We start from the raw sequence: 57,671 nt of genomic DNA on the forward strand, positions 1-57,671 counted from the left end.
TGAGATCTTCTTGGACTTCCTTTTTTAGCTTTGTAGGACGGCCTGTCGACTTGCGTCCTCGGCGCTCAACATAAAAACCTTCTTTGCCTTCTTCAAGATAGATGCGCTCCCAGTCTGAGACTCTATTATGATTACTCACATCGAATTCCCGTGCTGCTTCCCTGTGGCTCAACTTTTCTTTGTGCATCGTTTCAACAACCTTGATTTTGAATTCCGGTGTGTATCGCTTATTTGGTTTTCCTTTAGGCATAAAAATGCCCCCTTTCGTTAGATTTCTAATTGGTATATTTTTATTATACCACATTGTCTAACAAAAGGGGAGCATTTCAATCTGAGTGGTCTTTATTATTTTGGTTAAGCAGCCTTTGTGGTTGTTGTTTCCGCAGGCTTCTTTTCCTCTGCCTTGGTCTCAGCAGGCTTTGCAGTTGTTGCAGCTGCTGCGCCCATTACCTCAATCAGAGAGTAGTTCCTGTTAAGGCTCTCAAGGCGGGACTTGATATCATCCTGCTTCTCATACATATAAGCAGTGTAGTAAGGGATCTCGTCGTTCATGTCAACGGAAGCCTCGTTGCCGGAAATAACAGGGTTTCTCATAAGTACCAGAGCATAAGCTGTCTTTGCGCCCTTGTCGGTGGTTACCGATACGGTGTATTCCTTGGCAACATAAGCCTTGGTGCTGGAAGTAGAAGCCTCGTTGTTCTCCATGAGATAAGTCTTGCTGTCGGAGAATGCCATAGCGGTGATCTTTCCGCCTGCGCTGAAGCCGCTGATATAAGTTCTGTCAACGCCCTTCTTGGTAAGGTCAGCCTTTACCTTGTCAAATACGCCGTTGAACTTCTCAACGTTTGCAGGAGCATTTTCCTTTGTCAGGTATGTAGGAGCGTCATCGCCTACTGTATACTCCTTCTCGTAGTAGCCGTCTTCGTTAGGTGTGCCCTCGATAGCATATCCGGACTCTGTGAAGCTGCTTCTTGCATAAGCAAGTACAACGAACTTATCGCCCTGCTTGAGGACCTTGGATGAATCCTTGATATAGAATCTTACGCCGTTCTTGATCTCCTCGGAGCAGCCGTCTGTGTTAACGCCTGTAACTCTCAGATAAGGGATCGCATATCTGTATGTAGGCTTGATGCCCTCAAATACGTTGATCTTCTTCATTTCTTTAAGACCTTCAACAGTAAATTCCTTTTCCTGTGTAGCGGTCTCGCTTACATAGAAGTTTCCGTCGTATTCAAGTGTAACTGTGCCGTTCGGATCGCTTGAATCAACAAGCTTAGCGTTTCTCATTCTTGCGGTAAGAACTACCTTGTCGCCGTTTGAGAGCTTGCCGTTCTTGCTGGTGTCCTTCATAGAGATCCTTACAAACGGATAAGCCTCATCTGTGTTCATAGTTACACGGCCTGCACCATCATTACCTGTAAAGTTAAGAACTACGTCCTTGAACATATCTACCTTTGTGCCGTTTGTAAGACCGGTTACCTCAACCTCAAATTCCTTCTCCTGGATCTTGATGTTGTTTTCCTTGAGGTAATCGTCGTTGCACTCAACAACGCACTTTACCTTGTCGCCGTTGCTCAGACCTGTTGCCTTCTCGCCGTCGTTGATGGTGATCTTAAGACCTGCTTTTTCGTTGAGCAGAGCGTCACGCATCTTTCTTGCTTCCTTAGCATCGCCGGCCTTTGACCATGCGCTGAGGAGCTTGGACTCGGTGATCTCAAAGTAAGGTGAAACAGCCTTGTCGTCAGAAGAATCTTCGTCATCGTCACCGGTGATACCCAGATTGCTCATAGTATCTGATGCTGTATATGTAAGATCAGAATACTTGTTCAGCTTTGCTGTTGCAACGCCGGAGCTTTCAATGCCCTTGAACTCAATCTTATAAAGATCCTTGGCATCGATCTTCTGGAATCTGAAGAATACGTGCTTGATGATAAAGAATGCTGCGATACCGACTACCAGCACACAGGCAATAATGATTATCATTGCAAGGTGTTTTTTGAACCAGTTGTCGCCTGCCGGCTTAACTGCTGCACCCGGTGTGCCGAAGCCCGGCTGAGCTGCAAACTGCGGCTGCTGGAAATTGGGCTGCTGTGGAGCTGCGCCCGGCTGCTGGAATCCGCTGTTAGGCTGCTGGAAAGTGCCGCCCTGTGGCTGCTGAGGAGCTGCCTGCTGAGGAGCCTGTGTAGGCTGATCTGCACCAACGTTGCCTGCGCCCTGCTGAGCCTGCATCTCTGCGATGTTAGCTCCGCATCCCATGCAGAACTTTTCTTCCGGTCCTACCGGATGTCCGCATTTGAGACAAAACTTGATAGTGTTCATTGCTATTTCCTCCCAAAAAATGATCTGTAATAATCATACGATCCTACGTAAACAATTATATATTATTATTAAAAGTTTGTCAATAAAAATATTCTTTTTTCCACCAATCTTTCATATTCTACGCCCTTATCAGCACGCTTTTTGTATCATTTGTCACAGTGCAAAGGAATAATCTCCCCCGAGGTTGTCAAAGCTTTTATAAGACAGCAAAAAAGGAGGTGCAGTGCAGTTTGTTCATAGTCTTTTTCCGTGCGGTGATATTATATGTTGTTATCGTGGCATCAATGCGTCTTATGGGAAAGCGGCAGCTGGGTGAGCTGCAGCCCTCGGAGCTGGTGATAACCCTGCTGCTTTCAAACATTGCCACGCTGCCTGTGGAAAACACGGAGATACCCATGATAATGGGCGTAATACCTATTTTCACTCTTGTGAGCCTGGACGTTGTGCTGTCCCACCTGTCTTTGAAGTTCCGCCCGCTGCGGCGAGCCATGTGCGGAAGCGCAAAGATAGTTATTTCCAACGGACAGATAGACCAGAAAATGATAAAGGATCTGCGTTTCTCGGTGGATGACCTTATGCAGAGCCTGCGCAGCCAGCAGATATTTGACGTTTCCCAGGTGCAGCTTGCGGTGGTGGAGACCACGGGAAAAATATCCGTGTATCAGAAAAAGGCAAACCAGAACGTCACCTGTGAAGACCTGGACATCAAGGGGGAAGACGTTGACCCGCCCCAGCTGGTCATTGACAGCGGGAAACTGGTTGAGGGCGCACCGGAGTCCATTGGCTTTGACAGGGCTTGGGTGGACAAAAAGCTGAAACAGCAGCATCTGAGAGTCAGGGATGTATTTCTTATGACAGGAGAAAGTGACGGCAAAACGGTGATAATACCTTTTGACAAGGGGGGAGCAAAATGAAAAGACTGTGTATAAGCATAGCCATAATGCTTTGCGTGGTGTTTATCTGTGTTTTCTCCGTGAGCAGGCTGAAAACCGGCAACCAAAAGCTGTTTGAGTACATCTCCCTCACCCGTCAGACGTACCTTGAAAACAGGGACGCTGCCCCTGCTCTGGAGCAGCTAACCGACTACTGGAAGGAGCATTATCTTCTTCTGAGCTACACCACCGCAGGCAGCGAGCTGGAGCAGATGTCCCTTACCGTGGCAAAGCTGCCCCGTCTTATGCAAAGCCGAGGCAGCGAGTTTCTTGCGGAGCTTGATGCCCTTGAGCACTGGGCACAGCTGGTCTACGACAGCAATTTCCCATGTTTTTCCGCCATATTTTGAAAAAGGCGCAAAAAAACCGCCCTGTGGCACAACAGGGCGGGAGATCTGCCGGGCAGCTGCCTCAAACACTCAGTCCTTTTTTTCAAGGACAAAATAGGTGTCGGTGTTTTCCGTGCACAGCTCTTTTATTTTCCAGCCAAGACCCAGAAGCTCGTTAAGGTGCTCCACACGCTTGAACCTGTCCATTTCGGGAGCAGAGCCTTCGGTGTTGCCGCTGGACTTTGTGATATAAAACTTTTTTTCCATGAACAGATCCTCCTTTCAAATCCCATGCTGTTATTATAACATAGATTTTTATTTTTTTCAACGGGTCTGAGGATTTTCTTCCGGGATTATTTAAGATAAAAATGCAGTGTTTTGTCGCCTCTTGCAATTATATGATAAAAGTGTTATAATACCAATAACATACTGTATACATAACTCAGAGAAAGGGGAGCAGGCTGTGCATACCATACACAATGCGGTAAGAACGGAACAGCGTCCGAAAAAGAAACCTAAAAAGCTTATAAAAATAGCCTTTTCCAAGCGCACCACCATTATTATACTGCTGGTGCTGCAATTTGCTTTCATACTGCTCACCTTTACCACCCTCAGCTCGGTATCGGCATATGTGCGGATAATCTTTTCCTGGATGGCTATCTTTCTCGCATTTGTTATAATCAACACCAACGAGAACCCTGCATACAAGCTTGCGTGGATAGTCCCGCTTATAGCCATGCCGGTATTTGCGTCGGTGCTTTATCTTATGCTCAACAATCAGTATTCTTCCCGGAGGCTGAAAGCAAAATACGCCAAAAAGCTCAAGGAAACAAAAAAATATCTCAGGACAGACCATGTCCTTATGCACTCCATACGCCGTGAGAACAGGGATTTTGAAAAGCTGGTGCGGTATATCCAGATGTCAGGGGGCTACCCTGCGTACACAAACTCCTCAGCCACATATCTGCCCTTTGGCGAGACAAAATTTGCCGTTATGATGCAGGAGCTTAAAAAGGCGAAGAAGTTTATCTTCATGGAGTATTTCATCATCGACGACGGAAAGATGTGGCAGGCTATCGTTGATATACTGCTTGAAAAGGTGGAGCAGGGGGTTGAGGTAAGGCTCATATACGACGGCATGGGCTCACAGTTCACACTGCCCTTCAGATACAAGGAAAAGATGAAGGAAAAGGGCATAAAGACCCTGGTTTTCAACCCGTTCCGTCCTTTGATATCCTCGGTGCAGAACAACCGTGACCACCGAAAGATACTGGTTATCGACGGCAACGTAGGCATAACCGGCGGAGTTAATATTGCCGACGAGTACATCAACCAGAAAAACCGTTTCGGTCACTGGAAAGACAACGCAATAATGATAAAGGGCGAAGCGGTGTGGAACTTCACCATGATGTTCATACAGATGTGGGACGTTATATCCGGCGAGCGCACAAGGGTAGATATCTACCGCCCGGACGAAGCCTGCTACCCCCCTACCGACGGGATCATCATTCCCTATGCCGACTCACCTCTTGATGAGGAAAACGTGGGCGAGCTGGTGTATATGGATATTATCAACAATGCAAACGATTATATCTACATCACCACCCCTTATCTTATCCCCGACAATGAGATGGTGACGGCGCTGGGCTATGCGGCAAAATCGGGAGTTGACGTAAGGATAATAACCCCCCATATCCCGGACAAATGGTATGTCCATGCGATCACAAGATCGTTTTACAAGGACCTTATGGATCTGGGCGTGCGGATCTATGAGTATGAGCCGGGCTTTATCCATGCAAAGACCTTTGTTTCCGACGACGACACCGCAGTGGTGGGCACAATAAATCTTGACTACCGAAGCCTGTATCTGCATTTTGAGTGTGCCACATATGTGCGCAACTCCTCCTGCATACCTTATATAAAAGAAGATATGCTGGATATGTTTGAAAACAGCTGTACGGAGATAACCGCCGAGGACCTTGAAGCAAGGTCAATATTTGACCGCCTCACGTCGGCTGTCCTAAAGCCTTTCGCACCTTTGCTGTAATATATCGCTTATTTTTATAACAAACATCAAAAAAGACCCGCAAAAACGGGTCTTTTTATTATTTTCAGAATTTTCAGAATCTGCTGCTTCTGATAGCTCTCTGAGAACGTATCTGTGCCAGAGGATCTCCGAACTTTTCCTTCTGCTTTTTGAAGTCCATATCAAGAGGCTTTCTGTTGCTCTTTGACATAACGTCGGTCATCTTTTGCATAAGCAGTCCCTGCTCGTAAAGTGCAACCGCATCTTCACAGGTCTCAGCCTCTCCCGAAACAAGAAATCCCTTTATGGTGCTGATACTGCTGATATAATCCGGTGTGATAAAGTCCAGACGCTTTTCAAGTCCCTTGCGGTAATCCTCACACTGACGCTCGGTCTGCTTTATCCTGCCGTCCAGTATCTCTATCTGCTCCTGGATACCTCTGTTTATCTCGTGCTGCTCTTCCTTTTCCTTGTTGAGCTTCATGTTCTGCATAACATAAACTACCACTATGCCCAGGACAAAGGAGATCACCGCTACGATTATTGCCAGCAGCCATGCACTCATACCGAAAATGAACAGCATAGTTATACCCAGCACCGCTGCACCTGCTCCGATCTTGCCAAGCTCCTTAAAGATCTTATCCTTCAAGCCGAACTCTTTGGCTACTGCTGCATCATCTTTGATGTAGGTTTTCAGATATTCCTTATTCTGTTTGCTGATATCCACCGCTTCTTCAAATTCATAGTATCTGTTGATATACTCAGCGACACGATTCATGCGGTCAAGCTCTTGTTTATCAGCCATCGATCATCTGCTCCTTATCGTTAAAAAGAACGGCAAAAATCCGTCACAATTTATATACATAAGATAGTATAACACAGTAAAAAAGTTTTGTCAACGTAATTTTAACTAAAAAAAGGAATAAAGAGTAATGCAGTTTGATATACCGCCGTCAGCTCTGGCTGGTGGACATGGTGATGTCGGGCTTGTCCTGCCCGTTTTCCTCTGCCTCAAGCTTGTCCATCTGCTCAATAAGCGTCTTTTTTATACCCTGGACAAACTCTGTGGGGAAGGGAAGGTTGAACCCATGGGGATCCACAACAAAGCCCTTGAGTACGCTTTGCTGCTCAACGATCTCCGCAAGATCCGCAAAGGTCATCAGGAATGCCTCGCAGGGCATTTTCTGCTCCTCTCTGAAGGCGATAACATCGTCGTGTGTGAGAAAAGCGGGGAAATACTTTTCGCCCTCGGGATTTTCGATAAGCACGAACTGAGCCTTGGGACGCTCGCTGAAACGAAGTCTGTCGTTTTCGTTTTTAAGCTCGGTAGAGCTGTCAAAGATCGCCGGAACGAAAAATGTGGTGTCAAATATCACCTTGTTGAGCACATCGTCCCTTGCTTCGTCGGTGTAATTCTCACGCATCTTTTCGATAGCCTCCACAAGGGGAGAGTTATCGATGTCGTTAAGGTCTGCGCCGGGGTTGTTTACATTGAATTGTTCTGCCATTTTTATTCTCCTTCCTCTTCCAGGTTGGTCTCGATTATATATTTTGGTCTTGCCTTTGCTTCAAGATAGATCTTGCCGATATACTCACCTATAACGCCTATTGAAAGCAGCTGGAGCCCGCCGATCGCCCATATTGAAATAACGATAGTTGACCAGCCGGGGACAGCGTTGCCTATTGCCCAGGTTATAAGGAATCTTATGAGCATGATTATTGAAACAAAGAAGATGAAAAATCCCAGGAAAGTTATAAATCTTATGGGCTTGATAGAAAGGGAGGTTATTCCCTCGATGGCAAAGGATATCATTTTTTTCAAAGGGTATTTGGACTCCCCTGCCTGACGCTCGTTGCGGACATATTTCACCGTATCCGACTTAAAGCCCACCATTGGCACAAGACCCCGCAGGAACAGGTTTACCTCCTTGAACTCTGCCAGGGCAAGCACAGCCTTTTTGCTCATAAGTCTGTAATCCGCATGGTCGTAGGTTATCTCAACGCCCATTTTTGACAGCAGCTTGTAATAGCCTCTTGCGGTGCCTCTTTTGAACTGGGTGTCCTTGTCACGGGAGCTTCTTACTCCATAAACTATCTCGCACCCCTGGGCACGCTTTTCCAGAAAGCCGTCAATGGCATTTATATCGTCCTGAAGATCGGCGTCCATGGAGATGATGATGTCGGCGTAGTTTACCGCTGTGTTCATGCCTGCAAGCAGGGCGTTCTGGTGACCCTTGTTTCGGGAGAGCTTCACCCCTGTGAAATAGGGGATCGCACCGTAAAGCTTGGTGATTATCTCCCAGGTCTTATCCTTTGAGCCGTCGTCAACAAACATTACCTTGCTGTCGGGGTGTATCTTTTCCTCGCTTACCAGCTCCTGCATTTTTTCAAGCAGAGCCTTTGCGGTGATAGGCAGCATCTCCTCCTCGTTGTAGCATGGAATTACGATGTAAAGTTTTTCAAGCATTCTGATCTTTCCTTATACTTTTTTATTTTTATTTTCCCCGAGCCGCTTTTTGGGGGATATTATCCGTCCCGTCTTTTTTCCGGCGCTATTCCGGGGTATGTATGCCGTACAGCCTTTTTGCGTTATCGCAGGTCATATCGCACACCTGCTGGGTGGTGAGTCCTTTTTGCTGCGCAACCACCTTGACCACCTCTGCTATCATGGGGCTTTCGCACCGCTGCCCTCTGTACGGGGGCGGAGCCATATACGGACAGTCGGTCTCCAGCAGCAGTCTGTCCATTGGCACCTGCTCCAGAGCCTTCAGGGCTTTTTTTGCGTTTTTAAAAGCCAGCACACCTGTAAAGCCGATATAAAAGCCCATGTCCACAGCTTCTTTAGCAGTTTCCCCGGAGCCGGAAAAGCAGTGTATAACTCCCCTTGAGCCATGCTTTTTCAAAAGCTCCATGGTGTCCGCAGTGGCATCTCTGCAATGGACTATAACAGGCAGGTCTTTGCACTTTGCAAAGACAAGCTGTTTTTCAAAAACCTCTATCTCTTTTTCCCTGTCATACCCTTCGTAGTGATAGTCAAGACCTATCTCGCCTATCGCCGTAAGCTTGCCTGTGGCTTTTGCCGCAAGATACAGCTCCTCCAGCTTCTGCTCCCAGTCCGGGGGCAGAACGTTTGCAAACTCCGGGTGAAAGCCCACCGAGGTATAAAAGTTTTTGTATTTTTTTGCACATTCTATCCCGAACAATGCCGAAGCAGTGTCGGTTGCGGCATGGTTGACATAGCTGACGCACGAGCCTTCGCCCAGCACCCTGTCAAGCACCGCCTGCCTGTCATGGTCAAACCAGTGGTCATCGTAATGACAGTGGGAATCAAATATATTGTTCATTTGTACATTCCTTTCAACATAGTTGAGGGGGAAACCTTTTTGAAACAAGGTCAAAAGCGGCTTTGCCGTTTTGTCCCCCTTGCGGGAATATCCTTAATTGCGCTGATAGGATATAAATGAAAAATAAACACAGTTAGTATACCACATATACCGGCGTTTGTCAAAGCCGTTTCTTTTTCATCTGTGCACCGGTGCGGGGATATTTTTCATCGGTGGCTTTTACCTTGTCGATGACCACAAGCGTCCTGCCGTCGCCGTTTGGCAGGGTGTATTCCTTGACCAGGGAGAGCTTGCCTCCCAGCAGTTCTATTGCTCCTGCGGCAGAATCTATCTCCTGCTTGGCGTCCGAGCCTTTGAGGGCGATAAAGCTGCCCCCTTGTTTTACAAAAGGCAGACAGTATTCGCACAGGTCGCTCAGGTTCGCCACCGCCCTTGCCGTGGCAAAGTCAAAACGCTCACGGAATTCTCCGTTTCGTCCCAGCTCCTCTGCCCTTGCGTGCAGACAGGTCGCCCCCAGTCCCAGTGAGTCGGAAAGCTGTGCCAGGAAGGTTATCCGCTTCTGAAGGCTGTCCAGCAGCGTAAGTTTAATATCGTCACGCCATATCTTTACTGCGCAGCCGGGGAAGCCTGCCCCTGTGCCTATATCTATAAGCGTGCTGTCACGGGGTATGCCCACCGTGAAAAAGGGGAAAACGCTGTCAAAAAAGTGTTTTATCGCTATCCCCTCAGGGTCGGTTATAGCTGTGAGGTTTATGTTTTCGTTCCATGCGCAAAGCATCTGTGCATATCTGTCGTACTTTTCAAATTGCTCGTCGGTCACAGCAATACCTGCGCCGGTAAAAATCTGCATAAATCTTTCTTTGTCAAGCACCGTAAGCACCTTCCTTCTTAGTGTTTATCCGCATACTGCGGTGTGTGTTGAGTGTTATCTTATGAAGTGACCGTGGGGTTTCCCGGCTGCTTCCCAAGGTCACTTTCTGCTGTTTTGCTCCAGCCATACCAGCAGCACCCCTACGTCTGCCGGATTCACGCCGCTTATGCGGCTTGCCTGCCCTACCGACAGCGGCTTTATCTTGTTGAGCTTTTCGATGGCTTCAAGCCGCAGGCTGGGCACGGTACTGTAATCAAGCTCCGGGGGCAGAGCCCTGCTCTCCAGCTTGCGCATTGCCTCCACCTGTTCCAGCTGTATCTTTATATATCCCTCGTACTTTATCTGCAATTCCACCTGCTCGGTGACTTCTTTGTCCAGCGGCGGTCTTTGCTTGTCAAACTCCCCCAGAGCCTCATAGCTCACTCCCGGGCGTTTTATCAGCTGTGAAAGCTTTATCCCGTTGGTGAGGGGGTCTGTGCCCACGCTCTCCAGCAGCTTGTTGAGCTTCTCCGAGGGGGCAAGGTTCACATGACTCACCCTTTCTATTTCCTTTGCTATTAGTTCATTCTTTCTGAGAAGATGCTCATACGCTTCGTCGCTCACCAGCCCTACTCTGTGTCCCACAGGCAGCAGCCTTATGTCTGCGTTGTCCTGGCGCAGCAGCAGTCTGTATTCGCTGCGTGAGGTGAGCATTCTGTAAGGGTCGGAACAGCCCTTTGTCACCAGGTCGTCAATAAGTGTGCCGATGTAAGAGCTTGCCCTGTCAAGAACAAGGGGCGGCTCGCCTTTTATCTTCAAAGCGGCGTTCACACCTGCCACCAGTCCCTGTGCGGCAGCTTCCTCATAGCCCGATGTGCCGTTGAACTGACCTGCGCCGTAAAGTCCGCTTATCTTTTTGAACTCCAGCGTTGCAAGCAGCTGTGTGGGGTCGCAGCAGTCGTACTCGATGGCGTAGGCGTTGCGCATTATCTCCACTCGCTCCAGCCCCTCTATGGAGTGCAGAAACTCCAGCTGGACAAATTCGGGCAGAGAGGAGCTCATTCCCTGAAGATAGTATTCCTCCGTGCCCAGCCCCATGGGTTCAATAAAAAGCTGGTGCCTCGGCTTGTCGGAAAAGCGCATGATCTTGTCCTCTATGGAGGGACAGTAGCGTGGTCCGATGGCATTTATCCGCCCTGAATATATGGGGGAAAGATGTATGTTGTCCTTTATTATTTTGTGCGTTTTTTCGTTTGTGTATGCAACGTAGCACTCCACTTTGTTGCTCAGACCGCCCTTTGTGGAAAAGGAAAACGGAACAATGTCCTCGTCGCCGCATTGCCTTTCAAGCTTGTCAAAGTCTATTGAGCGTTTGTGGACCCTGGCAGGGGTGCCCGTCTTGAAACGGCGTATCTCCACACCTGCGTCAACAAGGCTCTGTGTAAGCTTTTGGGCAGGCTTCACCGAATCCGGACCGCTGGGGTAAGACACCGCACCAACGTGTATCACTCCCCCGAGGTACGTTCCGCTGGCGATTATCGCCGCCTTGCAGCGGTATATTGTCCCCAGCATTGTCTTAACACCTGAAACTGCGCCGTTTTCAAACATTATGTCGGTTATCTCCGCCTGCTTCAGAAACAGGTTTTCCTGCTTTTCCACAGTGTTTTTCATAAGGTCGTGGTAAGCCGTGCGGTCTATCTGCGCCCGAAGGGAGTGTACCGCAGGACCTTTGCCTTTGTTGAGCATCCTGCTTTGTATAAGAGTCCTGTCCGCAGCCTTGCCCATTTCCCCTCCCAGGGCATCTATCTCACGCACAAGGTGTCCCTTTGCTGTGCCGCCGATAGAGGGGTTGCAGGGCATATTTGCCACGCAGTCAAGGGTTATGGTGAAAAGAGCGGTCCTCATGCCAAGGCGAGCCGCAGCCAGAGCAGCTTCGCACCCTGCGTGCCCTGCTCCTATAACAGCAATGTCGAAATATTCTCTTGTTTCAGCCGTTGCCATGGTGACATTATCTCCTTTGTGTGATGTGTCTATGCGCTGTTTTAAAAATGTATCCCTACGATAAATCAGAATTTGCATTATCATAACTTATTTTGTTACTTGTCCTTTTCGGTATCTGCCAAAAAGAATCCCGTCATCAACATATTTGTCAGCCTGAGATACCCACATTGGAAATTTTCCTGTTGCTACGGCAGTCTGTCCGTTAAGCATTCCTGTATGGAATGAAATATGACGGAATTGTCTCAATACCAATTCCATTCTTGTATGCTCACAGTTTTCAGGACATTCATACAGCATTTCATCTGTAAGAGAATCAAGATATGCATATGTTTTTTTCTCTACACTGTCAAGGTAATCAAGAAGCTGCTCATCAGACAAGGTAACTGAGGCAGGCTTGTCAGGATTGTCAAGCCCCTCTTCATGAAAAGGCGGTTCATCATATAAACAAGGATTTATAAACCATTTATCAGCTGAATGAAGTGCATGATACGCCCATCTCCAACACGGAGCGCCGCAGCATATTGCATCTCTGTCATAAGTCTGAATAGATGTTCTGATATTCAGAAAATTCGGTTTCGCCATTTCTTTTATTATCATACATAATTCATTCATTATAAAATCCTCCTGTTCTAAATTCCGATTTATCGGATTATTTTCCAACACAGAACTTGCTGAATACGTTATTGACCACCGCTTCGGTGGCTTTTTCCCCTGTGAGCTCCAGCAGGGCGTTTGCGGCGAAGTCTATCATCACCGTAACAGCGTCAAGAGTCTGTCCCGAGCGCAGGCTTTCCAGTGCGCCGCTGAGATATCTGTGTGCGGTCCTGACGCAGTACATCTGCCGCTCGTTTGCGAAAATATCGCTGTCGGGATCGTGATCTCCCACGCCGAAAAGCTCCTCCACCGCACTTTGCAGGCGGTCAAGCCCCTCGCCGTTCTTGGCGGAGATCTCTATGACCTTGCCGTATTTCTCCAGCTTTGTCCTGTCCGCAGCCGATTCAAGGTCGGTCTTGTTGAAAATTATAAGCCGCTTTTTGTCAAGCCCCGAAATGTACTCCAGCAGCTGCCTGTCCTGCGCATCAAGTTCACGAGAGGAGTCAAACACCGCCAGTATCAGCATTGCGCTGTCAAGCTGCTTTCTGGCAAGCTCCACACCCAGCTGTTCCACCCTGTCCCCGGTGTCGTGTATCCCTGCGGTGTCGGAAAGCTTCAGAGTCACGCTTCCCAGCTGTACGCTTTCCTGTATAACATCTCTTGTGGTGCCTGCAACATCGGTGACTATGGACCTTTCAAAGCCCAGCAGCATATTCATCAGAGCCGATTTGCCCACGTTGGGCTTGCCTGCGATACAGGTGTCGATGCCGCTTTTGAATATAAGCCCCCGGTCGTAGTTTTCAAGTATCCTGTCAAGGGACTTTATCCCGCCGTCCAGACTGCTTTCCAGGGCAGACTGCTCCACTGCCGGAAGGTCCTCCTCCGGGTAGTCCACCCATGCCGCCAGCTCTCCCAGAATGTCCACAAGCTTGTCCGTAAGAGCCTTTATCTGCTCAAAAAGTTTTCCGCTGCGTACAAGGTTTGCCGAGTTGAGAGCGTATTCGCCCTGTGCGGAAATGGTGTCCATTACCGCCTCCGCCTGGGTCAGCGACAGCTTGCCGTTTAAAAAAGCACGCTTTGTAAACTCTCCCCTGTCCGCAGGCTCCGCCCCGTTTTCAAGGCAAAGCCGCAGCACCTTTTTGGTAACATATATTCCGCCGTGGCAGGATATCTCGCAAACGTCCTCCCCGGTGTATGACCTTGGGGCACGGAATACGGTGAGCACACCGTCGTCCACAGCCTTGTGCCCGTCAACTATCTGTCCGTAGGCGCAGCTGTACCCTGCCATTGAGGGGACATCGCTGCAGCTCAGAGGCTTGAAAACAGCCTGTGCCACCTTTAAAGCGTCCTTTCCGCTTATGCGTATTACAGAGATACCCCCCTGTGCAAGAGGCGTTGAGATTGCACATATAGTGGACACGCAAGTTCCCCCCATTCGTTTTATTGTAATTTATTGACCAATGTATTATACCATAATAAATATCTTTTGTAAAGCGCACCCCCTTTTTGTTCGGCAAAAATTCAAATACTGTTGAAAAATCCCTGCGGGTGTGTTATAATATATTGTGATTTTGCAATAGCTGTTTTACAAAGCTGCCTTTGGACTGACTTTTGTATGGCTGTCGGGGTGTGCGGTGTAAAAATTTCAAAAAGAGGGAAATAAAAATGGAAGCTGTTATGGACAGACCGGGATTCCTTAAAAGCCCGGCGAAAAAACAAAAGGAAAAATATCTGCTGCTGTTTATCGTGTCCTTCGGGATAATGATGCTGTCGTTCCTGCCAAGAATGATACTAAACGGCGGTATCTTCACCTATTACGGTGACTTCAACTCCCAGCAGATAATGTTTTATCAGCACGCCCACGATTCCGTTCAGGCAGGCAGCCTGGGCTGGGACTGGGGCACCGACCTGGGCTCCAGCTTTATCGGGTCATACTCATTCTACCTGCTGGGTTCGCCCTTTTTCTGGCTGACTACCCTTTTCCCGTCCTCCTTCGTACCGTATATGATACCATGGCTTCTTGCCCTGAAAACCGCCGTAGCTTCGGTATTTGCCTATGCCTATATAAGACGCTTTGTCAAGGACCCGTCGGCTTGCTTTATCGGCGGACTGCTCTACGGTTGCTCCGGCTTTCAGATATACAACGTTTTCTTTAACCACTTCCACGATGCCACTGCCCTTTTCCCTCTTATTCTCATAGGCTTTGAGCGGTTGGTGGTGGACAACAAAAAAGGCGGATTTGCCCTTGCAATGGCGATCAACGCCATAAACAGCTACTTTTTCTTTATCGGTGAATGTGTGTTCCTTGTTGTGTATTTCTTTTTGCGCTGCACCGATAAGGATTTTCGCATCACCTTCAAAAAGTTCTTCTGGCTTATCTTTGAAGCCGTTATCGGTATAGCCATTGCCGCCTTTATGTTCCTGCCGGCGTGCATGGACATAGTGGAAAACCCAAGGCTTACCGAAAGGCTCTGGGGGCTGGACATGGTTGTGTACAACGAGTCCACCCGTATCCCACGTATCTTCCAGGCGTTCTTTATGCTCAACGATATGCCTGCAAGGATAAATATATTTGCCTCCGACCGTGCAAGGTGGGCATCTCTGGCAGGCTATCTTCCCCTGTTCTCCATGGCGGGAGTTATCGGCTTTATGCGCACAAGGAAAAAGCATTGGCTCACACGCTCGGTGTATGTATTCATGATAATGGCGTGCGTGCCTATACTTAACAGTTCCTTCGTAATGTTCAATGCCTCCTACTACGCAAGGTGGTATTATATGCCTATCCTGCTTATGTGCCTTATTACCGCAAAGGTCATCGCAGAGAACAAGGACGATCTGAAAAAAGGCTTTATACCTGTGCTTGCGGTGGACGTTGTGATCCTGGGCATCGGACTTCTGCCCAAGGACGAAAACGGCAAGCTGGTATTTGCCAGACTGCCCAAATATCCCGAGTTTTACTATATCCAGGCGGCTGTCACCATAATTATGCTGATCCTGCTTGCGGTGCTTATCTACCTTATGGGAAGCTCCACAGGCGAGGAGCTGCTGGCAAGGATACGCCTCAACTTCAAGCGTGCCGCCTGCATACTTACCGCCGTTGCCGCAGGAGTGTGTATGTTTACCTGTGTGACCTACGGTTCTATGCAGACCGAGTCCCCGAAGGACTATATCGCCCGTGGTATCAACGGCTCGGAAAAAATAGATATGGACCTTTTTGAGCAGCAAAGCTCATATACCAACCCCACCAACAGCTTTTACAGGATAGATACCTCCCCTGACGTGGATAACTGGTGTATGTTCTGGGGACTTTCCTCTATGCGCTGCTTCCACAGCGTGGTCAATACCTCTATCATGGAGTTTTACACCGAACTGGGACAGACCCGTGACGTTGCGTCCCGTATCGATACACAGCTCTACGGACTGCGCAGCCTTTTGTCGGTAAAATATTACTTTGACCAGTCCCAGCTTCCAAAGGGTGCCACACAGGAATATACCGGCAACCTTATCGGTTTCAGCTTTGCAGGCAGACAAAACGGATTCAGGATATATGAGAACAAAAACTATATCCCCATGGGATTTGCCTTTGATTATTATTGCAGCAAGGAAGACATAAAGGGCATGACCGATGCCAACAAATCGGTGGCGCTCACAAAGGCGTTGGTGCTTGACGCAGATACGGTAATGAGGTATGCCGACTATGTAAAATACACCGTGTTCAAGCCGTCGGATTATACCGTTGCGGCGTACAACGAGAACTGTGCACAAAGACGTGCCCAGAGCTGCTCTTATTTCAAGGAGTCCACAAACGGCTTTGACGCAAAGATAACTCTTGGGGACAAAAAGCTGGTGTTCTTCTCGGTGCCTTACGACAAGGGCTGGAAAGCCACCGTCAACGGCAAGGATGCCGAGGTAATAAAGGTGGACTTCGGACTTTGCGCAGTTGCCTGCGATAAGGGCGAAAACGACATAAAATTCACCTACCGCATGAGATTCTTTACCGAAGGACTGATGATCACAGGTACAGGCGCAGTTATCTGGCTTGGCTATGTGGTGTTCTTCAGACGTGAGGACATAGCAGGCTTTGTGGCAAGAAGGAAAAAGAAGCCCGCTGACGGCAAGGACAGCGAAGACGAAAACGATAAGACCGACAAGACTGACGATGTGCTTGAGCAGGAAGACGGTGAAGACTCTGACGATTTTGACGACCCCGAGCTTCTTGAGGATGTTCCCGACAGCGAATACGAGACTCAGATGAGCGAGCTTGACAGTCTTGACAAAACGGAGGAAGAATAGATGTACTCGATAGAAAAAACGGTAAACTCCAAAAAAGTATATGACGGCAAAGTTGTCCAGCTCTACTGCGACGATGTGGAGCTTGACAACGGGTACAAGACCTTCCGTGAGGTGGTGCGCCACCCGGGCGGCGTGTGCGTTGTGGCTCTGGACGAACAGGAGAACATTTACCTTGTCCAGCAGTTCCGCTATCCCTACAAAGAGGTCCTTACCGAGCTGCCCGCAGGTAAGCTTGAATACGGCGAGGACCCGGAGACCTGCGGACGGCGTGAGCTTAAAGAAGAGGCAGGGGCAGAGGCAGAGAGCTTTGAATATCTGGGAGTGCTCTACCCCACCGTTGCGTACAACACGGAAAAGATACATATGTATCTTGCAAGGGGCTTGAGCTTTTCACAGCAGCACCTTGACGACGGAGAGTTCCTTGACGTTAAAAAAATGCCCCTTAAAGAGGCATTTGAAATGGCAATGGACAATAAGCTTCCCGACTCAAAGACCCAGCTTGCAATTATAAAAGCTTATCTGAAGCTCCACGGAATTTAATATGCAAGGCAAAGAAAAAGACCCGAAAGATCGGGTCTTTTTTGTTATGCGATATCGTTTGAAAATCCAAGCATTACCCAGTAATGTCCGGTCACTGTGTAGCCGCTTCGTGTCTCCTCGGTGGTAACGCAGACAACCGACAGCTTTTTGATGTTGGTGTTAAGGATATTGTCCTTGTGGTTGGGGTAGGGGTCTTTTGATGCAAGCCACTTTTCAAGTGCCCACGCCGGCTTTCCGTGAACCGTCTCGTCGTCGCCGCCCCAGCCGTTGCACAGGTTTTCAACGCTTGCGTAGTCACGCTTGAGAAGATATGCCTTTATGCCAACGTTGGTGAATACGGTGTAGTAGTGTCTGTCTCCGCCAACAGCCCTTGCGGCAGGTCTGGTGTGTGCGTCCTTTGGATAGTAGGTATACTCCTCCGCCCTCATCTTTGCCGCATCAAGCAGCTTGCCACTGGTATCGGCGGTAAGGTCGCTTCTGAGCCCTCTTTGTTTCAAAAGGGCAACGAACTGTGCGGAATAGTCCTGAATACTCTTTATCTTGACGTTTCTTCCGTCGTTTTGCGGATAGATTGGGTTTGCAATTATAACGTTGCCGCCGGAAGAACTGCTTGCGGCTGTTTTCTTTGTAGTCGCCTTAGTCGTCGCCTTTGTAGTGGCTTTTTGGGTGTTCCATGTTTCAAGAGTCAACGCCGTTGTGTCTGTGCCGTCCCAGTTTGCTATGGTCTGGCGTGGGGTGGTAGTGGTGGTGGAAGCTGCGGTGGATACGTCCGATGAATTTGCCGGCATCAGCTTCTTGCCGCCGATGGTAACGCTGTCCTCGGATACGTTCACCACCTGTCCCCCGTGCTGGAAATAGGTAAGAGTCTTGCCCGATGGGTCTGTCACGGTAACTCCCTGACCGTTCCTTGCCGCCTTAATGGTAAGCTCTGTTCCGTCGTCTGCTTTGAAGGTGCTCTGAACCACCTCTTTGCCGTCCTTATAAAGCTTGAACTTGCCCGAGCTTTCGTGCTTGAGCACAAGTCCGCCGCCGAGATCATAGCTGGAATAGGACTTGTCGGTGTAAGCCATCCTCTTTCCGCCGTAATAGATCTGATCGCCCTTTTTCTCAACTTTCTGTTTGTTGAAAACGAACTCGGTTATTTCGGTGTCCCCTTTTTTGAAGGTGACCTTGTTATCCTTGCAGGTGATCTTGATTATGTCTTTGTTATCCGCCTCGACCTCTCCGTTTTCCACAACAACGCTGTCCTTGTTCTTCAGCCGGAAGATGTTGTCCTTGTCCTTAAAAAGGGTGTAGTCATACATATGTATGTACAATACGGTCTCCTCCCCTGCGCTGGCAGAGGTGGTGACTGCCGCAGAGGCAGCTGTGGCAGTGGTGGTGGTAGACTCGGCTTCCCTGCTGCTGTCGCTGTCTGTGGAGGAGCTGTCTGTGTAAGACTTGTCCTGCTCGGCGATAGATAAAGTTGTGTCGTCGGATGCCATATCCGTCCCGTTGTCTGATTGCCATGCGAAAAGCGCAAGGCACGAAGTCAGAACTGCCAGACACAGAAAGGTCCTTTTAAGCTTTCCTGCTCCGCTCACTTTACCCACCTCCTTGAAAATGCGTACAATACCTTAGCCTAAGTATAGCACATATGAAGTTTAATTTTAATGCACAAAAGCAGTACCTCTTTCTTAAATTTTTTTATCTGTTTTGCATATCTGTTCTATGTTTTTACTAAACATTTCCCGAATCGGGGATTTGCGGTATTAAATTCCCAGAATATAGCAATTTTGCCGGGCTTCGGGACAAAAACCCCGGGGAAAGGACCTGTGTCCCCATTGTTCCACGTGGAACATTCTACATCTGTACAATTTGTGAATGCTCCTGCTCCTGCTGCTCCCCTGCGGGAATGGTGATAATGTATTCGATATACCCCTGGTGCTCCACCTTCCGGGTGTCCGCTTTTACCCCTGCAAGCCGCATGACCTCCACTGCCTTGTCCACGGTGTTGAAAAACATCTTCACGTCCTTGAGCAGCCCTGCACTCTTTCTTATGGACATCTCCCGCAGGGCTTTCTCCTCCCTTGTCTTGATGTAGCTTTCCAGCTGGGTCACCGTCCACTTCCCTTTTACCGCCTTGAGAAGTATCTCCTTGCGTTCGTCCGGCTGGTCGATGCGCAAAAGTGCACGGGCGTGGCGCTCGGAAAGTCCTGTGTCGGTGATAATGTCCTGCTCTTCCTTGGTGAGCCTTAAAAGTCTGAGCTTGTTTGCCACCGTGGACTGTGCCAGACCCAGCCGCACAGCCAGCTCCTCCTGGGTCAGCCCGTAAAGCCGTATGAGCCGCTCCATCGCCTGTGCTTCTTCAAAAAATCCCAGCTGACACCGCTGTATATTCTCAATAAGGGACATAACTGCACTGCGTCCTCTGTCGGCGTTTATAAGAATGCACGGAACGGTGTTCATCCCTGCCATTTTTGCCGCACGGAGCCTGCGCTCCCCGGAGATAAGCTCAAAGCTCCCTTCTGTCCTGCGGACGGTCAGAGGCTGGATTATACCGTCCTGGGAGATGCTTTTTGCAAGTCCCGTCAGCTCCCCCGGAGAAAAATATTTTCTGGGCTGATTGGGATTTGTTCGGATATCCCCCACCGAGATGTCAAATATCTTCCCCACCTCTTTAACGTGACGAAGCTCCCTTTTCTGTCCGTGGTAAATATCCTCACCCAAGCCCATGCGTTCCTCGTCCCCCACAAGTACCCTGTCCAATGCTTTTTGTAAAATGCTCATGTTTTCGACCTCCTTTTTGCCTCTATTTTACCATAGCCCCTGCCCGGGCTCTATACCCTTATCACAGGAAAATAAACAAAAATTACAGCAAAAATCCGTTCCGTCCGCTCAAAAGCCTCCCCTTTTTACAGTATCTCACAAGCCTTTTACCGAATCTTGCCGAAAATTGTTCCACGTGGAACAGTTAAATACAAGGCAAAAAAATTTAAAAAAGGACTATGCAAAAAGAAAAATATGTTGTATAATAAAAAGCGGAATGCGGCGACAGGCAGAGGTTGAGCTGCCGCCGGCATGGCGAAAGGAGGACGCAGGATTTGCGTGCAGACAGAATGGGAAAGATAATTGCAGTTTCAAACCAGAAAGGCGGCGTGGGAAAATCCACCACCGTAGTAAACCTGGCGGCGGTTTTCGGCGCAAGGGGCGAAAAGGTGCTCATCATAGATTTTGACCCCCAGGGCAACACCACCACCAGCCTTGGAATATCTAAAAAGAGTATCCGCAACACAATATATGATGTGCTTTTAGGGGACTGTGAGCTCCAGGAGGCAGTGGCAGCCTCGGCTTTCAGGGGAGTGTCGGTGGTGCCTACCACACAGGACCTTGCCAGTGCATCTGTGCAGCTTCTGACCATGGAAAACAGGGCGATGCGGCTGCGGGAATGTATCAAGGATGCGGCGGATTTTTACGACCACATCTTTATAGATTGCCCGCCTACGCTGGATATGCTCACCATAAACGCCCTTGTTGCGGCGGATTCGGTGATTATACCCATACAGTGCGAGTTCCTCTCCCTGGAGGGACTGGTGGAGCTTCACCAGACTGTGAGCAGAGTCCGTGAGACCTGGAACAGCAAGCTTGAGGTGGAGGGCATACTTTTTACAATGTGCGTTGCCCGCTACAAGCTCACGGAGCAGATAATCAAAGAGGTGAAAAAGCATTTCCCCAAGGAGACTTTTAACACGGTGATACCAAGAAACGTTGCCATCTCGGAAGCACCCAGCTTCGGAGAGCCTGTGATATACTACGAGAAGAAATCAAAGGGCGCAAAGGCTTACGAGGACCTTGCCAGGGAAATGATAAAGCGTGAGAAAAAGAAAGCCAGGGAAGCGGCTGCAAAGCAGGGAGAATAAATTGTTCCACGTGGAACATTTTGCAAAAGGAGAGTTAAAATGAGCAAAAAAGCACGAATGAACAGAGGACTTGACGCACTTTTCAGCGATAATTTTGCCCCGTCGGCTGCGCAGCAGGAGCAGGATACAAAGCAGCAGACGCAGGAGGATAAAAACGGCATCACCATCGTGAGCATCTCGCTGGTGGAGCCTAACAAAGGACAGCCCAGAAAAGATTTTGACGATGAAAAAATACAGGAGCTGGCGGAAAGCATAAAGGAAAACGGTCTGCTCCAGCCCATACTGGTAACACCCCTTGACAACGGAGGATACCGCATTGTGGCAGGGGAGAGACGCTGGCGGGCGGCACGCAGCGCAGGGCTTAAAGAGGTGCCCGTTTATGTCAGGGAGCTGAGCGAAAAACAGGTGATGCAGCTTGCGCTTATCGAGAATATCCAGAGGCAGGATCTGACCCCCATTGAGGAGGCAATGGCTTATAAGCAGCTTATGGACAAGTATTTCATGACCCAGCAGGAGCTGGCAAAGGCGGTGGGGAAGTCCCGCTCGGCTATTGCCAATGCGGTAAGGCTGCTGGAGCTGGCAGAGCCGGTGCAGAAGTACCTTGACCGTGGGAAGCTGTCGGTGGGTCACGCAAAGGTGCTTGCAGGGCTGAGCGATGAGCAGATCCAGGTGCAGGCGGCAGACCTTGCGGTGAACGGCGGGCTTTCGGTGAGAGAGCTGGAGAACGAGGTGAAGAACCTTGTCCGGACAGGGGACAAGGGCGCAGAGGCAAGGAAAAAGAGGGCGTCGCTGAAGCACGAGGACCCGTTTTTGAAAGAGTTTGAGATAACCGTCAACGACAATTCCAGCATTAAGACCAAAGCAAAAATCACAGGCAAAGGGGACAAGATGGTAAACATTACCATTCCCAAGTCGGTGGAGGCAGCCGAGGTTTTGTCAGCTCTGGCGGAGATACTGGTGAAGTATTGACACAGACCGGGGATACCGTACATAACAAAGAAAAAGACCGGTGCTTGCTTTTTAAGGCAGGCACCGGTTTTTAATGCCCGGATTTTTTCCGGGCTCTGTGCAGCAGGGACGCTTTTTTCATGCAGATGGCTTTGAAAAGCTGTTTTTGAAAGACGGGCAGGCAAGTGCTTGATTTTTTGGAATATATATGATATAATATCGTTTTGTTAGCAGATGCTAACAGTTGAATGAGGTGTGAGATCATGTGGATAAAAGTTTTGTACGGTATTATAATACCCCTTGTGGGTACAAGCCTGGGTTCGGCTTGCGTATTTTTCCTCAAAGGGGAGATAAACGACAAGCTGCGCAGGAGCCTATCGGGAATGGCGTCGGGTATCATGGCGTCGGCATCCTTTTTCAGTCTGCTGCTGCCGTCCCTTGAAATGGCAAGGACAAACGGCATGGGCAAGCTTTCGTTTATCCCTGCGGTGCTGGGATTTATTGTGGGGATGCTGTTTCTGCTGGTGCTTGACCTGCTTATCCCTCATATGCATATTGACAGCAGCGAGGAGGGTCCAAAGAGCGGACTTGACAGCAGCACAAAGCTGGTGCTGGCGGTAACGCTGCACAATATCCCCGAGGGCATGGCTATGGGTATCGTTTACGCAGGCTGGCTGTACGGTGACCATAACATCACCATGGCAAGCGCACTTGCTCTGGCAATAGGAATTGCGATACAGAATTTCCCCGAGGGTGCTATCGTTTCCATGCCCCTTTGCGCACAGGGAATGTCAAAGAAAAAGACCTTTGGTCTTGGCGTGCTCTCGGGCATTGTGGAACCGGTGGGGGCACTTCTCACCATTTTCTTTGCAGGCTTTTTCCTGCCTATAATGCCCTATCTGCTCAGCTTTGCCGCAGGGGCAATGTTCTATGTGGTGGTGGAGGAACTTATCCCCGAGATGAAGGAAGGCTCTCACTCAAATATCGGCACGATAATGTTCGCCATAGGCTTTGCCGTAATGATGATGCTGGATGTGGGACTGGGCTGAAAGCGCTTACAGGCTGTAATAAAAACAAAAAGCGGAGCGATGTGCTCCGCTGAATTTTTGTCCGAAGGTCAGATTATATAGTCGTACTCCACTTTGTTGCCTGAAATATCCGCCAGGGTGATGCCGGAAAAATAGTCCTTTGTCATCTTGTAGTACTCCTGCCAGATGGGAAGTGTTTTGCAGTAGCCCGAACGGGTACACTGCTCGCTGTGCTCACGCAGACACTCCACCGGCGCAAGGTCCCCCTCGGAAAGCATAAGTATCTCCCAAAGGGTGTACTGCTGAGGCTCACGGGTAAGCTTGTATCCGCCGCCTTTGCCGTGGAGGCTCTGGATAAGCCCTCCCTCTTTAAGGGCAGGCAGCAGCCTTTCAATGTACTTCAGGGAGATGCCCTGACGCTTTGCAACGTCCTTCATGGGGATAAAATTCCCGTTGCGATGCTCGGCAAGGTCAAGCAGTATGCGCAGGGAATAACGTCCTTTTGTAGATATCATAGATAAACTCCTTTTTATTAATAAAACTTAAGCACTAAAACCAACCTTGTAAGTTGGTTTTAGTTTAACACAAAATTTGTAAGTTGTCAAGAGGGGATTTTTGGCACAAGATAATATTATGTTCACACAAAAGACAGATAATATTGTTAAAACGCACATTGCATTTTTTCTGCGGTGATGCTATAATTTTAACGGCAGATAAAAAATAAAACAACCGGAGGTACATAAGTATGGAAAGCGAACTGAAAAAGATCATATCGGGAAAGGTCCGTGAGGTATATGACACAGGAAAGGACGAGCTTATAATCGTCACCACAGACCGTATTTCCGCATTTGACGTTATTCTTGACAGCGAGATACCGGGCAAGGGAGTAAACCTTACACAGATAGCAAATTTCTGGTTCGACTACACAAAGGACATTGTTAAAAACCACATCGTTTCCACAAAGCAGGAGGATATGCCTGCCGAGTTTGCAGACAGCTATTACAAGGACAGGACGATAAAGGTTAAAAAGCTGAAGATGCTGCCTTATGAGGTCATTGTCAGAGGCTATCTTTTCGGCAGTATGTGGAACGCATACAAGGCAGGGGAGAGCTTCTGCGGAGCACAGTTCACAGGAGAGCATCAGCTTGCAGAAAAGCTTGAAACACCTATCGTTACCCCGTCCACAAAGAGCAGCGAGGGACATGACATCAACATCACCCGTGAGGAAATGGCTCAGGGCGTAGGTCAGGAGCTGGCTCAGAAGATATTTGACATTTCCATCGCTCTTTACAACAAGTGCTATGACTATGCGCTTACAAAGGGCATTATAATCGCAGATACAAAGTTTGAGTTCGGACTGGACGAAAACGGAGAGATAGTGCTGGCAGACGAGATGTTCACACCGGATTCAAGCCGTTTCTGGAACGCTGCGGAGTATAAAGTAGGCGAGTCTCCCAAGTCATATGACAAGCAGTTTGTACGTGACTGGCTCATCGCCAACGACCTCAAGGGCGTAGAGCCTGCTCCGAAGCTCCCTGATGAGATAGTGGCAAAGACTGCCGCTCTTTATGACCAGTGCAGAGAGAAAATAACAGGCTGAGAATAATAAGAAAAGAGCTTGCCCTCGGGCAGGCTTTTTTTGTTGACAATGCAGCAGCGGCATGATAAAATATATCCCGAAGACAGCCGCTGCAAAAGACGTTTTCTGCCGCAGGGCTGATATGGGAAACCGGAAAAAGGGGAGGTACAAAAAATGCAGGACAACAGATATCCCACGCTAAAAGACGTAAAGGCTATGCAGGTGGATCACGGAAAGCTTGTGGCAGCCGAAATGAATTCAAGATCCAACGGAATGATGATGTTCAGCGGCGTAAGCGACAGCTATACCCTTAAAGAGATTGACGGGGAAATGGTGCTTTTGCACCTGCACAAAAGCGATATGGACGGTACGGTGGAAAAGCTTTACCGTGCAGACAGGGAAGCTCTGGATAAGATTGCACAGATCGCCGACAGGGAAAATCTGTACGCCTGGGGAGAGATGCGCATCGACCCGGAAAAAGACGATCGTCCCAGGGTCTTTGACTATTCAAGTTCCTCGGGTATCCGCCTTTTTACAGACGATGAAAGAGGAAATACCTTTAGTTTCAACTGCGATACGGCTGAGTTTTACGGCGCAGGCGCTGTGGTCAAGGAGATAACCGATATACTTTTCAGCTTTGTCACCGACGATGGTTTGATAAGCGAAAAGCAAAGCCCCCCTACCGACCCCCGTGTTATCGAGCTTAAAAAGCTTTGGTTCCCCGACCAAAAGCCCACACAGGAGCCCACACAGGTGACTGATGAGCCTGAAAAAACCATCTCCACGGAGTTTGTTTATAACGGCGGTGACTGGAAGTGCCCCGAGTGCGGACAAGACGGGAACCAGGGCAAATTCTGCGCCAACTGCGGCAGCTGGCGACCTGACCTTGCGCCGAAAAAAGAGGAGGTCAAGGAAGTAGAAACACAGCCGATCCAGCCGTCGGAGGCTGCAAAGCAGATGGGTATTCCCGGCGGCATAACAGAGATGATGAAAACCGTGGGACTGATGCCCGTGGACAAGCCGGACGAGCAGCTTGCCGGGCTGCTTGAAGAAAAGGTGAGCCACGGCAGGATCATCAGCTTTGAGCATATAAGCCGCTGCGGCGGCATGAGCATCAACAGTCACCGCGAGGACAGCACCAAGGCGGTGTGGGCTGACGGCGGTGCAGCCGTCACAAAGTATATACAGCAGGGAAGCTATGACGCAGTGGTCACCGAGTTAAAGGCAGGGGAGAAGGTCATTGCGGAGCTTGAACAGTATATCAGAGATAACAACCTCACAAACCTTTCCCGACTCACATACGACCGCTCGAAGGACCCCTTTGCAAACATGACCGACAGTTGGGAAGGGGGCGGTTACAGCATTGTATTTGACGACTCTGAGGAGGGAGGCAGATCCTTTGTCTGCTTTACCCTTGACCCTAAGGCGATAAGTCAGCACGGGGGCGGCGAAATAACCGGGAAGCTGAGTGAGTTTACACAAAGGCTGTGCAGTGAGAGCGTGATAAGCTCTATGCGCCGTGAAGCGCCTAAAACAGGGGGAATGGGCATGATGGGTCCTGCCGGCACAGCAGTAACTGTATCCACCCCCGACAACAAAACGTCAGCGCTCACAGCACAGTACACCGAGCAGGAAAAATGGGAGTGCAGTCAATGCGGATATGCTGAAAACACCGGCAAATTCTGCAGCAGCTGCGGCAGCCCACGAAAATAGAACAAAAAAAACAAGCCGTTGGATACCGGTACCGGTACACATCGGCTTTGTCTGTTGTGTTGTTTGTTTGCCTGCCCAAAAGGGGACAAGACCCTGCTCAGCCGTCGGTGAGCAGCATCGCCAGCACACAGTCGGCAATAATTATAATGGCGATTATCCACCATGAAAAGCCCAGGTGGAGCATCATTGCGCTGACGGCAAAAAGTGTGGCAAGGACAAGAAACATGATGCCTGCCTTGGAGGTCTTTCTCTTTTTCGAGGAAAGCCTCTTGACTGCCGAGAGTATGGAAAGTATATAAAATACACCTGCTCCGATAAGAGCAACAAGCGCAGCGGTGTTCATTGTGGAAGCTATCTGTTTTTCGGGCATAATCAACTGTCCTTTCGTTATCTGATCGGAAAAATCAAGCAAGTTTGATTATAGCACAATTACTCCATATCGTCAAGCTATAGCAATTATATACAAGGGGTGAGGGCTGTATGTGTACTTTTTTGTGTACTGTTGAAAATTTAACGCCGAAACAACGGTTTTACTTGCAATTTCTACAAAAAAGGTGTATAATACATCTACTTAACGAAAAAATATGTGTATTTAGTAAAGACTGTGAGGTCAGAGCATGGAAGATAATGAGATAAAAAATGCAGTTTCTGCACAAGAGGGCGCTGACGAGGCTGTGAAAAACGCCGTATCAAAGGAAGATAAGGCAAAGCTTATTGCCAGGAACATGGCAAATGCATCCTTTAACAGCGACACAGTTGAGGATAAGAGCGAAATAAGCGAAAACGCAGCACTCAGAAAAGTCAACGAGGCTGTGAACAATACACGCAGCTATGAACGTGCGGCTCCACGAAGGGCAGGCACAGAGGAAAGAGATATGTCACAGGTTAGAAGAAAAAGACCGGAGGGTGCAAGAAGCCCGCAGCGCAGGGAGCAGGGACAGAGAAGAAGCTCCGATCCACGCAGAAGACCCCAGAGCGCAAACCGCAGACCGGTGAGAAAGAAAAAGAAATCAAAGGCTCCGCTGATAGTATGTCTGTCACTGCTGGGCGTTATAGTTCTGGGACTTGCTGTGGCATACATAGTTGGCGTGAACAAGTACAAGGGCGTATTTCTTGACAACACCTTCATCAACAACATAGATGTAAGCTCAAAGACAAAAGAAGAAGCTTACAAGATGGTAAAGGAAAAGTCACAGCTCAAGGACAGCATCACAATAGTAAGATTGGGCGGCGAGCAGATATCCATTCCTTTGAAGGAGATCGGATACGAGGACAAGACCCAGTACGAGATAGAGAAGTTCTATAACTCCCAGAACCATTACAACTGGGTTGCTTCAAAGTTCAAGAATACTCAGTTTGAACTTGAGGAAAAGTTTGATTACGATAAGACTCTGCTTGAAACACAGCTCAAAAAGCAGATGACAGCAACAGGCTCCGGCAAGGATCCTATTGACGCTACGATCCAGAAGAGCACAGACGGCTCGGGATATGTTATCGTCAAGGAGAAGCCCGGCGACAAGATAAATCTGGACAAGATAAAGAACCTTTACGACTACGTTGAAAAAAGCCTTGACAAGGGTACATTCATCGTAGACGTGGCTGAGGTGGACTGCTACGAGACAGCGAAGATAACCGCAGATTCCCTTAAAGAGAAGTGCGACAAGCTCAACAAGATGTTCAACTTCACCATAACTCTTGACTTTGTATACGCCCAGGAACAGCTCACAGGCGATATGGTCATGAACTGGGTAAACTTTGATGATAAAGCTGACAACGGTATCGCCGTTGACATGAAACAGGTTGAGACCTATGTTGAGGGGCTTTCAAAGAAATATGACACCTATGGCAAGGACAGAGAGTTCAAGACCACCAAAAAAGGCGTTATTACCATTAAGGGCGGCAAGATGGGCGAGAACGATTCGGGCAGCTATGGCTGGTGGATGGATCAGCAAAAGACCATGGAGCTTATCGCAGGACTTATAAGAGAAGCTAAGAACGCCAAGGTAAAGCCTGTTTATTACACATGGCCTAACGACCAGAATTTCACATTCACCTGTGATGAGTCGGTGTGGACCGCTGAAAAGGATTGGGGCAACACCTATATCGAGATCGACCTGGCAGCGCAGCACTTGTGGTATTACAAGGACGGCAAGGTGGCTATGGAAAGCGACATCGTTTCCGGACTTGACGGAGATTATAACAGATATACCCGTGAGGGCGTGTTCAAGGTGTTCTATAAGGAGCGCAACAAGGTGCTTCGGGGAAGCGCAGGCGGTGCGACATGGGCATCACCTACGACATACTGGACAAATATGAGTCTTTACGGCGCAGGACTGCACGACGCTTCGTGGCAGTACGGCGTATTCGGCGGAACAAAATACAAGTATGCGGGAACTGCATCTCACGGATGTATAAATATGCCGCTTGACAAGGCTAAGTATGTATTTGACAATGTGCCGATAAACACACCTGTATTTATCTACAAGATAGATAAGGCTGCTGCCGGTGCAGCTACAAAACCAAACTGATAAACAGCAAAACTCCGCAGAGGCAAAGACCTTTGCGGAGTTTTTATTGGGGATATTATTATGGGAGGGAGATCATTTTGTAGAAGGGTCGATAAAGTCCACCGGGTCTATCCAGCTGCCGTTTCTCTCAAGTGCAAAGTGCAGATGAGCAGGCAGGGCGGATTCTATCTGTGCGGTCTCGCCCACGGAGCCGATAACGTCCCCGGAGTTTACGTTGTCCCCCTCGGATACGCTGACGGTGGCTGCCATGCCTCGGTAGTGACCAATAATGCCGTTGCCGTGGTCAATAGTCACGCAGCTGCCCCAGAGAGCATCGTTGTAGACCTTTTTCACAACACCCTTGTTCATGGCTTTAACGGCAGTGCCTGCATCGGCTTTGATGTCCACACCGTCGTGTGTCTTCCACACCCCAAGGGTCTTGCTTTTCACCAGCTCACCGTTGGAAAACGGCTGTATGACCTCGCCGTCAACGGGCATGATGCTTGGCTGAGTCTTGATGTCAAGGTCAGACTTTGAGGAGCTGTCCTTGGGCTGGGAGTCCTTCTTTTTGTCCGCCTGCTCGGCAGAGGACTGAGAGCTGTCTGGCGATTTGATAATGTTGTCAAGCTTGTTGTCCGCAGATTGGGACATACTTGACGGCTCTGCAAGAGACAGGGTGTCGCTTATGGTGTCCATGGTCTTATTGTATGCCGCCACGCCTGCACCTGCCAGTGCAAGGATACAGGCTCCTACGGTGATATATATACCTTTTTTGCCCATGTACCTGCCAATTTTTGAGTTTTTGAAGCGAATGAATCTCATGGTATAAAAAACCTTTCCCCGATAAGACGTTTTCTGTGCGGCAAAGCTGTCCGCCAGATGTCAGCTTATGCTATCGGTGCATAAGTCCTTTGACCTTATTTTGGACAATCGGAGCGGAATTATTCACCACGCCGGAAAAATTATTGACAAGCAGATAATGATGTGATATAAATTTAAAAACAGATATTTCAGATACAAGAGGTAAAGTCTATGGAGCAGATAACGGAAAATGAGATAAATGTGCAGAAGGTCCTTGTGGCAGCGGTGGACCTGGGGAGCTATGACGTAAGGATGTCCCTTGACGAGCTGGAGGAGCTGGTGGACACCGCAGGTGGTCAGGTGGTGGCAAGGGTGGTGCAAAAACGCCAGTCTTACGACAGTGCCAGCTGTATCGGCGCAGGCAGACTTGAGGAAATGGCGGAGCTTTGCCGACAGCTTGATGTGGACAGGATAGTTTTTGACTGCGAGCTGACAGCGACCCAGATAAGGAATATTGAAAATGTGTGCGGTGTATTCACCATTGACAGGACCATGCTGATACTGGATATTTTCGCCCGGCGTGCCACTACCCGTGAGGGACGGCTGCAGGTGGAGATCGCCCAGAACAAGTACCGACTGCCCAGACTTACGGGAATGGGTGCGGACCTGTCCCGTCTCGGAGGCGGGATAGGCACAAGAGGTCCCGGAGAAAGTAAACTGGAAACGGACAAAAGACATATCAGAAGCCGCATTGAAAAGCTTTCACAGGAGCTTGAAAAAGTGGCGCAGCATCGGGATATGCTCAGAAAGCGGCGCAAAAAAGACAACGTCCGTGTGGCTGCCATCGTGGGGTATACCAACGTGGGCAAATCCACCCTGCTCAACACCCTGACACAGGCGGGAGTTCTGGCGGAAAACAAGCTTTTTGCCACGCTTGAGACTACCTCAAGAGCGATTACCCTTCCCGACGGCAGGGAGGTCATGCTGGTGGATACGGTGGGACTTATCAGACGCTTGCCCCACCACCTTGTGGAAGCGTTCAAGTCCACTCTGGAGGAGGCTGCCAACGCCGATGTTATAATCCATGTCTGCGACGCTTCCGCCGAGGACTGCCGGGAGCAGGTCAGAGTCACAAACCAGCTGCTCAATGAGCTTGGCTGTAAGGATATCCCCGTGGTCACTGCGCTTAATAAGTGGGACAAGGTGGCTTTTACGGACGAAGGGGAGCTTGAGGGTGAGGCAAATACCGTGAAGATCTCCGCAAAAAACGGTACAGGCATCACAGAGCTGCTTTTAGCCGTGCAGAATGCCCTGCCTCGTTCAAGTACCCGCTGTCGCTTGCTTGTGCCGTTTGATAAGGCTGGGCTGCTGAGTACTATCCGTGTGGACGGCAAGGTGTTCAGTGAGGAGTATACTCCCGATGGTATACTGTGTGATGTGCAGGTGGACGTTAAAGTCTATCATATGGTGCAGGAGTATAAGTGCGAATGATGTCGAACAAGTTTTGTTGACAAGGCAGGGTAAAATTTGATATAATGGTATGCGAAAAATACTCTCAACGTGGGGGATAAAAATGAAATTCAATGTGAGTCTTAAAAGAGTCGTGGACGATTCGTACGATATAGAGATAGGCTATGGGCTTTACGACAGCCTTGTAAGCGACCTGAAAGCAGGGCTTGCAGGGGGGCGCAGAAAGCTTGCGCTTATAACAGACAGCATAGTGGAAAAGCTGTATGCGGATAAGCTCACAGATGCCCTGACCGGGGAAGGCTTTGAGGTGCACAGATTCGTTATACCTGCGGGTGAAAAGTCAAAGACAAGGCAGATGAAGGAGTTTGTTGAGGACTCAATGCTGGAAAAGGGCTTTCGCCGTGACTGCGCCGTGATAGCCCTTGGGGGCGGCGTCGTGACAGACCTTGCAGGCTTTACCGCAGGCACATTCGGCAGAGGAGTGCCCTTTGTGAATTACGCAACTACTCTGCTTGCGGCAGCGGACGCTTCGGTGGGAGGAAAGACGGCGGTGGATACCCCCCTTGCCACAAATCTTATAGGAATGTTCAACCAGCCCCGAAAGGTGTATATAGACATCGATACCTGGAAAACTCTCCCCCGTGAGCAGATATCAAGCGGTCTTGCGGAAACGATAAAGCATGGCTGTCTTGGGGACAGGGAGCTTTTTGAGTATCTCGAAAAGAATATCGAAAAAGTCTTTGACTGTGACCGTCAGGTGTGCGAGTATATCTCCCGGCACAACTGCGAGGTCAAGTATAAAGTCGTTATGCAGGACGAAAAGGAAAGCGGTCTGCGTGAGGTGCTCAATCTCGGTCATACTGTCGGCAGAGCGATAGAAACTGTCTCGGATTATAAACTGCTCCACGGACAAGCCGTTGCCATAGGGCTTTGCGCACAGGCAAGGCTCGGCGAAAAGCTCGGCTTTATCTCAAAGGAAAACGTGCAGAGGGTTGAAAAGCTCTGCGAAAGAGCGCAGCTGCCTGTTTGCATACCCGATTATATCGACAGGGAAAAGCTGCTCGATAAACTCTACACCGACAAGAAAGTACGTGACGGCAAGCTGAGATTTGTTTTCCAAAAGCAGATAGGCGAGATGATGTGCTTTGGCGGCAATAACTACGGCAAGCAGATAAGCCGCGAGCAGATCGCAGATGTTTTAAGCAAGATGTAGGATAAAATGTCAAAATCAAAGTATAACAAACGTCTGAAAAAGCTAAAAGAAGAGAAGAAGAAAACGCTTAAAGCCAAGCGTATTTGTATGTGGCTGGTGCTGGTTTTCGAGGTAATTTTGATATTGGCGCAGTGGTGTGTGGGCGATCTTCAGAGAATGCAGAAAGCTGAATGTACCGAAACGGCAGATGCCGTGGTAACAGACATAGAGAATGTAACAGGCGGTAACCACCATATCAAAACCTGGCTGACGATAGCTGTTGATAAGGATAGCGATTTCAGCATCGATGTTATCAAAAGCACCAGCTCGAATTACGAGAAAGGGCAGAGGATACGGATATTCTATGACCCTCACGATCACAGTGATTATTATATCAAGGGAGAGCTGAAATACCTGACGCATACCAGGATAGTCCTTATTGTGATCGCTGTGCTGTGGGTGATAGTGTGTGTATGCGTCATAAGGTCGGTACTTAATGAAAAGAAAAAACAGAAAAGTTTTGATTGGAGAAAAGAATGATAGTAACTGTAGATCCCCGAAAACTCAAGGGTAGAGTGGTCGTTCCGCCGTCAAAGAGCGTGGCACACAGGCTCGTCATCGCCGCAGCGCTTTCAAAGGGAACGAGCAGAGTGAGCAATCTCAGCTTTTCCAAGGACATAACTGCGACCATAAACGCAATGCGGGCACTCGGTGCGCAGATAGACATCGACGGCGATACCGCCGTTATCAAGGGCATCGAAAAAGCACCCGAAAAAGCTGTTATCGACTGCTGTGAGTCGGGGTCTACTCTGAGATTTCTTATCCCTGTGGCGTGTGCCCTTGGGGTGGAAACCACCTTTTACGGACAGGGCAAGCTGCCCCAAAGACCCATAACCCCGTATCTTCAGGAGCTGCCAAAGCACGGGGCGGAGTTTGACTATAACGGAACAATGCCCTTTACCGTGAGAGGCAGGCTGACTGCCGGGGAATACCGGGTTGGAGGAGATGTGTCCTCGCAGTTTGTTACCGGGCTTTTGTTTGCCCTTAGCGCAATGAAAGGGGAAAGCAGCCTTGTGCTCACCACCCCACTGCAATCACGACCCTATGTGGACATAACCGCCGAATGTCTTGGAAAGTGCGGAGTGAGCGTAAAGGAAACGGACAGCGGATACTCTGTAAAGGGTGGAGATATGGGCTGTTTTGACGCTTTTGTCGAGGGGGATTATTCCCAGGCGGCTTTCTTTTACGTGGCAAATTCCCTTGGCTCGGACATAGATATCCTGGGGCTTGATGAAAAATCTTCCCAGGGGGATAAAAAAATTGTTGAAATATGCAGAGAAATAGTGTATAATAAAAGTGGTGGGCTCAGAGCTTTTGAGCTGGATTGCTCGGATATACCCGACCTTGTGCCCATACTTGCAGTGCTTGCGAGCTTTTGTGAGGGCAAAAGCCGCATCACCAACGTTGCAAGACTGCGCATAAAGGAAAGCGACAGGCTCAGTGCCATAAGCAGCTGTCTTAACGCCCTCGGCGGAAAGGTCACAGCAGGAGCGGACTTTCTGGAGATACAGGGAGTGCAAAGCCTTGACGGAGGCAGCGTTGATTGCTTTAACGACCATAGGATAGCAATGGCAATGGCTGTGGCGGCAACAAGAAGTACGGCACCTGTAACGCTTATCGGCGCACAGTGCGTTGAAAAATCCTATCCCGACTTTTTTCAGGTCTACAAAAACCTGGGCGGGGATATTATTATTGAGAATTAAGCCGCTTTGCGGCAGGTGGAGGAAAGAATATGTCATCGACATGGAACAATAAGATAACCTTTTCAATATTCGGAGAAAGCCATGGACAAGCCATCGGTGTGTGCATGGACAATATCCCTGCAGGGGAGAGCCTTGACCTTGACGAGATATACAGGTTCATGGCAAGAAGAGCGCCAAAAAAGGACGGTCTTACCACCGCCCGCAGTGAAAAGGATATTCCACAGATAATGTCGGGGTTCTATAACGGAAAGACCACCGGCACGCCTATCTGCGCCATAATCGCAAATACCGACCACCATTCTCAGGATTATTCCAACATTTCAAAGCTCGCAAGACCCGGTCATGCGGATTATACAGGTGCTCTGCGTTACAGAGGCTTCAACGACCTTCGTGGCGGCGGACACTTCTCCGGCAGGCTCACCGCTCCCCTTTGCTTTGCAGGTGCGGTAGCACAGCAGATACTTCGCAGAAGAGGGATATACATAGGTGCGCATATCGCACAGATACATGGCATACAGGATAAGAGCTTTGATGTGATAAATACCTCAAAGGACGATATAAGAGAGCTTTGGGACAAGGATTTCCCTGTTATCATAGACGTTCAGGGAAACGAGATGAAAAAAGAGATACAAAAAGCCAGACAAGCCGGCGACAGCGTGGGAGGAGTTATCGAGGCTATCGCCATAAATGTTCCCGCAGGCATAGGCTCGCCTATGTTCGACGGACTGGAAAACTCCATCGCACAGCTTATCTTCGGTATCCCCGCAGTAAAGGGACTTGAATTCGGAGCAGGCTTTGCAAGCGCAGAGCTTACAGGCTCCGAGAACAATGACGAGTTTTATGTGAACGACAACGGACACGTTGTAACGAAAACCAATAACCACGGCGGCATCCTGGGCGGCATCTCAAGCGGTATGCCAATAACCCTGCGTGTGGCTGTAAAGCCTACACCATCCATCTCAAAGCCCCAGGAAACGGTGGATTATTCCGCAATGAAAAACGAAACGCTGGAGATAAAGGGCAGACATGACCCCTGCATAGTCCCAAGGGCTGTGCCTGCGGTGGAGGCTGCGCTGAATATTGCCATACTCAACCATATGCTGGATTATCCAAACTTTTGATCAAGGGGGGGCTTATTCTTGGAAAGAAACCCCGAGAGGTTTTTTTCACAGCAGATGAAAACGGTCTTTGATGTGAGCCAGGCGAAAATACTTATCGGAAGCTTTCTTTCAAGCTCTCAGACACCCTGTACAGCGGCACAGCTGCGTGAGATACTCACGGTGAACGGCAACGTTATCGGATATTTCACCTACGTTGAGGCGTTTGAGCAGATGTGCAGAAACGGGATGACCGAAACGGACGATGAGGGTCATGTAAAGCTTACCGAAACAGGCAGACAGCTTGTGGCGGAGCTGGAAAGCATGGTGCCAAGGAGTCTGAGAGACAGAGCGCTCGCCTCCGGCGAGGAGTATATGCAGGAGGAAAAAAACCGCAGAGATATAAGCGTGGAGCTGGTATCCCGTGGGGACGACTGCGGAGCACAGTGTGAGTGCTGCGACAGCGGAAGAATGCTTATGCGCATGGTGCTGTGGAACACGGACAGGGAGCTTTCCGACCACGAAAGGTCACTTATGAACAGCGACCCTTCAAGGCTTTATTGCTCGGTCATGGACCATATTTTAGGTGCGCCGGCATCTGAGGGCGGGGATAGCGTACAGCAGACGGATCTGGAAAAAAGACTTACGGCTGCGGCAAGAGAAAAGGCTGAAAGGGCACAGACAAAAAACAGCTGCCGGATAAAACAGCTGCCGCAAGGGTTGATAGTAAGCTGTAAATGCAGCTGCGGCGCAAAGGTGCTTATGGAGCTTGATGTGGGTGCTCCCGATAAGGAGCAGGCGCAGTATATCGCCAACAGGCTGGAACAGGATACCGGGCTTTATAAAAGCGCAGTGGAATGTGTGCTGAAAAACAGGATATGAACACAGGAGAGAACGGAAGCAGTTTCGTTCTCTTTTAATTTTTGGTAAATCCGCTGTATCGCAACGGCTCTTTTCGGCAAAAAACTGTTGATTTTTATGCCGGGTAGTGGTATAATAAAGAATAAAGATGACGACCCGGGAGGTAAAGGGGGATATTATGAACAGAGTAATGACAGAACAGGAATTGTTGGCGTGCTTTGACGACGCAGTGAAATTCGGGCACATTTTTGTTACATATCAGCCCAAGATAAACCATTCCACAGGAAGAATGATAGGTGCGGAGGCACTTATGAGGTGGACGCATCCCGTTTACGGTATGCAGTATCCCTCGGACTTTATCCCTGTGCTGGAAAAGAACGACCTTATCTATAAAGCCGACCTGGCGGTGTTTGAGGCGGTGTGCAGATTTCTGCGCAAATGCCTTGATAACGGGGACACACCGGTGCCCGTGTCGGTGAATATGTCAAGATATGATATATACCGCAAGAATTATGTGGAGCAGATAGAGAATCTGCGCAAAAGCTATGATATACCTGTGAAGTACCTGCACGTGGAGATAACGGAAAGCTCTGCCATCGGCGGTATGGAGCTTGTGTCCGGCGTGCTGCGCCAGCTGCATGAGTACGGATACGTTGTGGAAATGGACGACTTCGGAAGCGGATATTCCTCCCTTAATGTGCTCAAGGACCTGGCGGTGGACGTTATTAAGCTGGATATGCGTTTTCTCAGCGGCGAGATCGGCGGCAGAGGGGGCACAATAATCAGCGCCATAGTGCGTATGGCAAAGTGGCTGGGTACACCTGTTATCGCAGAGGGCGTTGAGACCATGGAGCAGGCGGACTATATGAAGAGCATAGGCTGCAAGTACGTCCAGGGATATCTGTATTCAAAGCCTGTTGCGGAGGATGAGTTCAGAGAAAAACTTGGGCAGCTGGAACACGAACCTCTGACACCTGCTATGGATCTTATAAACAGCATGGAAGCAGGACGCTTCTGGGATCCCCGGTCTATGGAGACTATTATCTTCAATAACTTTGTGGGCGGCGCAGTTATTTTTACATATCACAACGGTGACGCAGAGATACTCAAGGTGAACAAGAAATATATAAAAGAGATCGGCATGAATATGATGGAGCAGGAGATACTTGATGCCGACCCCTGGGCGTCCCTTGACGAGAAAAACCGTGAGATCTATGAGCAGACGCTTTTGCGTGCCATCAGATCAAAGGACGAGGAAAGCTGCGAGACCTGGCGCAATATCTGCTCAAAGACCTGCGGCGAGGACAGGATATGTGTGCGCAGCTTTATCCGTATGATCGGAAGGACCGAGGAGCATTATCTGTTCTATGCCATGGTACAGAATGTCACCGCAGAGAAAAAGTGCTATAACGACCTGTATGAAAGCGAGCGCAGGTTCCGTTTTGCCAGCGAGCACGCCAACGTTTATGCCTGGGAGGTGGACGTTTCCAACAGGGAGATGAGACCGTGTTTCAGATGTATGCGTGATCTTAATGTTCCGCCGCTGGTGCATAACTATCCCGAGCCGCTTATAGAGACGGGAGTTTTTCCGCCGGACTATGCGGATATGTACCGTGAGGTAGTGGACAAGCTTCTGAGCGGGGAAATGGACAGCTTTGAACATGTCATACCTCTCACAGTGGGAAGAGTGCCATTCCACGTAAGATATACCCTGGAGCGTGACGAAACAGGCAAGCCTCTGAAGGCTTACGGCTCGGCAACTCTGGTGGTGGACGAGGAAGAAAAAGGAGAATAATAAAAAAGCCGCCTCTTACAGGCGGTTTTTTCAAGGCAAGGGGGAAATGATTGACAAAATACCACCTGGATGGTATAATCAAAGCAGGATATTATTTTGCTGAAGCGAGGTACGGATATGGTATCGAACACCTATTACCTTAAAAGGAACGAAAAAGATTTTGCAAACATCCCCGAAGAGGCACAGAGAGTGGCGGAGTATCACGGTCTGGATAAACGTTCTTGCCTGAGAATGCGTCTGCTGGCTGAGGAGCTTATATGTATGCTGCCCCACCTGCTCAAATACGGCAAGGGAAAATTCTGGATAGAGAATGTGGGGAAAAAGTTTGAGCTGCACCTGGGAGTGCTTATAGATAAAACCAGTGAATACGACGTGGACAGGATACTTTCCATATCCGGAGACGGAAAAAATGCCGCATCAAAGGGCATTGTGGGAAGGCTCATAGTGTGGATGGAAAGCATTGTGGGGAACAACAACTCCGTTAGCGATGACCCCTACGGCGTGTGGTCAAGAGGTGTGGCAGACTATGACGAGGAAACTATCTGGTCGCTGAAAAACTACCGTGACGCATTTGAGTCCGAGGAGGTCAGAAAGTCATACAGCGAGGATTGGGACGAGCTTGAAAAGTCCATTCTTGCAAACCTTGCGGATAACGTTACCGTGGGTGTTGCAATGGGAAAGATAGAGATAGTTATACAAAAGGATTTCAGCTGAAAAAAGAACCCTTACCGTAAAAGGTAAGGGTATTTTTTATGTGCCGCTGCGGATAAAGTCCGCAAAGGTCTGCGCCAGCTTTGTTGCGCAGTCTTCAAGGTTGTCTATGTACTGCTGTCCCGCATCGCCGCCGGCTTTGTCGGTTATTGCCCGTATAACGTTGTATGGCACCGAGTTTGCATAGCATATCTGTCCCACGGCTGCTCCTTCCATTTCCCCTGCGCAGGCACCGAACCGCTCCGCCACAGGCAGCCTTTCGTCTGCACCCTTAAAAAACCTGTCTCCCGAGGCGATAATGCCTTTTTTCAGCTTTATGCTCTTTGCGGCGTAAAAGCTTTCAAGGTCTTGTGCCGTCTTTTCGTCGCAGGGCAGCTCCACAACGTTTATCCCGGAGATAAGCCCTACAGGGTCTCCCACCGCAGAGGTGTCCATGTCATACTGAACTGTCGCCGTGGCGCAGACAGTGTCGCCAATGTCAAGCTCCTGTGTAAGTGCGCCTGCAACGCCTATATTGAATATGTGGTTGCAGTTGTAATTGACTATCATTATGCTTGCGCATACTCCCGCAAACACCTTTCCCACACCGCATACAGAAAGCACAACCGACTTGTCCCCGAGCTTTCCGCTGACAAATGTCCCGTAGCCCACCTTTTCTTTTTTAACGTGCGTGAGCATTGTCTCAAGAGCCTTTGCCTCGCAGGACATGGCGGTGATAATGCCGATTATGGTGCCGGATGAATTTTTCATGGCTGTTCCTCCGTTGAATGTGTATTTTCCCTGCCGCTTTCAGAAGCTGCGGCGAATTTTCTTAAAAGCAGTACCCACACTATGAAAATGCAGACAGCTGCCCCCAGGGCACTTCCGCAGGTGTCTATAACAACGTCCCGCAGCTCGCATGAGCGACCCGGGATAAAGCTCTGGTGTATCTCGTCGGATACGGCGTAAATACAGCAGGTCCCCACTGCGGAAAGATACCGCAGACCTTTTCTTTTCAAAAACCAAAAGCCGCCCACAGCCGCTGCCCCCATAAGGGAGTAAATAAAAAAGTGGGCGCACTTGCGTACCGCAGTGGTGAAGATACCCATAACAAGCCCGTAGTCGCTTTGATTTTCCATGTCGTTGAGAGAGGGGAGGAAATGGTCTTTGATAAACTCAACTACCCTTCCGCTTTGCGCCGAGGATTGGGTGTGGTCGTTGGAAGAAAACCAGAAAACCACTGCAAACAGTATCACAAGCGGTACAAAGCCCAGGATAAGCTTGGTTCGTTTACTCATTTGAAATTCTCCTTAAGATAGGTCACCAGTGCGTCCTTTTCGTTGTCGGTACGCTCCTCTATCACCGCATCAAGCAGCATTTTCAGGGCTTTGCCTATGCTGCTGCCCTCATAGCCCAGGTCGATAAGGTCATTGCCGTTCACCGCAAGGTCGCTTATGTGCAGGCAAAGCTGCTCTGCACGGATCTGCCGGGCAACCTCTCCGATCGCCTCAAGCTCCGCAAGCTTTTGCTCACGCATATATCCGGACTGTGCGAGGGTATCCGCACGGCGCACCCGAAGGTAGTCGTCAAAAAAATCGTCGTCGTATTTTGACATAAGTCTGCGCACGGACTTTTTCACAGGGGGGATACGGGTGTCGTGTTCAAGCACCAGGTCATAGATACGGCTGCGTGATCTGTTGTCAAGCTTCAGCGCACCTGTTATCTCCCGTGACAGCTTTGCGCTTTTCAGCTGATGTGTCTTGAAGTGGTCCACTCCTGCCGAGTCGGTGGTGTGTACAAGGGGCTTGCCGATGTCGTGAAGCAGCATGGTAAGGCGAAGCACCCAGTCGGGGGAGATGTTGTTCACGCTTTTGCAGATGTGTGTGTAAACGTCATAGCAATGGTGAGGGTTGTTCTGTTTCAGGTCAAAGCAAGGCTCCAGCTGTGGGATGATCACCGCCATAACATCACGGTATTCGGTGAGTATCCTTGCAGGGTCCTTTCCGCAAAGCAGCTTTTTAAGCTCTGCGGCAATGCGCTCTGCGGATATGTTTTTCAAAAGCTCCTTCTGACTGTGGATAGCCGACGAAGTGCCTTTTTCTATTTCAAAATCAAGCACCGAGGAGAAGCGCATTGCCCGAAGGATACGCAGAGCGTCCTCGTCAAAACGCTCTGTGGGATCCCCCACGCATCTGATGATACGTCGCTGAAGATCCTGCGTCCCGCCGAACATATCCACCAGCCCCTCGCTTTGGTTGTAGCAAAGGGCGTTGATAGTAAAGTCACGCCGCTTCAGATCCTGGGAAAGCTCCTTTTCAAATCTGACCTTGTCAGGCTTGCGGTGATCGGAGTATTTTCCGTCGCTTCGGAAGGTGGTTATCTCAATGGGGTCGTGACCGATAAGGACGGTGAGAGTGCCGTGCTTTATGCCCGTCTCAATAGCGTTGTAAGAGGCAAATACCTTCTTCATCTCCTGTGGAGTGCAGTCGGTGCAGATGTCATAATCGTTTGGCGTCTTGCCCAGCAGGGCGTCACGTACGCAGCCGCCTACGATGTATGCTTTATAGCCGCAGGCGTGGAGCATATCAAGTGCCGTTTGGGCATATTCAGGTATGTTTATCTTCACGCCGTGTCCCTCCTTTGGTTATCGTTTTCCGCCCCGTGGGTAAATGGGTCTTACAGTGTAAGCAGCTTGTCAAGTATCCTGTGTGCCGCCTGCTCTTTTGACATAAGGGGCAGCTCGGTGCAGTCGCTCGGGGTTATCATGGTGATAACGTTGGTGTCAACGCCGAAGCCTGCGCCCTGTGTTCTGAGGGAGTTGGCGCAGATCATGTCGCAGTGCTTGCTTTCCAGCTTTCTGCGGGAGTTTTCCAGCACATTGTCCGTCTCCATGGAAAATCCGCAGAGTATCTGTCCCTCAGGTTTATTTTCTCCCAGAGCTTTAAGAATATCCTTGGTGCGCACCAGGTCGATCTTCATGTCGTCATCTGATTTCTTGATCTTGCTGTCAGCCACCGCAGCAGGTGTGTAGTCTGCCACCGCAGCCGCCTTGATGATAATATCCTGCTTTGCCGCCGCCGAGGTAACTGCGTCAAACATCTCCTGTGCGCTGTTTACCTTTACCACATCAACGAACATTGGCACTTCAGCCTCGCAGTGTCCGCACACAAGTGTTACCTGTGCCCCTCTTTGCATAGCGGCTCTTGCTATGGCGATGCCCATTTTTCCGCTGGAATGGTTGGTGATAAAGCGGACAGGATCTATGGGTTCCCGTGTAGCACCGGCGGTGACAAGGACTTTTTTGCCTGCAAGATCCTTTTCAAAAGCGATCTCTTTGAGGATATGCTCCACAAGCACGCTTTCCTCGGGCAGCCTGCCGTCGCCTATGTCGCCGTTGGCAAGCATACCTGTGTCCGACTTTATTATGCCGTAGCCGTAGGACTCAAGCTTTTTTATGTTGTCCTGAACAATAGGATTGTGCAGCATATTGTGGTTCATGGCAGGTGCGATCAGCTTTTTGCAGGGGCACGCCATGACGGTGGTGGTGAGCATATCGTCGGCAATGCCGCAGGCGATCTTGCCGATGACGTTGGCAGAGGCAGGTGCGATAAGAACGATGTCTGCTGCCTTGGCAAGGGCAACGTGCTCAACGCTGTATTGAAAATTCCTGTCGAAAGTGTCGATAAGGCACTTGTGCTGGGTGAGAGTCTCAAAGGTTATGGGATTTATGAACTGAGTGGCGTTTTGTGTCATAAGAACGTGAACGTCGGCACCCAGCTTTTTGAGCATTCTTGCGACGTTTGCCATTTTGTAGGCGGCGATAGAGCCGGTAACGGCAAGTACAACAGTCTTTTTGTTCAGCATTGTATAATACCTCCAATTTTCCCGTATCTTTTTGTCCAGGATATAGTATAACACAGAAATTAAAAAAAAGATATAGCTTTTTTCAAAAAAGTGTGATATAATATTCTCGGAGTTCGGGGGAACTCTGCGCAGATCGCCGGAAAAGCCCGGAAAAGCGTGCTAAAGCAGATATTGTTATGCAAGTCTGACTTTACAAAAGCACAAACGGGCAAGGGGCAGTTGTGCGCTGTATTGTATCCTGCGGTGCAGGAATAATAACAAAGGAGGTTTTCATTATGAAAACAAATGTAAAAAAACCATTCAACGTTCGCCAGCTGGTGATCCTGGGACTTATGACCGCACTGGTGATGATCTTCTCCTTCACGCCCATCGGCTCGATCCCTGTGGGACCGCTGGTAATAACCCTTAATGTCATCCCCGTGGCAATAGCAGCGGTGACCTGCGGACCTCTCGGAGGTGCTGTTATCGGCGGAATGTTCGGAATGTTCAGCTTTTTGCAGTGCATCGGAATAGGTGTCCCCAGCGGTATGGGTGCAGCATTGTTTGCGATCAACCCATTCTTTGCGTTTGTCCAGAGGTTTATCCCCAGAGTTCTTGTGGGACTTATCGCAGGCTACGCCTTCAGGATCGCAAGAAAGATGTCCAACAACGGCGTAGGCGGTGCAGTTGCAGGCTTTATGACTGCGTTTTCAAACACGGTGCTGTTTATGACCACACTGGTGCTGCTTTTTGGCAGAACAGAATATATGGAAAAGCTGATGGACGGCAAGAACGTTATCTGGTTCATTATCACATTCGTTGGTGTAAATGCACTGGTTGAGATGCTTGTTGCAACGATAGTTACCGCTGCGGCTGCGGTGGGACTTACAAAGGCAGGATTTATAAAAGGCAAAGCTAAAGCCTGACATAAAGGACAGGAGATAAAAGATGATACTTGCGGTCGATATAGGAAACACGAATATAGTTCTGGGCTGCTGTGACAAGGATAAGATACTTTTCAGAGAAAGGGTTTCCACCAGTCTTACCGCAACAGACCTTGAATATGCGGTAACGCTGCGCACGGCTGTTGAGATGAACGGGCTTGACGGTTCGGAAATAGACGGAGCGATAATCTCATCTGTTGTGCCCACGATAACAAATACCGTTAAAGCAGCAGTTGAAAAGTACACCAAGGTGAAGTGCAAGGTAGTAGGACCCGGAATGAAAACGGGGCTTTCCATTAAAATCGACAACCCTGCGCAGCTTGGCAGTGACCTTGTGGTTGACGCAGTGGCAGGAATAAACGAGTATAAAACACCACTTATTATCGTGGATATGGGCACAGCGACTACCCTTTCGGTCATAGATACAAATAAGGATTATATCGGCGGAATGATAATGCCGGGGATAATGGTGTCCCACGATTCGCTTATAAATCGCACCTCCCAGCTGCCAAGGATAGCCCTTGAACAGCCTAAAAAGGTGATAGGCACAAATACTGTTGAGTGTATAAAGGGCGGTCTGCTCTATGGAAATGCGGGAGCTATCGACGGTATATGTCAAAGGATGATGCAGGAGCTTGGTAAGGATTGCACCGTGGTCGCCACAGGTGGACTGGCACCGATTATCGTTCCCCTTTGCAGGACGAGTATAATCCTTGACGAGGACCTGCTTTTAAAGGGACTGATGATAATTTACAATAAAAATACCTGACCGGTGAGGATAAAGTTATGATAAATGATATTCAGCGGAAAATAATCCGGCTAAAAGAGGAAAAGGATATATGTATCCTTGCCCACAGCTATCAGGCTAAGGAAATAATCGAGATAGCCGACATCACAGGAGATTCCTACAAGCTGTCTGTTGAGGCGGCAAAGGTGAAAAGCCGCAATATCCTTATGTGCGGTGTGCATTTTATGGCTGAAACGGCAAAGATGCTGTCGCCGCAAAAGCACGTTTTCCTTGCAAACCCACTTGCAGGCTGCCCCATGGCGGAGCAGATGGATGCGCAGATGATAAGTGCCATAAAGGCTAAGGAGCCCGACAGAAAGGTGGTTTGCTATATCAACACCACCGCCGCCCTGAAAGAGGTCTGCGACGTTTGCGTGACTTCGTCTTCTGCGGTTAAGATAGTGAAGAATATGGACGCTGAAAAGATACTTTTTATCCCCGACTGCAACCTTGGTGCGTTTGTGAAAAAGGCTTGTCCCGATAAGGATATAATGCTGCTCCAGGGCGGCTGCCCAACTCACGCAAGGGTAACAAAGCAGGAGCTTGAGGAGGCTAAAAGACTTCACCCCAACGCTGTGGTGCTGGTACACCCCGAGTGCAGACCGGAGGTCACGGAGAATGCTGATTATGCAGGCTCAACAAGCGGAATAATGGAGTACGCCGCTAAGTCCGATGCTAAGGAATTTATTATCGGCACGGAGATATCCATTGCTGAGCATTTGCAGTACAGGTATCCCGATAAGGATTTCTATGTGCTGTCCAAGGATCTTATCTGCTCCAATATGAAAATAACCACCCTAATGGACGTTTACAAGACCTGCGAGAGTATCGGAAATAGCGACGGCAAAGCATTTGAGATAGAGATGACAGACGAGCAGATAGCTAAAGCAAAGGTCTGCATCGACGAAATGATCCGTCTCGGCGGCTGAACAACGAAAATAAGAAAAGACGGCTTTAAGCCGTCTTTTTGTTTGCTCTTGAAAGCCGCTCGGAGAACTGGGAAAGTATGATCGCCGCAAACATTATCACGCAGCCGATGATCTCACGCACGTTTAGCCGCTCTCCAAGTATCACCGCCGCCGTCAGCACCCCGAACACCGATTCCATGCACAAAAGCAGGGACGCAACGGTTGCCTCGGTGTATTTCTGTCCGATTATCTGCAAAGTGTATGCCACGCCGCAGCTCATGATACCTGCGTAAAGCAAAGGTATTGCTGCGCCGGAAATGCCGCTGATGCTTGGCTTTTCAAAAATAAACATGGCAGCGCAGGAAAGCACTCCCCCCACAAGGAACTGCATTGCGGAAAGCCGCAGTCCGTCAGCTTTGGCAGTGAACCGCTCGATGGCAAGAATATGCAGTGCGAACACCGCCGCACAGCCTATGGCAAGTAGGTCCCCCTTGTTGAATTCCCCTATGTCCTTTGGGTCAACACAGAGAAAATACAGCCCTGCAAAGCCCAGAAGAACACACAGCCATGTCACCGCCGGGGTCCGCTTTTTTACAAACAGCCCCAGAAGGGGCACAAAGAAAATGTAAAGTGCGGTTATGAACGCTATCTTTCCCGCAGAGGTGTATGCAAAAGCCTGCTGCTGGATATTGCTTGCCACGCAGAATATCACACCAAGCAATACTCCGTATTTAAGGGATTTTCTGTCCGTCCTTTTCTTTTGGGCTTTTTCCTGCGGGGAGAGCTTTTTGCCGGCTATCCTGTCACGGATAAGTATGCAGGGCAAAAGCACCGCCGCTCCCATGAGCATACGAATGCCGTTGAAGGTAAAAGCCCCCACGCTCTCCATGCCTTTGCTCTGGGCGGTAAAAGCCATGCCCCATATCAAAGCCGTAAGCAGCAGCATAACTGCGCCTTTCAGCTGAGTTTTTTGTTTCATGTTATCACCTTTTCGATTCACGCTCAGATAAAATGATAACATATTTTCACAGCTTTATCAACAAGGGGGTGTGAAACTTTTTTTCCTTTTAATGGGCAAAGGGGACAATTTCAATAATTAACGATAATATCGTAATAAAACGTAAATAAAATGGTGGTAAACTTACAATAATTAATGTCGGGCGGGGGGTATATTATGAAAAAAATAACCATGAGAACACTGGCAGCGGCAATGTCCCTTATGATGCTGCTTACCGGCTGCTCCGAGGGAAACGAGACCGACAGCTCCACAGCAGAGATAACCACTGCATCACAGTCCTCCGAGGAAAGCTCGGCACCCGAGGAGACCACCCAGGGAGTTGAGATGCCCACAGAGGGGGACATTATACCCTGGGAGGGAGAGGGCGACCCCTTAGCAGGTCAGCAGAGCAGCTCTCAGGCACAGACAACTACCAAGGCGCAGACAACAACTGCCGCCTCAACAGCTGCCACCACCAAGGCTGCCCCACAGCAGCAGAATAACGGCGGCGGAAACAGCGGCGGAAATAATAACGGCGGAGGCGCAAAGCCTGCCCCTGCTGCTACGACCAAAGCTCCCGCACCTGCTCCTGCCCCTGTAAGCGGAACTCCCGTGCAAAGACACGGAGCCTTAAAGGTCAGCGGAAACCATATCGTTGACAGCAGGGGAAATACATTTATGCTCCAGGGTATGTCCACCCACGGTATTATGTGGGAGGATTTTTCCAACATTCTTTCGGTGAACTCTCTGCGAGTCCTGCGTGACGACTGGAAGTGCAACGCCGTGAGAATTGCAATGTATACCGAGGAGTGGGGAGGCTATACCACAGGTTATGCTGCACAGGCAAAAGCCAAGGTGATAAACGGTGTTGCCAACGCTACCAGCCTTGGAATGTACGTTATAATCGACTGGCATATCCTCCAAGACGGAAATCCCCAGAAGCACCAAAGCGAAGCTATCGCTTTCTTCAGGGAAATGGCACAGAAATATAAAAACTATAACAACGTGATCTTTGAGCTTTGCAACGAGCCAAACGGCGGTGCAAACTGGCAGTCAAACATAAAGCCGTACTGTCAGGCGGTTGTTAATACCATAAGAGCTGCCGGAGCCAAGAACCTTGTTATCTGCGGCACAGGCACATGGAGCCAGGATATCGACCAGGTGCTTGGCAACAGGATAAACGACGCAAACTGTCTGTATACTCTGCATTTCTACGCAAATACCCACACCGACTGGCTGAGACAGCGTTTGCAGAAATGCTATAACAGCGGGCTTCCGGTGCTGGTAACAGAGTTCGGTACCTGCGACGCCAGCGGAAACGGCGGCTTTAACGAGTCCCAGACAAGAGCGTGGTATAACCTGCTCAAAAACCTGAAGGTCGGCTGGTTCAACTGGTCGGCGGCAAATAAAAACGAGACCGCATCGGCGTTCAAGGTGGGAACAAATCTTGCAAACATCAGCGCAGGAGAGGGACAGCTCACCCAGAGCGGAAAGCTTATAAGGAGCCTTTTCCGTGCAAACGCCGCAGCCAATGCTGCATACATCTGACGAGGTGAAAAATGAGACTTGACAGTGTAAAAGAGTATGAGAGAAGAATAAAAAGCATCATTATAACGGAAGATGAGATAAAAGACGGGCTGAAAAGAGCAGGGGAGTATATAAACGCCCTGTACGACGGCAACCCCATTCTTCTTGTGAGCGTACTCAAGGGCGCATTCGTGTTTATGGCAGACCTTTGCCGTGAGGTGACCGTTCCCTGCGAGATAGGCTTTATGTGCGTCAAGAGTTATTTTGAGGGGACCTCGTCCTCTGGAGAGGTCAGCGTGGTGATGGACCTTGACAGGGACGTGAAGGATTACCACCTGGTAGTTGTGGAGGACATAATCGACACGGGAAGAACGCTGAAAAAGCTGCTTGATATGCTGGGGGATAGGAAGCCTCTGTCGCTTAATGTTGTAACGCTCCTTGACAAACCGGACAGACGGTTGGTGGACTTGAAAGCGGATCTTTCCCTTTTCACCATACCGGATAAATTCGTTATCGGATACGGTCTGGACTGTGCGGAGTATTACAGAAATCTTCCCTACATAGGGGAATACAGCGAGATATAAGAATAAAAAAAGCGGCTCTTTGCAAGGCATTGAGCCGTGATTTTTGACAGTTGCGGGAGGTAAGAGAATGAGCATTACGGTGAATATATATTATACCGGGAAAAATGGCAGCGCAGTTGAATTTGCCCGTGAAATGGAGCAAAGCGGAACGGCGGAGCTTATAAGACGGGAAAAGGGAAACCGAAGATACGAGTATTTTCTGCCCATGAATGGGACAGAAACAGTGCTGCTCATAGACAGCTGGGAGGATCAGGCGTCAATAGATGCCCACCACGCATCGCCTATGATGAAGACCATAGCGCAGCTGCGTGAAAAGTATGACCTGCATATGAAGGTGGAAAAATATATCCCTGCACCGCAGGAAAAGGCGGACAGGGAGTTTATCAGAGAATAAACGAGAAGAAGGTAAGTTTAGTTGGATAGGATAGATTTTTTCAGGGATCTGGCATTGATAATAGTCAGCGCAAAGCTGTTCGGACTTGTGGCGGCAAAGCTGAAAGCACCGCAGGTGGTGGGCGAGATAATCGCAGGTCTGATAATGGGACCGTGTATATTCGGCTTTGTGAAGCAGTCGGATTATATCTCTTTGCTGGCGGAAATAGGCGTTATAATGATAATGTTCTCCGCAGGGTTGGAGACTAACCTGAAAGAGCTGGTCAGAACAGGACCCAAAGCCCTGATGATAGCCGTTATCGGCGTGTTTGTGCCTCTTGGAGGAGGAACGCTTTTGTACAGCTGCTTTTACGGTTTTGAGGCAGTGGGCAGCGACGGCTTTTACAGAGCGCTGTTTATCGGCACAATACTCACAGCGACCTCTGTGGGGATAACCGTTCAGACCCTCAAGGAGCTGGGACATATAAAGGAACACGTGGGAACGCTTATCACCAGCGCAGCCATTATCGACGACGTTATCGGAATTATCGTGCTCACCTTTGTTATCGGCTTTAAAAACCCCGAATCAAAGCCCTCCACAGTGGTGATACATACGGTGCTGTTCTTTGTATGCAGCATCTGCGTGGGAATGCTCATGTACTATATCTTCAAATACATCGACAAGCATCACCCCCACCAGAGAAGAGTGCCCATACTTGGACTTGCGCTTTGTATGTTCTTTGCCTTTGCGGCGGAGGAGTTCTTCGGGATCGCAGATATCACAGGCGCATATGTGGCAGGACTTATTCTTTGCAACCTCAACGATTCGGATTATATCGCCCGTAAGATAGACATAAACTCATATATGATATTCGGTCCGGTGTTTTTTGCAAGTATCGGTCTTAAAACCGAGTTCAAAGGCTTTACAAGCTCTCTGCTGCTGTTCTCCCTTTGCTTTGTGGCGGTGGGGCTTGTTACAAAAGTGATAGGCTGCGGACTTACCGCAAAAGTAATGGGATACAACTGGAACGAAAGCCTTAAAGTGGGCGTTGGAATGATGACCAGAGGCGAGGTCGCCCTTATCGTGGCGCAAAAGGGACTTTCCGAGGGTATGCTCGATGCAAAGTATTTTGCGTCGGTGATATTGCTTATCATCGTTTCGTCCATTTCAACACCTATCATACTCAAGCTGCTTTACAGAAAATCTCACGGAAACAAGCGCACCGACGACGATGACGGACAGCCGCAGACCCGGCAGCCTGAACCTGAGCAGACAAAGGCGCCGACACAATGAATTTGACAAATAAAGGACCTTTAAGGCTCTGCCCTGCAACGGCGGAGCCTTTTTGACTGTTTTAATAACAGCAACGGGAAAAGTTTGTATAAATTGCAGAAAAACTGCCGGCTTGGGCAGGTTATGTTGAATTTGAAAGACCGATGTGGTATACTGTAAAACATAAACTCAGCATTATGCTGTTTCAGAAGGAATGGTCGTATGAAAAAACATGTCAGCAAAATTATTTTTGCAGCATTCATACTTGTCTATGTGATATGCTGCTTTGTCCAGGCACCTGTTACAGATGCAGTGGGGACAATGTGGTCACTGCTGCCGCCCATAGTGGCTATCGGTCTTGCGCTTATCACAAAAGAGGTGTACTCATCGCTGTTTGTGGGCATAATAACCGGCGGCATCGTCTGCGCAATATCCGCAGGTTCCGGCTTCCCGGGAGTGTTCAACACCATTGTGAAGGACGGACTTGTGGCTAACCTTGCCGATGAAAGCAACATGGGTATATTGGTTTTCCTGGTGGTCCTGGGAATAATCGTTGTGCTTATGAACAAGGCGGGGGGAAGCCGTGCATACGGCGACTGGGCAGCAAAGCACATAAAGACCCGAGCAGGCGCAAGCCTGTCCACCTTTGTGCTGGGCGTTCTGATATTTGTGGACGACTATTTCAACTGTCTCACCGTAGGCTCTGTTATGCGTCCCGTAACGGACAAGCATAAGGTGTCAAGGGCTAAGCTGGCTTACCTTATAGATGCCACCGCTGCACCTGTGTGCATTATCGCACCGATTTCCTCATGGGCAGCCGCAGTCAGCGGTACTGTAAAGGGCGTAAACGGAATACAGCTGTTTATAAGAACAATACCCTACAATCTTTATGCCCTGCTCACCCTGGCAATGGTCATCTTCATAGCTGCGTCGGATCTTGATTACGGTCCCATGAAGACCCATGAGGATAATGCCAAAAAGGGCGACCTTTTTACCACCAAGAGCACCGTTTATCCCGAGGACGCAAAGCCGGAGCATACCAAAGGAAAGGTCATCGACCTTGTCCTGCCTGTGCTTGTGCTTATAGTAATGTGTGTCCTGGGAATGCTGTATACAGGCGGTCTGTTCGAGGGCGAGAGCTTTATCGATGCCTTTGCCAACTGCGATGCCTGCTACGGACTTGCCCTTGGCTCTATCGGCGCACTTCTTATCATTATCGTGTATTTCCTTATCAGGCGTGTGCTCACATTCGGACAGTGCATGGACGCTGTTCCCGCAGGCTTCAAGCAGATGGTGCCTGCAATACTCATTCTTACATTTGCGTGGACGCTTAAAACCATAACCGCTCAGCTGGAAGCAGGAGCCTTTGTTTCCGATCTTGTCCAGAGCGCCACCGCAGTGAAGATCCTTCTGCCTGCAATACTCTTTGTTGTGGCACTGGGACTCTCCTTCGCAACAGGTACATCATGGGGAACCTTCGGTATACTTATCCCCATCGTAACAGAAGTGTTCAGAGGCGAACTTGACTCGGTAACATCTTCGGGAAGTATCCCCGCAACAGTTATAATCTGCATCTCAGCCTGCCTTGCAGGTGCCGTTTGCGGCGACCACTGCTCACCTATTTCCGATACCACCATTATGGCGTCCACAGGTGCCCAGTGTGACCATGTGAACCACGTTTCCACACAGCTCCCTTACGCTATGACCGTTGCAGGAGTTTGCGTGGCAGGATATATCCTTGCAGGCTTTGTGGAAAATGTGTTTGTTGTCCTGGGCTGCTCTATGGCAGCAATGCTTGTGACTCTGTTTGTTATCAAAAAGCTGAAAACGCCTAAGTCTGCCGCCGCAGAAGATGAAACCCCGGCACATGAGTAATGCGTTTATAGGTTGACGATCGATGATATTTACTGTAAAAGGTTGACAAATTAAGTAAAATGAGATACAATATTTGTATAGTATTTATTATCGGAGGTGGAGATCATGAGCGCAAAAAAAAACGATGATATCCAGGCAGAATGTTTTGTAAAGCTGTGCGAACTGTATCCTGTTTACAGAAGAGTGATCTGCAAGCTTTTTGATGCAAAGGAGTTCAAATTTACCAAAACTCAGCAGATGATCATAATGACTCTGTGGCTTTATAAAAAGACCTCTCTTTCCCAGCTGGCAACCCTTATCAGTACATCTAACGAGCAGGCAACAAGAGCTGTGGGACAGCTTGTAAAGAAGGGCTTTGTTACAAGAGAAAGAAATGAGGAAAACCGCAGACTTGCTGAAATACAGCTTACACCTAAGGCTGAAGAGGCAATAATGGAAAGCCAGTCAAGGGTCAGAGAAAGGTTCCCAAAGAGCCTTAAATGCTTCAGCGACGAAGATGCAGCAGAGCTCTACGAAAACCTGAGCAAGGTGGGAGAGATCCTGATGAAGGCTGAACGGGAGCTGCTTGCGGTTGAGAACATAGATGAATAACGAAAAGAAGAAAAGGCGCCCCCAGGGGAGCTGTGAAAACTGCGCAAACTATGCATACGACCAGGAATATGAAGAATATGTGTGCATGGTGGATCTTGATGAGGATGAGTATTATCGGTTTTTAAATGAACCGAATTATGCCTGTCCCTACTTTAAACTTGATGATGAATACGCAGTGGTGAGAAAACAGAATTAAAAATCAAAAAAAGTGCTTGTTGGTATTGACAAGCACTTTTGTTTGTGGTATACTATTAAAGCTGTAATAGTTACAGCGATAGTAAACTGTGGAGAAGTCGCCTAGCCCGGTTTATGGCGCACGACTGGAACTCGTGTATGGGTTAATAGCTCATCGAGGGTTCGAATCCCTCCTTCTCCGCCAGTGCACAGCGTGCACCACGCAATTCCGCCTTTGGGAAATTCCCGAGGGCGGTTTTTTTGTTTGACGGCGGGTCGGACATCGTAATAAACCCGCAGAGACGGGTCGTCCGCATATTTTTGCTATGCCTAAAAGCCTATTCTGCGCCATTTGATGACCTTCCGGGCTTTGAGATCCGGCGTTGATCTTCATAACATTTTTCTGCTTCATGTAATATGATTCAATACTTACTTTAATTATACATCACCACCGCCCGATAGTCGATCATATACAAGCAGAAAAAACAGCGTGAGAGTATCAAAGCCGCCCTCACGCTGCTTGCGCATATAGCTTGTTATTGCGCTCAATATTTCGCAATGTACTCGGGTTTACCGAGATCAGCCCTTGCTTCAGACCGCATTATTCATTTATCAGCCCTTCGGCAATAAGCACCGCACTTTCTATCAGCTTGGGACATTTAGAAGCAAACAGCCCCTTTGCCCTTGCACAAGCCTTGCCTTCATCGGTGGAAATATCGCAGTCAAGCAGCTCACGGCAGATGTACGAACCGTTCTGTTTTGCAAATTCATCTAGAAAACGCACCGCATAGCTGTTTGCTCTCTGCTTGCTGTCAAAGTCTCTGTCCTCGCACATACCGTATTTAAGCCCCAGAGCCATCAGCGCACCCGTGCACGCACCGCAGACCTCAGCCTTGCACATTCCTCCGCCAAAGCACGCACCGACCTTCAGTGCCTGTTCTCTTGCTATTCCAAGCTCATCGGCAAATGCCGCCAGCACCGCCTGAGAGCAATAGTACCCCTTTGAGAAAAGCTCGCTTGCAATTTCTGTGTGTTTCATAAGTTACCTCCTATAAATATATTTGAATTTATCTATATTTACCTTAAACAAAAATCCGTGTTTCCACGGATATTCTATTTGCAGCAGCTTTTACCGCTGCCCGATACCTTTGTAAGCTCACGCAGACATTTCACAGCAGCCTCAGTACCTTCCTCCGAAATGGAGTAGTACATCCACTTGCCCTCTTTTCTGCCGACCACAAGACCGCTGTCGCAAAGTATCCTCATGTGGTGCGAAAGGGTGGGCTGGGTACACTGCATAGCCTCAAGCAGCTTGCAGGCGCATTTCTCACCGTGTTGCAAAAGCCTGAATATCTGCACCCTGTTTTCATCGCACAGTGCCTTGAAGATAACGGTTATCTGCTTGTCTGAAAGCTTCATATCGCACACCTCACATTGATGATTTTCTATATAATAGCAAACACATTGAAGTTTGTCAATGTGTTTTCCAAATTTTTTCAAAAAAATCAAAAAAAATATTTCGATCTGCTTATTGCATAAAAAACAGGCACCTGCTTTGTGTACAATGCCTGATGGTTAAGATGTGGTATTTGTATTATACCATTAAAAAGAAATCTGAGTTTCAGCTTGATCGCCGTCAAGCAAAGTGTCCCTGCAAGAATAACTGCCCCTGTCTATCCTTGACATGATCTCGCACCGCCGCTTCAGAAAAAGAAATTGACAGGCTATCCCGGGTTTGGTATAATATAAAAGAGTAATCATGCAGGCATGGGGCAGATGTGCACTGCCTGCTGACAAATAGCTTGGGGGAAAGGGAAAATGGCAAGTGCAAAAAAGGACCGCAATAAAGAACGGGTGAAGCTTTATAAGAAGGTCAGAAATACCAGCACATGGGGTTCAACGGTTTTTTATCTGATAATGATACTCCTGTTTGTGGTCACGATGGTCTTTCTGGCGGGCTTTGTGCTGGAGTATATTTTTGAAACAAAATTTGCCCAGGGCTATCGGGAGCTGAAACATACGGCTGAGCTTTACGAGCTTGCAGATAAAGAAAAAGACAAAAGCCTTATGGAGCATATTGAAACGGAAAACACGGATTTTATCGTAAGGGATAAAACGGGAAAGGTGTTATACCGCAAAGGCGAGGATACCTGCAAGGGCGAAGGCAGCGATATAAAGCTCTCCAACGGCGAGGAGACATATAAGGTATATGAGGATTCCAAGCTGGGATTTATCTACCCCGACGGTGACGGCGGACTTGGATTTAAGATAAAGGACTTTATAAAATGGGTGAGTGACCACGAGGAAAACATAAGAGTCCCGCTGTGGATATCCATAGATATAAGATCCGGTGAACAGACTTTTATCGGAAAAGCGCAGCTCACCTTCGACAGAAGAGATACCATACTTGTTATTGAATTTTTGTCGGGCGTAGCAGGGATAGTTTTTGTCATCGGTGTTATAACTATAATAAGGATAATCAAAAGTGCAGTCAATTATAAAAGGGTGGTAAGGCTGTTCTACTACGACCCTGTTACAAAGGGACATAACTGGATGTGGTACGTAAGATACGGCGACGAAAGACTGCGCAGTTCGTTCACAAAGAAATACAGCTTTGCGGTGGTCAATCTGGTTTTCAGAAATTACAGGACCTACTGCCTGTGTCACTCTCTGTCCGAGGGCGAGGAGCTTCTTGCAAGGATAGACAAGGCACTGTCGAAAGAGCTGAAAAAGCCGGAAATGTGCGCCCATGCCACCACCTCCAACTTTGCGCTTTTACTTAGATATGACGACCGTCAGAAGCTGACAGAAAGACTTGAAGGGTTAGTGAAAAAGCTTCATGAAATTGACAGCGAGCACAAGTTCGATTTCCAGATAGGTGCAGACATTGTGCCTGTGTACAGAAACGAAGGCGGAAGGATACTCAGACGTAAGGATGTCAGCATTGAAAATGTGTACAACAACGCTTGTTCCGCAAGAGCGGAGCTGGCGGAAACAGAGGAAACAGGCATACGAATTTTCGACAACGCTCTGCTTGAGGAGCAGCGCTGGCGTGACATTGTGCATGAGCATCAGTGGAACGCATTGAAAAACCGGGAGTTTGTGGTGTATTATCAGCCTAAGTACGACCCCAGGACCAACGCTCTGAAAGGGGCAGAGGCTCTTGTAAGGTGGGATTCTCCCGAATACGGATTTGTTACACCGGGCAGGATAATCCCGATCTTTGAGAAAAACGGCTTTATCACCCAGATAGACCACTATATGATACAGCACGTTGCCCATGACCAGAAGGCATGGCTGGACGGTGGGTATGACTGCGTTCCTGTGTCGGTAAATGTTTCAAGAGCGCATTTTTCCGAGAACGACCTGGCGCAGCAGATAAGGGATATCGTAGACCGAGAGCAATGCCCCCATGAGCTTATAGAGATAGAACTTACCGAAAGCGCATTCTTTGATGACAAAAAGGCGATGATAGAAACTATCAAAAAGCTGAAGGAATATGGGTTTGCGGTTTCAATGGACGACTTCGGAGCAGGGTATTCCTCCCTTAATTCTCTCAAGGATATGCCCCTTGATGTGCTCAAGCTTGATGCGGAGTTTTTCAGAGGAGATAATGCCGGGGAAAGAGGCGAGATAGTTGTATCCGAAGCTATCAAGCTGGCAAAGAGCCTTGAAATGCGCACGGTGGCAGAGGGCATCGAGGAAAAGGAACAGGTGGACTTCCTGGCACAGCAGGGCTGCGATATGATACAAGGGTACTACTTTGCAAAGCCAATGCCGAAGAATGAGTACGAGGAAAAAATGCAGCGCAGCAAAATAGCGGAGAATAACTGAACATAAAAAGACCGACTCTTTGACTTTACAAAGGGTCGGTCATTTTATTGTCCCACGGCTGGCTTGCCGCAGGGCAGATTGTATTTTCAAAAAGCTTTTTCCCCGGGATAGTAAAATCCGTGGCGTGCTCTTATGCTGTCCATTACTTTCATTACCGCCGCAGTGCAGCGGTGTGGGACAAGGTCGCTTTGCAGCGCACCATTGTAAAGACAGCTGTGCGCCTGCTCTATCTCGTACTCATAGCCGTTTATCCTTACAGGCAGGTGCGAGCTTTCCACGACGTTTCCGTCCGTGTCAAAAAGAGTGATACGGTCGGTGCAGTGGAACCACTCTCCAAACAGGATACACCCCTTGTCCCCTGTTATAAGGGCATCGTTTTTAAGCTGTCTGTCAAAGCCGCAGCGTATCTTTGCAAAGGCATCGCCGTGATCCAGAGTTATGCACTCTGACATATCAACGCCATTTGAAATGTTCATGGTGCTTGTAATACTGTCAGGCGTGTCTCCCAGAAGGTCGGCAGCAAGCGTAAGCGGATATACCCCCACGTCCAGCAGCGCACCGCCTCCGCACAGGGGGTCAAATAGCCTGTCGCTTTTATCGTAGGGCACAAGGTTTGAAAAATCTGCCCTTATGCAAAGCACTTTCCCTATCCTGCCCGATCTCACCCATTCAAGTGCTTTGAGGTAGGTGGGCGTGCATTTCATCCACATGGCTTCCATAAAGAAAACCTTGTTTTTACGGGCACATTCCAGCATCTGTTCAAGCTGGCTGCTGTTAAGGGAAACGCTTTTTTCGCAAAGCACGTTCCTGCCGTTTTCCATGCACAATATACAGTTGTCATAGTGGCTCGCCATAGGGGTGGCGATGTAAACTATATCCACATTTTTATCTTCGGCAAGAGCCGCATAGCTGCCATAGCTTTTTTCAAAGCCGTATTTCTCCGCAAAGTCGGCAGCCTTGTGGGATGAGCGTGATGCCGCTGCATAAAGCTGTGCATCGGGGCAGCCTTTAAGTGCCTGTGCAAAGGTGTTGGCTATCCTGCCTGTGCCGATAATGCCCCAACGTATTTTTTTCATATCCATCACCTGTAAATTTTTTTCTGTCCTTTTGTCAATGCTGAGAGAGCAAAATCCCGTATCTGCCATTGAACGTGCAGATACGGGAATAAATATCAGTTTTTGTAAAATTCGTCCTCTACCGTCTGATCCAGTCTGGAAACGATCTTTATGATCCTTTCCTCAGGCTCCTGGTAATTGCCCAGCGCCCATTTGGATATGACTGCAAGGAAGCCCTGTGAGCGATAGCAGCTCATATACTCAAGCTCCTTGTCGGTTATGTCCGAAGATAGCATCTCGCTCTCCATCTGTCTGAACAGTCCCTCGATAAGCTTG

At 48.9% G+C, this 57,671-nt stretch carries 55 protein-coding genes and 1 tRNA gene (1 of these 56 running past the window's edge); 31 read left to right on the forward strand and 25 right to left on the reverse strand.

All coding sequences use genetic code 11. The annotated features are described in order from the left end of the window. Together T494_RS0101315 and T494_RS0101320 are read right to left on the reverse strand one after the other, a co-directional pair. On the reverse strand, positions 1-250 hold a 250-nt coding region (locus tag T494_RS0101315; RefSeq protein ID WP_028504742.1), incomplete at its 3' end, for a transposase. A 104-nt stretch (positions 251-354) separates the two neighbouring features. Further along, positions 355-2,319, reverse strand: coding sequence for a zinc ribbon domain-containing protein (locus T494_RS0101320; RefSeq protein ID WP_028504743.1), 1,965 nt, complete (start codon positions 2,317-2,319; stop codon positions 355-357). Between the two features lie 230 nt (positions 2,320-2,549). Between T494_RS0101320 and T494_RS0101325 the strand changes: the two genes are divergently transcribed. Continuing rightward, complete coding sequence (locus T494_RS0101325; protein ID WP_051539830.1) at positions 2,550-3,233, forward strand: DUF421 domain-containing protein; 684 nt, start codon at positions 2,550-2,552, stop codon at positions 3,231-3,233. After that, positions 3,230-3,601, forward strand: coding sequence for a DUF4363 family protein (locus tag T494_RS0101330; RefSeq protein WP_028504745.1), 372 nt, complete (start codon positions 3,230-3,232; stop codon positions 3,599-3,601). Before T494_RS0101325 ends, T494_RS0101330 begins: the two co-directional genes overlap by 4 nt. A gap of 69 nt (positions 3,602-3,670) precedes the next feature. On the opposite strand, the gene T494_RS13725 is transcribed toward T494_RS0101330, so the two are convergent. Next, positions 3,671-3,847, reverse strand: a complete 177-nt coding sequence (locus T494_RS13725) for a hypothetical protein (RefSeq protein WP_155983999.1) — start codon at positions 3,845-3,847, stop codon at positions 3,671-3,673. Positions 3,848-4,043: 196 nt separating this feature from the next. Between T494_RS13725 and cls the strand changes: the two genes are divergently transcribed. Beyond that, positions 4,044-5,627 carry a cardiolipin synthase gene (cls, locus tag T494_RS0101340; RefSeq protein ID WP_051539833.1) on the forward strand — a complete coding sequence of 528 codons (1,584 nt, stop codon included), beginning with the start codon at positions 4,044-4,046 and terminating at the stop codon, positions 5,625-5,627. Positions 5,628-5,700: 73 nt separating this feature from the next. Here cls and T494_RS11885 read toward each other — a convergent pair whose 3' ends face one another. The 8 genes from T494_RS11885 to mnmE all read right to left on the reverse strand — a co-directional run bounded on the left by T494_RS11885 (position 5,701) and on the right by mnmE (position 13,815). Continuing rightward, positions 5,701-6,411: a hypothetical protein gene (locus tag T494_RS11885; protein WP_051539838.1), complete on the reverse strand. Its 711-nt coding sequence runs from the start codon at positions 6,409-6,411 to the stop codon at positions 5,701-5,703. 148 nt (positions 6,412-6,559) lie between these two features. After that, entirely contained in the window at positions 6,560-7,114 is a 555-nt protein-coding gene (locus T494_RS0101350; RefSeq protein WP_028504747.1) for an SseB family protein, read from the reverse strand. 2 nt (positions 7,115-7,116) lie between these two features. After that, positions 7,117-8,073, reverse strand: coding sequence for a glycosyltransferase family 2 protein (locus T494_RS0101355; protein ID WP_028504748.1), 957 nt, complete (start codon positions 8,071-8,073; stop codon positions 7,117-7,119). Positions 8,074-8,158: 85 nt separating this feature from the next. After that, positions 8,159-8,950 (reverse strand): TatD family hydrolase, encoded by a 792-nt coding sequence (locus tag T494_RS0101360; RefSeq protein WP_028504749.1) that lies wholly within the window; start codon positions 8,948-8,950, stop codon positions 8,159-8,161. Between the two features lie 160 nt (positions 8,951-9,110). Continuing rightward, positions 9,111-9,800 (reverse strand): 16S rRNA (guanine(527)-N(7))-methyltransferase RsmG, encoded by a 690-nt coding sequence (gene rsmG / locus T494_RS0101365; protein ID WP_037343657.1) that lies wholly within the window; start codon positions 9,798-9,800, stop codon positions 9,111-9,113. Between the two features lie 120 nt (positions 9,801-9,920). Next, positions 9,921-11,801 (reverse strand): tRNA uridine-5-carboxymethylaminomethyl(34) synthesis enzyme MnmG, encoded by a 1,881-nt coding sequence (gene mnmG / locus T494_RS0101370; RefSeq protein WP_028504751.1) that lies wholly within the window; start codon positions 11,799-11,801, stop codon positions 9,921-9,923. Between the two features lie 87 nt (positions 11,802-11,888). Further along, positions 11,889-12,461, reverse strand: coding sequence for a DinB family protein (locus T494_RS0101375; RefSeq protein WP_347490835.1), 573 nt, complete (start codon positions 12,459-12,461; stop codon positions 11,889-11,891). After that, positions 12,451-13,815: a tRNA uridine-5-carboxymethylaminomethyl(34) synthesis GTPase MnmE gene (mnmE, locus tag T494_RS0101380; protein ID WP_028504753.1), complete on the reverse strand. Its 1,365-nt coding sequence runs from the start codon at positions 13,813-13,815 to the stop codon at positions 12,451-12,453. Before mnmE ends, T494_RS0101375 begins: the two co-directional genes overlap by 11 nt. Before the next feature lie 245 nt (positions 13,816-14,060). On the opposite strand from mnmE, the gene T494_RS11890 reads away from it, so the two are divergent. Together T494_RS11890 and T494_RS0101390 are read left to right on the forward strand one after the other, a co-directional pair. Beyond that, complete coding sequence (locus T494_RS11890; RefSeq protein WP_242836363.1) at positions 14,061-16,688, forward strand: YfhO family protein; 2,628 nt, start codon at positions 14,061-14,063, stop codon at positions 16,686-16,688. Continuing rightward, positions 16,689-17,228 carry an NUDIX hydrolase gene (locus T494_RS0101390; protein WP_028504754.1) on the forward strand — a complete coding sequence of 180 codons (540 nt, stop codon included), beginning with the start codon at positions 16,689-16,691 and terminating at the stop codon, positions 17,226-17,228. A gap of 44 nt (positions 17,229-17,272) precedes the next feature. Here T494_RS0101390 and T494_RS0101395 read toward each other — a convergent pair whose 3' ends face one another. Then, positions 17,273-18,811: a hypothetical protein gene (locus tag T494_RS0101395; protein ID WP_028504755.1), complete on the reverse strand. Its 1,539-nt coding sequence runs from the start codon at positions 18,809-18,811 to the stop codon at positions 17,273-17,275. Positions 18,812-19,070: 259 nt separating this feature from the next. Continuing rightward, positions 19,071-19,997 (reverse strand): ParB/RepB/Spo0J family partition protein, encoded by a 927-nt coding sequence (locus T494_RS0101400; RefSeq protein WP_051539842.1) that lies wholly within the window; start codon positions 19,995-19,997, stop codon positions 19,071-19,073. A 314-nt stretch (positions 19,998-20,311) separates the two neighbouring features. Here T494_RS0101400 and T494_RS0101405 point away from each other — a divergent pair, with 314 nt between their 5' ends. The 3 genes from T494_RS0101405 (at position 20,312) to T494_RS0101420 (ending at position 23,124) form a co-directional block, all read left to right on the forward strand. Next, positions 20,312-21,127 carry a ParA family protein gene (locus T494_RS0101405; protein ID WP_028504757.1) on the forward strand — a complete coding sequence of 272 codons (816 nt, stop codon included), beginning with the start codon at positions 20,312-20,314 and terminating at the stop codon, positions 21,125-21,127. Between the two features lie 39 nt (positions 21,128-21,166). Then, complete coding sequence (locus T494_RS0101410) at positions 21,167-22,096, forward strand: ParB/RepB/Spo0J family partition protein (protein WP_028504758.1); 930 nt, start codon at positions 21,167-21,169, stop codon at positions 22,094-22,096. Positions 22,097-22,338: 242 nt separating this feature from the next. After that, a complete protein-coding gene (locus tag T494_RS0101420; protein ID WP_028504759.1) occupies positions 22,339-23,124 on the forward strand; it encodes a ZIP family metal transporter in 786 nt (261 codons plus the stop codon). A 68-nt stretch (positions 23,125-23,192) separates the two neighbouring features. Here T494_RS0101420 and T494_RS0101425 read toward each other — a convergent pair whose 3' ends face one another. Next, entirely contained in the window at positions 23,193-23,618 is a 426-nt protein-coding gene (locus T494_RS0101425) for an Rrf2 family transcriptional regulator (protein ID WP_028504760.1), read from the reverse strand. A 230-nt stretch (positions 23,619-23,848) separates the two neighbouring features. On the opposite strand from T494_RS0101425, the gene T494_RS0101430 reads away from it, so the two are divergent. Both T494_RS0101430 and T494_RS0101435 read left to right on the forward strand, forming a co-directional pair. Continuing rightward, on the forward strand, positions 23,849-24,703 hold the full coding sequence (locus T494_RS0101430) for a phosphoribosylaminoimidazolesuccinocarboxamide synthase (RefSeq protein ID WP_197021106.1): 855 nt from the start codon (positions 23,849-23,851) through the stop codon (positions 24,701-24,703). A 153-nt stretch (positions 24,704-24,856) separates the two neighbouring features. Then, positions 24,857-26,395, forward strand: coding sequence for a hypothetical protein (locus T494_RS0101435; protein ID WP_028504762.1), 1,539 nt, complete (start codon positions 24,857-24,859; stop codon positions 26,393-26,395). 97 nt (positions 26,396-26,492) lie between these two features. Here the strand turns inward: T494_RS0101435 and T494_RS0101440 are convergent, their stop codons facing one another. Next, the gene (locus T494_RS0101440; RefSeq protein WP_028504763.1) at positions 26,493-26,765 is read right to left on the reverse strand and encodes a hypothetical protein; all 273 of its coding nucleotides are present in this window, start codon (positions 26,763-26,765) and stop codon (positions 26,493-26,495) included. Positions 26,766-27,012: 247 nt separating this feature from the next. On the opposite strand from T494_RS0101440, the gene T494_RS0101445 reads away from it, so the two are divergent. Next, complete coding sequence (locus tag T494_RS0101445) at positions 27,013-28,923, forward strand: L,D-transpeptidase family protein (RefSeq protein ID WP_028504764.1); 1,911 nt, start codon at positions 27,013-27,015, stop codon at positions 28,921-28,923. Positions 28,924-28,995: 72 nt separating this feature from the next. On the opposite strand, the gene T494_RS11895 is transcribed toward T494_RS0101445, so the two are convergent. After that, positions 28,996-29,682, reverse strand: coding sequence for a M23 family metallopeptidase (locus tag T494_RS11895; RefSeq protein WP_242836364.1), 687 nt, complete (start codon positions 29,680-29,682; stop codon positions 28,996-28,998). A 252-nt stretch (positions 29,683-29,934) separates the two neighbouring features. Here T494_RS11895 and hflX point away from each other — a divergent pair, with 252 nt between their 5' ends. The 8 genes from hflX (at position 29,935) to T494_RS0101490 (ending at position 38,595) form a co-directional block, all read left to right on the forward strand. Next, positions 29,935-31,194 carry a GTPase HflX gene (gene hflX / locus T494_RS0101455; protein ID WP_037343616.1) on the forward strand — a complete coding sequence of 420 codons (1,260 nt, stop codon included), beginning with the start codon at positions 29,935-29,937 and terminating at the stop codon, positions 31,192-31,194. An 82-nt stretch (positions 31,195-31,276) separates the two neighbouring features. Further along, complete coding sequence (gene aroB / locus T494_RS0101460; protein ID WP_028504766.1) at positions 31,277-32,386, forward strand: 3-dehydroquinate synthase; 1,110 nt, start codon at positions 31,277-31,279, stop codon at positions 32,384-32,386. Positions 32,387-32,392: 6 nt separating this feature from the next. Then, entirely contained in the window at positions 32,393-32,905 is a 513-nt protein-coding gene (locus tag T494_RS0101465; protein WP_028504767.1) for a hypothetical protein, read from the forward strand. Next, positions 32,902-34,128 (forward strand): 3-phosphoshikimate 1-carboxyvinyltransferase, encoded by a 1,227-nt coding sequence (aroA, locus tag T494_RS0101470; protein WP_028504768.1) that lies wholly within the window; start codon positions 32,902-32,904, stop codon positions 34,126-34,128. Before T494_RS0101465 ends, aroA begins: the two co-directional genes overlap by 4 nt. Positions 34,129-34,157: 29 nt before the next feature. Beyond that, positions 34,158-35,249, forward strand: a complete 1,092-nt coding sequence (gene aroC / locus T494_RS0101475; RefSeq protein WP_028504769.1) for a chorismate synthase — start codon at positions 34,158-34,160, stop codon at positions 35,247-35,249. 18 nt (positions 35,250-35,267) lie between these two features. Continuing rightward, positions 35,268-36,107, forward strand: coding sequence for a DUF4364 family protein (locus tag T494_RS0101480; protein ID WP_028504770.1), 840 nt, complete (start codon positions 35,268-35,270; stop codon positions 36,105-36,107). A gap of 157 nt (positions 36,108-36,264) precedes the next feature. Continuing rightward, on the forward strand, positions 36,265-37,881 hold the full coding sequence (locus T494_RS13225) for an EAL domain-containing protein (protein WP_051539846.1): 1,617 nt from the start codon (positions 36,265-36,267) through the stop codon (positions 37,879-37,881). 117 nt (positions 37,882-37,998) lie between these two features. Further along, positions 37,999-38,595, forward strand: a complete 597-nt coding sequence (locus T494_RS0101490) for a hypothetical protein (protein ID WP_155984000.1) — start codon at positions 37,999-38,001, stop codon at positions 38,593-38,595. A 36-nt stretch (positions 38,596-38,631) separates the two neighbouring features. Here T494_RS0101490 and T494_RS0101495 read toward each other — a convergent pair whose 3' ends face one another. Genes T494_RS0101495 through coaBC form a run of 4 tightly spaced genes read right to left on the reverse strand, consistent with a single transcriptional unit; the run spans position 38,632 to position 42,435 of the window. Continuing rightward, complete coding sequence (locus T494_RS0101495; protein WP_037343620.1) at positions 38,632-39,342, reverse strand: 5'-methylthioadenosine/adenosylhomocysteine nucleosidase; 711 nt, start codon at positions 39,340-39,342, stop codon at positions 38,632-38,634. After that, positions 39,339-39,869: a VanZ family protein gene (locus T494_RS13230; RefSeq protein ID WP_051539850.1), complete on the reverse strand. Its 531-nt coding sequence runs from the start codon at positions 39,867-39,869 to the stop codon at positions 39,339-39,341. Before T494_RS13230 ends, T494_RS0101495 begins: the two co-directional genes overlap by 4 nt. Beyond that, positions 39,866-41,197, reverse strand: a complete 1,332-nt coding sequence (locus T494_RS0101505) for a CCA tRNA nucleotidyltransferase (RefSeq protein WP_028504773.1) — start codon at positions 41,195-41,197, stop codon at positions 39,866-39,868. The genes T494_RS13230 and T494_RS0101505 overlap by 4 nt, the downstream gene beginning before the upstream one ends. A gap of 50 nt (positions 41,198-41,247) precedes the next feature. Further along, positions 41,248-42,435: a bifunctional phosphopantothenoylcysteine decarboxylase/phosphopantothenate--cysteine ligase CoaBC gene (gene coaBC, locus T494_RS0101510; protein ID WP_028504774.1), complete on the reverse strand. Its 1,188-nt coding sequence runs from the start codon at positions 42,433-42,435 to the stop codon at positions 41,248-41,250. A gap of 275 nt (positions 42,436-42,710) precedes the next feature. Here coaBC and T494_RS0101515 point away from each other — a divergent pair, with 275 nt between their 5' ends. From T494_RS0101515 to nadA, 3 genes are read left to right on the forward strand one after another with little or no spacing between them, the layout of a single operon-like run. Beyond that, positions 42,711-43,340 (forward strand): ECF transporter S component, encoded by a 630-nt coding sequence (locus T494_RS0101515; protein WP_028504775.1) that lies wholly within the window; start codon positions 42,711-42,713, stop codon positions 43,338-43,340. A gap of 22 nt (positions 43,341-43,362) precedes the next feature. Beyond that, positions 43,363-44,127, forward strand: a complete 765-nt coding sequence (locus tag T494_RS0101520) for a type III pantothenate kinase (protein ID WP_028504776.1) — start codon at positions 43,363-43,365, stop codon at positions 44,125-44,127. A 17-nt stretch (positions 44,128-44,144) separates the two neighbouring features. Next, positions 44,145-45,074, forward strand: a complete 930-nt coding sequence (gene nadA, locus T494_RS0101525; RefSeq protein WP_028504777.1) for a quinolinate synthase NadA — start codon at positions 44,145-44,147, stop codon at positions 45,072-45,074. A gap of 25 nt (positions 45,075-45,099) precedes the next feature. On the opposite strand, the gene T494_RS0101530 is transcribed toward nadA, so the two are convergent. Further along, on the reverse strand, positions 45,100-46,032 hold the full coding sequence (locus T494_RS0101530; protein ID WP_028504778.1) for a DMT family transporter: 933 nt from the start codon (positions 46,030-46,032) through the stop codon (positions 45,100-45,102). A gap of 195 nt (positions 46,033-46,227) precedes the next feature. On the opposite strand from T494_RS0101530, the gene T494_RS11910 reads away from it, so the two are divergent. From T494_RS11910 to T494_RS0101570, 8 genes are all read left to right on the forward strand, one after another. After that, on the forward strand, positions 46,228-47,598 hold the full coding sequence (locus T494_RS11910; RefSeq protein ID WP_051539854.1) for a glycoside hydrolase family 5 protein: 1,371 nt from the start codon (positions 46,228-46,230) through the stop codon (positions 47,596-47,598). An 11-nt stretch (positions 47,599-47,609) separates the two neighbouring features. Further along, the gene (hpt, locus tag T494_RS0101540; protein ID WP_028504779.1) at positions 47,610-48,161 is read left to right on the forward strand and encodes a hypoxanthine phosphoribosyltransferase; all 552 of its coding nucleotides are present in this window, start codon (positions 47,610-47,612) and stop codon (positions 48,159-48,161) included. Positions 48,162-48,228: 67 nt separating this feature from the next. Beyond that, positions 48,229-48,555: an antibiotic biosynthesis monooxygenase family protein gene (locus T494_RS0101545; protein ID WP_028504780.1), complete on the forward strand. Its 327-nt coding sequence runs from the start codon at positions 48,229-48,231 to the stop codon at positions 48,553-48,555. 21 nt (positions 48,556-48,576) lie between these two features. After that, positions 48,577-49,827 (forward strand): cation:proton antiporter, encoded by a 1,251-nt coding sequence (locus T494_RS11915; protein ID WP_081777184.1) that lies wholly within the window; start codon positions 48,577-48,579, stop codon positions 49,825-49,827. A gap of 201 nt (positions 49,828-50,028) precedes the next feature. Next, the gene (locus T494_RS11920) at positions 50,029-51,681 is read left to right on the forward strand and encodes a Na+/H+ antiporter NhaC family protein (RefSeq protein ID WP_037343622.1); all 1,653 of its coding nucleotides are present in this window, start codon (positions 50,029-50,031) and stop codon (positions 51,679-51,681) included. A 105-nt stretch (positions 51,682-51,786) separates the two neighbouring features. Then, entirely contained in the window at positions 51,787-52,272 is a 486-nt protein-coding gene (locus T494_RS0101560) for a MarR family transcriptional regulator (protein WP_028504781.1), read from the forward strand. Next, the gene (locus tag T494_RS0101565) at positions 52,265-52,468 is read left to right on the forward strand and encodes a DUF6472 family protein (protein ID WP_028504782.1); all 204 of its coding nucleotides are present in this window, start codon (positions 52,265-52,267) and stop codon (positions 52,466-52,468) included. The genes T494_RS0101560 and T494_RS0101565 overlap by 8 nt, the downstream gene beginning before the upstream one ends. Positions 52,469-52,558: 90 nt before the next feature. Next, positions 52,559-52,651 (forward strand) — tRNA-Ser (locus T494_RS0101570). 396 nt (positions 52,652-53,047) lie between these two features. On the opposite strand, the gene T494_RS0101575 is transcribed toward T494_RS0101570, so the two are convergent. Both T494_RS0101575 and T494_RS0101580 read right to left on the reverse strand, forming a co-directional pair. Then, complete coding sequence (locus T494_RS0101575; RefSeq protein WP_028504783.1) at positions 53,048-53,485, reverse strand: C-GCAxxG-C-C family protein; 438 nt, start codon at positions 53,483-53,485, stop codon at positions 53,048-53,050. Positions 53,486-53,559: 74 nt separating this feature from the next. After that, positions 53,560-53,865 (reverse strand): metalloregulator ArsR/SmtB family transcription factor, encoded by a 306-nt coding sequence (locus tag T494_RS0101580; RefSeq protein WP_028504784.1) that lies wholly within the window; start codon positions 53,863-53,865, stop codon positions 53,560-53,562. Between the two features lie 399 nt (positions 53,866-54,264). Here T494_RS0101580 and T494_RS0101585 point away from each other — a divergent pair, with 399 nt between their 5' ends. Further along, positions 54,265-56,280: an EAL domain-containing protein gene (locus T494_RS0101585; protein WP_028504785.1), complete on the forward strand. Its 2,016-nt coding sequence runs from the start codon at positions 54,265-54,267 to the stop codon at positions 56,278-56,280. An 86-nt stretch (positions 56,281-56,366) separates the two neighbouring features. Here the strand turns inward: T494_RS0101585 and T494_RS0101590 are convergent, their stop codons facing one another. Then, positions 56,367-57,356 carry a Gfo/Idh/MocA family oxidoreductase gene (locus T494_RS0101590; protein WP_028504786.1) on the reverse strand — a complete coding sequence of 330 codons (990 nt, stop codon included), beginning with the start codon at positions 57,354-57,356 and terminating at the stop codon, positions 56,367-56,369. 95 nt (positions 57,357-57,451) lie between these two features. Continuing rightward, positions 57,452-57,671: the final stretch of a TetR/AcrR family transcriptional regulator gene (locus T494_RS0101595; protein ID WP_028504787.1), read on the reverse strand. Its footprint extends 353 nt past the window's final position; the window shows 220 of its 573 coding nt (coding positions 354-573); its start codon lies off the right edge, out of view; its stop codon occupies positions 57,452-57,454.

Source organism: Ruminococcus sp. FC2018, from assembly GCF_000621805.1.
Classification (GTDB): domain Bacteria; phylum Bacillota; class Clostridia; order Oscillospirales; family Ruminococcaceae; genus Hominimerdicola.

Coding starts and splice junctions, on each gene's coding strand:
- T494_RS0101320 (WP_028504743.1), bottom strand. CDS start 2,319: ATGAACACTATCAAGTTTTGTCTCAAATGCGGACATCCGGTAGGACCG.
- T494_RS0101330 (WP_028504745.1), top strand. CDS start 3,230: ATGAAAAGACTGTGTATAAGCATAGCCATAATGCTTTGCGTGGTGTTT.
- T494_RS13725 (WP_155983999.1), bottom strand. CDS start 3,847: ATGGAAAAAAAGTTTTATATCACAAAGTCCAGCGGCAACACCGAAGGC.
- T494_RS11885 (WP_051539838.1), bottom strand. CDS start 6,411: ATGGCTGATAAACAAGAGCTTGACCGCATGAATCGTGTCGCTGAGTAT.
- T494_RS0101350 (WP_028504747.1), bottom strand. CDS start 7,114: ATGGCAGAACAATTCAATGTAAACAACCCCGGCGCAGACCTTAACGAC.
- T494_RS0101355 (WP_028504748.1), bottom strand. CDS start 8,073: ATGCTTGAAAAACTTTACATCGTAATTCCATGCTACAACGAGGAGGAG.
- T494_RS0101360 (WP_028504749.1), bottom strand. CDS start 8,950: ATGAACAATATATTTGATTCCCACTGTCATTACGATGACCACTGGTTT.
- rsmG (WP_037343657.1), bottom strand. CDS start 9,800: ATGCAGATTTTTACCGGCGCAGGTATTGCTGTGACCGACGAGCAATTT.
- mnmG (WP_028504751.1), bottom strand. CDS start 11,801: ATGGCAACGGCTGAAACAAGAGAATATTTCGACATTGCTGTTATAGGA.
- T494_RS11890 (WP_242836363.1), top strand. CDS start 14,061: ATGGAAGCTGTTATGGACAGACCGGGATTCCTTAAAAGCCCGGCGAAA.
- T494_RS0101390 (WP_028504754.1), top strand. CDS start 16,689: ATGTACTCGATAGAAAAAACGGTAAACTCCAAAAAAGTATATGACGGC.
- T494_RS0101400 (WP_051539842.1), bottom strand. CDS start 19,997: ATGAGCATTTTACAAAAAGCATTGGACAGGGTACTTGTGGGGGACGAG.
- T494_RS0101410 (WP_028504758.1), top strand. CDS start 21,167: ATGAGCAAAAAAGCACGAATGAACAGAGGACTTGACGCACTTTTCAGC.
- T494_RS0101420 (WP_028504759.1), top strand. CDS start 22,339: ATGTGGATAAAAGTTTTGTACGGTATTATAATACCCCTTGTGGGTACA.
- T494_RS0101425 (WP_028504760.1), bottom strand. CDS start 23,618: ATGATATCTACAAAAGGACGTTATTCCCTGCGCATACTGCTTGACCTT.
- T494_RS0101430 (WP_197021106.1), top strand. CDS start 23,849: ATGGAAAGCGAACTGAAAAAGATCATATCGGGAAAGGTCCGTGAGGTA.
- T494_RS0101435 (WP_028504762.1), top strand. CDS start 24,857: ATGCAGGACAACAGATATCCCACGCTAAAAGACGTAAAGGCTATGCAG.
- T494_RS0101440 (WP_028504763.1), bottom strand. CDS start 26,765: ATGCCCGAAAAACAGATAGCTTCCACAATGAACACCGCTGCGCTTGTT.
- T494_RS0101445 (WP_028504764.1), top strand. CDS start 27,013: ATGGAAGATAATGAGATAAAAAATGCAGTTTCTGCACAAGAGGGCGCT.
- T494_RS11895 (WP_242836364.1), bottom strand. CDS start 29,682: ATGGGCAAAAAAGGTATATATATCACCGTAGGAGCCTGTATCCTTGCA.
- hflX (WP_037343616.1), top strand. CDS start 29,935: ATGGAGCAGATAACGGAAAATGAGATAAATGTGCAGAAGGTCCTTGTG.
- aroB (WP_028504766.1), top strand. CDS start 31,277: ATGAAATTCAATGTGAGTCTTAAAAGAGTCGTGGACGATTCGTACGAT.
- T494_RS0101465 (WP_028504767.1), top strand. CDS start 32,393: ATGTCAAAATCAAAGTATAACAAACGTCTGAAAAAGCTAAAAGAAGAG.
- aroA (WP_028504768.1), top strand. CDS start 32,902: ATGATAGTAACTGTAGATCCCCGAAAACTCAAGGGTAGAGTGGTCGTT.
- aroC (WP_028504769.1), top strand. CDS start 34,158: ATGTCATCGACATGGAACAATAAGATAACCTTTTCAATATTCGGAGAA.
- T494_RS13225 (WP_051539846.1), top strand. CDS start 36,265: ATGAACAGAGTAATGACAGAACAGGAATTGTTGGCGTGCTTTGACGAC.
- T494_RS0101490 (WP_155984000.1), top strand. CDS start 37,999: ATGGTATCGAACACCTATTACCTTAAAAGGAACGAAAAAGATTTTGCA.
- T494_RS0101495 (WP_037343620.1), bottom strand. CDS start 39,342: ATGAAAAATTCATCCGGCACCATAATCGGCATTATCACCGCCATGTCC.
- T494_RS13230 (WP_051539850.1), bottom strand. CDS start 39,869: ATGAGTAAACGAACCAAGCTTATCCTGGGCTTTGTACCGCTTGTGATA.
- coaBC (WP_028504774.1), bottom strand. CDS start 42,435: ATGCTGAACAAAAAGACTGTTGTACTTGCCGTTACCGGCTCTATCGCC.
- T494_RS0101515 (WP_028504775.1), top strand. CDS start 42,711: ATGAAAACAAATGTAAAAAAACCATTCAACGTTCGCCAGCTGGTGATC.
- T494_RS0101520 (WP_028504776.1), top strand. CDS start 43,363: ATGATACTTGCGGTCGATATAGGAAACACGAATATAGTTCTGGGCTGC.
- nadA (WP_028504777.1), top strand. CDS start 44,145: ATGATAAATGATATTCAGCGGAAAATAATCCGGCTAAAAGAGGAAAAG.
- T494_RS0101530 (WP_028504778.1), bottom strand. CDS start 46,032: ATGAAACAAAAAACTCAGCTGAAAGGCGCAGTTATGCTGCTGCTTACG.
- T494_RS11910 (WP_051539854.1), top strand. CDS start 46,228: ATGAAAAAAATAACCATGAGAACACTGGCAGCGGCAATGTCCCTTATG.
- hpt (WP_028504779.1), top strand. CDS start 47,610: ATGAGACTTGACAGTGTAAAAGAGTATGAGAGAAGAATAAAAAGCATC.
- T494_RS0101545 (WP_028504780.1), top strand. CDS start 48,229: ATGAGCATTACGGTGAATATATATTATACCGGGAAAAATGGCAGCGCA.
- T494_RS11920 (WP_037343622.1), top strand. CDS start 50,029: ATGAAAAAACATGTCAGCAAAATTATTTTTGCAGCATTCATACTTGTC.
- T494_RS0101560 (WP_028504781.1), top strand. CDS start 51,787: ATGAGCGCAAAAAAAAACGATGATATCCAGGCAGAATGTTTTGTAAAG.
- T494_RS0101565 (WP_028504782.1), top strand. CDS start 52,265: ATGAATAACGAAAAGAAGAAAAGGCGCCCCCAGGGGAGCTGTGAAAAC.
- T494_RS0101575 (WP_028504783.1), bottom strand. CDS start 53,485: ATGAAACACACAGAAATTGCAAGCGAGCTTTTCTCAAAGGGGTACTAT.
- T494_RS0101580 (WP_028504784.1), bottom strand. CDS start 53,865: ATGAAGCTTTCAGACAAGCAGATAACCGTTATCTTCAAGGCACTGTGC.
- T494_RS0101585 (WP_028504785.1), top strand. CDS start 54,265: ATGGCAAGTGCAAAAAAGGACCGCAATAAAGAACGGGTGAAGCTTTAT.
- T494_RS0101590 (WP_028504786.1), bottom strand. CDS start 57,356: ATGAAAAAAATACGTTGGGGCATTATCGGCACAGGCAGGATAGCCAAC.